59 protein-coding genes and 2 pseudogenes (2 of these 61 only partly in view) are annotated in these 53,729 nt (G+C 65.2%); 20 read left to right on the plus strand and 41 right to left on the minus strand.

Features of this window, described 5'->3' with window-relative positions; translation table 11 throughout:
* On the minus strand, window positions 1–296 hold the start of the coding sequence (locus J2R76_RS09545; RefSeq protein ID WP_076831911.1) for a DUF3313 domain-containing protein. 364 nt of this gene lie to the left of the window's left edge; the window shows 296 of its 660 coding nt (coding positions 1–296); its start codon is at window positions 294–296; its stop codon lies off the left edge, out of view.
* 116 nt (window positions 297–412) lie between these two features.
* Between J2R76_RS09545 and J2R76_RS09550 the strand changes: the two genes are divergently transcribed.
* Both J2R76_RS09550 and J2R76_RS09555 read left to right on the plus strand, forming a co-directional pair.
* Window positions 413–523 (plus strand): nuclear transport factor 2 family protein, encoded by a 111-nt coding sequence (locus tag J2R76_RS09550; protein ID WP_244558936.1) that lies wholly within the window; start codon window positions 413–415, stop codon window positions 521–523.
* A gap of 9 nt (window positions 524–532) precedes the next feature.
* Entirely contained in the window at window positions 533–769 is a 237-nt protein-coding gene (locus J2R76_RS09555) for a nuclear transport factor 2 family protein (protein WP_256520504.1), read from the plus strand.
* A gap of 33 nt (window positions 770–802) precedes the next feature.
* Here J2R76_RS09555 and J2R76_RS09560 read toward each other — a convergent pair whose 3' ends face one another.
* The 9 genes from J2R76_RS09560 to J2R76_RS09600 form a co-directional block, all read right to left on the minus strand.
* Window positions 803–2,050 (minus strand): MFS transporter, encoded by a 1,248-nt coding sequence (locus tag J2R76_RS09560; protein ID WP_057019856.1) that lies wholly within the window; start codon window positions 2,048–2,050, stop codon window positions 803–805.
* Complete coding sequence (gene der, locus J2R76_RS09565) at window positions 2,047–3,429, minus strand: ribosome biogenesis GTPase Der (RefSeq protein ID WP_076831908.1); 1,383 nt, start codon at window positions 3,427–3,429, stop codon at window positions 2,047–2,049. Before der ends, J2R76_RS09560 begins: the two co-directional genes overlap by 4 nt.
* 153 nt (window positions 3,430–3,582) lie before the next feature.
* Complete coding sequence (locus tag J2R76_RS09570; protein WP_076831906.1) at window positions 3,583–4,140, minus strand: hypothetical protein; 558 nt, start codon at window positions 4,138–4,140, stop codon at window positions 3,583–3,585.
* A gap of 37 nt (window positions 4,141–4,177) precedes the next feature.
* Window positions 4,178–4,834 carry a tetratricopeptide repeat protein gene (locus tag J2R76_RS09575; protein ID WP_028335134.1) on the minus strand — a complete coding sequence of 219 codons (657 nt, stop codon included), beginning with the start codon at window positions 4,832–4,834 and terminating at the stop codon, window positions 4,178–4,180.
* A 359-nt stretch (window positions 4,835–5,193) separates the two neighbouring features.
* The gene (locus J2R76_RS09580) at window positions 5,194–6,792 is read right to left on the minus strand and encodes a class I adenylate-forming enzyme family protein (RefSeq protein WP_076831903.1); all 1,599 of its coding nucleotides are present in this window, start codon (window positions 6,790–6,792) and stop codon (window positions 5,194–5,196) included.
* Window positions 6,793–6,802: 10 nt separating this feature from the next.
* Window positions 6,803–7,624, minus strand: a complete 822-nt coding sequence (gene panB / locus J2R76_RS09585) for a 3-methyl-2-oxobutanoate hydroxymethyltransferase (protein ID WP_076831900.1) — start codon at window positions 7,622–7,624, stop codon at window positions 6,803–6,805.
* A gap of 2 nt (window positions 7,625–7,626) precedes the next feature.
* Window positions 7,627–8,211 carry an NnrU family protein gene (locus tag J2R76_RS09590; RefSeq protein WP_057019851.1) on the minus strand — a complete coding sequence of 195 codons (585 nt, stop codon included), beginning with the start codon at window positions 8,209–8,211 and terminating at the stop codon, window positions 7,627–7,629.
* Window positions 8,212–8,403: 192 nt separating this feature from the next.
* Window positions 8,404–9,015: a hypothetical protein gene (locus tag J2R76_RS09595; RefSeq protein WP_076831897.1), complete on the minus strand. Its 612-nt coding sequence runs from the start codon at window positions 9,013–9,015 to the stop codon at window positions 8,404–8,406.
* A 99-nt stretch (window positions 9,016–9,114) separates the two neighbouring features.
* Window positions 9,115–9,801, minus strand: coding sequence for a TetR/AcrR family transcriptional regulator (locus J2R76_RS09600; RefSeq protein WP_076831895.1), 687 nt, complete (start codon window positions 9,799–9,801; stop codon window positions 9,115–9,117).
* 87 nt (window positions 9,802–9,888) lie between these two features.
* Here J2R76_RS09600 and J2R76_RS09605 point away from each other — a divergent pair, with 87 nt between their 5' ends.
* The gene (locus J2R76_RS09605; RefSeq protein ID WP_253587047.1) at window positions 9,889–11,034 is read left to right on the plus strand and encodes an NAD(P)/FAD-dependent oxidoreductase; all 1,146 of its coding nucleotides are present in this window, start codon (window positions 9,889–9,891) and stop codon (window positions 11,032–11,034) included.
* A gap of 63 nt (window positions 11,035–11,097) precedes the next feature.
* Here J2R76_RS09605 and J2R76_RS09610 read toward each other — a convergent pair whose 3' ends face one another.
* Entirely contained in the window at window positions 11,098–12,717 is a 1,620-nt protein-coding gene (locus J2R76_RS09610; protein ID WP_028335130.1) for a peptide chain release factor 3, read from the minus strand.
* 153 nt (window positions 12,718–12,870) lie between these two features.
* Between J2R76_RS09610 and sugE the strand changes: the two genes are divergently transcribed.
* On the plus strand, window positions 12,871–13,185 hold the full coding sequence (gene sugE / locus J2R76_RS09615; protein ID WP_016839884.1) for a quaternary ammonium compound efflux SMR transporter SugE: 315 nt from the start codon (window positions 12,871–12,873) through the stop codon (window positions 13,183–13,185).
* 60 nt (window positions 13,186–13,245) lie between these two features.
* On the opposite strand, the gene J2R76_RS09620 is transcribed toward sugE, so the two are convergent.
* From J2R76_RS09620 to J2R76_RS09650, 7 genes are all read right to left on the minus strand, one after another.
* Window positions 13,246–14,250, minus strand: a complete 1,005-nt coding sequence (locus J2R76_RS09620; RefSeq protein ID WP_057019847.1) for an inorganic phosphate transporter — start codon at window positions 14,248–14,250, stop codon at window positions 13,246–13,248.
* A gap of 99 nt (window positions 14,251–14,349) precedes the next feature.
* Entirely contained in the window at window positions 14,350–14,994 is a 645-nt protein-coding gene (locus J2R76_RS09625; RefSeq protein WP_057019846.1) for a DUF47 domain-containing protein, read from the minus strand.
* A 145-nt stretch (window positions 14,995–15,139) separates the two neighbouring features.
* Window positions 15,140–16,108: a branched-chain amino acid ABC transporter permease gene (locus J2R76_RS09630; protein WP_057019845.1), complete on the minus strand. Its 969-nt coding sequence runs from the start codon at window positions 16,106–16,108 to the stop codon at window positions 15,140–15,142.
* A gap of 1 nt (window position 16,109) precedes the next feature.
* Entirely contained in the window at window positions 16,110–16,973 is an 864-nt protein-coding gene (locus J2R76_RS09635; RefSeq protein WP_016839880.1) for a branched-chain amino acid ABC transporter permease, read from the minus strand.
* A gap of 64 nt (window positions 16,974–17,037) precedes the next feature.
* Window positions 17,038–18,267 carry an ABC transporter substrate-binding protein gene (locus J2R76_RS09640; RefSeq protein WP_076831888.1) on the minus strand — a complete coding sequence of 410 codons (1,230 nt, stop codon included), beginning with the start codon at window positions 18,265–18,267 and terminating at the stop codon, window positions 17,038–17,040.
* 40 nt (window positions 18,268–18,307) lie between these two features.
* Window positions 18,308–19,051 carry an ABC transporter ATP-binding protein gene (locus J2R76_RS09645; RefSeq protein WP_076831885.1) on the minus strand — a complete coding sequence of 248 codons (744 nt, stop codon included), beginning with the start codon at window positions 19,049–19,051 and terminating at the stop codon, window positions 18,308–18,310.
* Window positions 19,044–19,799: an ABC transporter ATP-binding protein gene (locus tag J2R76_RS09650; RefSeq protein WP_016839877.1), complete on the minus strand. Its 756-nt coding sequence runs from the start codon at window positions 19,797–19,799 to the stop codon at window positions 19,044–19,046. The genes J2R76_RS09645 and J2R76_RS09650 overlap by 8 nt, the downstream gene beginning before the upstream one ends.
* Window positions 19,800–20,138: 339 nt before the next feature.
* Here J2R76_RS09650 and J2R76_RS09655 point away from each other — a divergent pair, with 339 nt between their 5' ends.
* Window positions 20,139–20,294, plus strand: coding sequence for a hypothetical protein (locus J2R76_RS09655; RefSeq protein WP_158074228.1), 156 nt, complete (start codon window positions 20,139–20,141; stop codon window positions 20,292–20,294).
* 3 nt (window positions 20,295–20,297) lie between these two features.
* On the plus strand, window positions 20,298–20,915 hold the full coding sequence (locus J2R76_RS09660; RefSeq protein ID WP_076831882.1) for a hypothetical protein: 618 nt from the start codon (window positions 20,298–20,300) through the stop codon (window positions 20,913–20,915).
* Between the two features lie 45 nt (window positions 20,916–20,960).
* Here J2R76_RS09660 and J2R76_RS09665 read toward each other — a convergent pair whose 3' ends face one another.
* From J2R76_RS09665 to J2R76_RS09675, 3 genes are all read right to left on the minus strand, one after another.
* Entirely contained in the window at window positions 20,961–21,329 is a 369-nt protein-coding gene (locus tag J2R76_RS09665; RefSeq protein ID WP_085967190.1) for an ArsC family reductase, read from the minus strand.
* Between the two features lie 98 nt (window positions 21,330–21,427).
* Window positions 21,428–21,937 (minus strand): cytochrome P460 family protein, encoded by a 510-nt coding sequence (locus tag J2R76_RS09670; RefSeq protein WP_076831881.1) that lies wholly within the window; start codon window positions 21,935–21,937, stop codon window positions 21,428–21,430.
* 20 nt (window positions 21,938–21,957) lie between these two features.
* Window positions 21,958–22,998, minus strand: a complete 1,041-nt coding sequence (locus tag J2R76_RS09675) for an alpha/beta fold hydrolase (RefSeq protein ID WP_076831878.1) — start codon at window positions 22,996–22,998, stop codon at window positions 21,958–21,960.
* A gap of 164 nt (window positions 22,999–23,162) precedes the next feature.
* On the opposite strand from J2R76_RS09675, the gene J2R76_RS09680 reads away from it, so the two are divergent.
* Window positions 23,163–24,716 (plus strand): winged helix-turn-helix domain-containing tetratricopeptide repeat protein, encoded by a 1,554-nt coding sequence (locus J2R76_RS09680; protein ID WP_076831875.1) that lies wholly within the window; start codon window positions 23,163–23,165, stop codon window positions 24,714–24,716.
* A gap of 36 nt (window positions 24,717–24,752) precedes the next feature.
* On the opposite strand, the gene J2R76_RS09685 is transcribed toward J2R76_RS09680, so the two are convergent.
* On the minus strand, window positions 24,753–25,517 hold the full coding sequence (locus tag J2R76_RS09685) for an SDR family NAD(P)-dependent oxidoreductase (protein WP_076831872.1): 765 nt from the start codon (window positions 25,515–25,517) through the stop codon (window positions 24,753–24,755).
* 156 nt (window positions 25,518–25,673) lie between these two features.
* On the opposite strand from J2R76_RS09685, the pseudogene J2R76_RS09690 reads away from it, so the two are divergent.
* Window positions 25,674–26,417: pseudogene (locus J2R76_RS09690) on the plus strand (LysR substrate-binding domain-containing protein); the annotation flags it as partial.
* A 156-nt stretch (window positions 26,418–26,573) separates the two neighbouring features.
* Here J2R76_RS09690 and J2R76_RS09695 read toward each other — a convergent pair.
* Both J2R76_RS09695 and J2R76_RS09700 read right to left on the minus strand, forming a co-directional pair.
* Entirely contained in the window at window positions 26,574–27,215 is a 642-nt protein-coding gene (locus tag J2R76_RS09695) for a glutathione S-transferase family protein (RefSeq protein WP_076831869.1), read from the minus strand.
* Window positions 27,216–27,626: 411 nt separating this feature from the next.
* The gene (locus J2R76_RS09700; protein ID WP_076831866.1) at window positions 27,627–28,955 is read right to left on the minus strand and encodes a dicarboxylate/amino acid:cation symporter; all 1,329 of its coding nucleotides are present in this window, start codon (window positions 28,953–28,955) and stop codon (window positions 27,627–27,629) included.
* 140 nt (window positions 28,956–29,095) lie between these two features.
* On the opposite strand from J2R76_RS09700, the gene J2R76_RS09705 reads away from it, so the two are divergent.
* Together J2R76_RS09705 and J2R76_RS09710 are read left to right on the plus strand one after the other, a co-directional pair.
* On the plus strand, window positions 29,096–29,254 hold the full coding sequence (locus J2R76_RS09705) for a DUF5993 family protein (RefSeq protein WP_194295400.1): 159 nt from the start codon (window positions 29,096–29,098) through the stop codon (window positions 29,252–29,254).
* A gap of 8 nt (window positions 29,255–29,262) precedes the next feature.
* Window positions 29,263–29,808 carry a disulfide bond formation protein B gene (locus J2R76_RS09710; protein ID WP_076831863.1) on the plus strand — a complete coding sequence of 182 codons (546 nt, stop codon included), beginning with the start codon at window positions 29,263–29,265 and terminating at the stop codon, window positions 29,806–29,808.
* Window positions 29,809–29,813: 5 nt separating this feature from the next.
* Here J2R76_RS09710 and J2R76_RS09715 read toward each other — a convergent pair whose 3' ends face one another.
* On the minus strand, window positions 29,814–30,518 hold the full coding sequence (locus J2R76_RS09715) for a glutathione S-transferase family protein (RefSeq protein ID WP_253623933.1): 705 nt from the start codon (window positions 30,516–30,518) through the stop codon (window positions 29,814–29,816).
* A 79-nt stretch (window positions 30,519–30,597) separates the two neighbouring features.
* On the opposite strand from J2R76_RS09715, the gene J2R76_RS09720 reads away from it, so the two are divergent.
* Window positions 30,598–31,467 carry an SDR family oxidoreductase gene (locus J2R76_RS09720; protein ID WP_076831857.1) on the plus strand — a complete coding sequence of 290 codons (870 nt, stop codon included), beginning with the start codon at window positions 30,598–30,600 and terminating at the stop codon, window positions 31,465–31,467.
* 32 nt (window positions 31,468–31,499) lie between these two features.
* On the opposite strand, the gene J2R76_RS09725 is transcribed toward J2R76_RS09720, so the two are convergent.
* Window positions 31,500–31,844: a Lin0512 family protein gene (locus J2R76_RS09725; protein WP_076831854.1), complete on the minus strand. Its 345-nt coding sequence runs from the start codon at window positions 31,842–31,844 to the stop codon at window positions 31,500–31,502.
* 62 nt (window positions 31,845–31,906) lie between these two features.
* On the minus strand, window positions 31,907–33,130 hold the full coding sequence (locus tag J2R76_RS09730) for an MFS transporter (protein ID WP_076831852.1): 1,224 nt from the start codon (window positions 33,128–33,130) through the stop codon (window positions 31,907–31,909).
* Between the two features lie 97 nt (window positions 33,131–33,227).
* On the opposite strand from J2R76_RS09730, the gene J2R76_RS09735 reads away from it, so the two are divergent.
* Window positions 33,228–34,169 carry a LysR family transcriptional regulator gene (locus J2R76_RS09735; protein WP_076831849.1) on the plus strand — a complete coding sequence of 314 codons (942 nt, stop codon included), beginning with the start codon at window positions 33,228–33,230 and terminating at the stop codon, window positions 34,167–34,169.
* A gap of 47 nt (window positions 34,170–34,216) precedes the next feature.
* Here the strand turns inward: J2R76_RS09735 and J2R76_RS09740 are convergent, their stop codons facing one another.
* The 5 genes and pseudogenes from J2R76_RS09740 to J2R76_RS09760 form a co-directional block, all read right to left on the minus strand.
* Window positions 34,217–34,921, minus strand: coding sequence for a PA1136 family autoinducer-binding transcriptional regulator (locus tag J2R76_RS09740; RefSeq protein WP_057019828.1), 705 nt, complete (start codon window positions 34,919–34,921; stop codon window positions 34,217–34,219).
* A 157-nt stretch (window positions 34,922–35,078) separates the two neighbouring features.
* Window positions 35,079–35,954: a glyoxalase III HchA gene (gene hchA / locus J2R76_RS09745; protein ID WP_076832194.1), complete on the minus strand. Its 876-nt coding sequence runs from the start codon at window positions 35,952–35,954 to the stop codon at window positions 35,079–35,081.
* A 100-nt stretch (window positions 35,955–36,054) separates the two neighbouring features.
* Window positions 36,055–36,749: pseudogene (locus J2R76_RS09750) on the minus strand (GNAT family N-acetyltransferase).
* Window positions 36,750–36,872: 123 nt separating this feature from the next.
* The gene (locus J2R76_RS09755; RefSeq protein ID WP_076831843.1) at window positions 36,873–37,517 is read right to left on the minus strand and encodes an O-methyltransferase; all 645 of its coding nucleotides are present in this window, start codon (window positions 37,515–37,517) and stop codon (window positions 36,873–36,875) included.
* A gap of 23 nt (window positions 37,518–37,540) precedes the next feature.
* Window positions 37,541–38,161 carry a PadR family transcriptional regulator gene (locus tag J2R76_RS09760; RefSeq protein WP_076831840.1) on the minus strand — a complete coding sequence of 207 codons (621 nt, stop codon included), beginning with the start codon at window positions 38,159–38,161 and terminating at the stop codon, window positions 37,541–37,543.
* A gap of 204 nt (window positions 38,162–38,365) precedes the next feature.
* Between J2R76_RS09760 and J2R76_RS09765 the strand changes: the two genes are divergently transcribed.
* Window positions 38,366–38,719, plus strand: a complete 354-nt coding sequence (locus tag J2R76_RS09765) for an MmcQ/YjbR family DNA-binding protein (protein WP_057019824.1) — start codon at window positions 38,366–38,368, stop codon at window positions 38,717–38,719.
* A 21-nt stretch (window positions 38,720–38,740) separates the two neighbouring features.
* Here J2R76_RS09765 and J2R76_RS09770 read toward each other — a convergent pair whose 3' ends face one another.
* Window positions 38,741–39,307 (minus strand): hypothetical protein, encoded by a 567-nt coding sequence (locus J2R76_RS09770; RefSeq protein ID WP_018271230.1) that lies wholly within the window; start codon window positions 39,305–39,307, stop codon window positions 38,741–38,743.
* A 90-nt stretch (window positions 39,308–39,397) separates the two neighbouring features.
* Complete coding sequence (locus tag J2R76_RS09775; RefSeq protein ID WP_253623934.1) at window positions 39,398–40,363, minus strand: GlxA family transcriptional regulator; 966 nt, start codon at window positions 40,361–40,363, stop codon at window positions 39,398–39,400.
* Window positions 40,364–40,568: 205 nt separating this feature from the next.
* On the opposite strand from J2R76_RS09775, the gene J2R76_RS09780 reads away from it, so the two are divergent.
* Window positions 40,569–41,210 carry an HD domain-containing protein gene (locus J2R76_RS09780; protein WP_057019820.1) on the plus strand — a complete coding sequence of 214 codons (642 nt, stop codon included), beginning with the start codon at window positions 40,569–40,571 and terminating at the stop codon, window positions 41,208–41,210.
* Between the two features lie 7 nt (window positions 41,211–41,217).
* Here the strand turns inward: J2R76_RS09780 and J2R76_RS09785 are convergent, their stop codons facing one another.
* Window positions 41,218–41,676 carry an SRPBCC domain-containing protein gene (locus J2R76_RS09785; RefSeq protein ID WP_057019819.1) on the minus strand — a complete coding sequence of 153 codons (459 nt, stop codon included), beginning with the start codon at window positions 41,674–41,676 and terminating at the stop codon, window positions 41,218–41,220.
* Between the two features lie 77 nt (window positions 41,677–41,753).
* On the opposite strand from J2R76_RS09785, the gene J2R76_RS09790 reads away from it, so the two are divergent.
* A complete protein-coding gene (locus tag J2R76_RS09790) occupies window positions 41,754–42,845 on the plus strand; it encodes an adenylate/guanylate cyclase domain-containing protein (RefSeq protein ID WP_076831837.1) in 1,092 nt (363 codons plus the stop codon).
* Between the two features lie 5 nt (window positions 42,846–42,850).
* Here the strand turns inward: J2R76_RS09790 and J2R76_RS09795 are convergent, their stop codons facing one another.
* A complete protein-coding gene (locus J2R76_RS09795) occupies window positions 42,851–43,099 on the minus strand; it encodes a hypothetical protein (RefSeq protein WP_225159130.1) in 249 nt (82 codons plus the stop codon).
* A gap of 92 nt (window positions 43,100–43,191) precedes the next feature.
* Here J2R76_RS09795 and J2R76_RS09800 point away from each other — a divergent pair, with 92 nt between their 5' ends.
* Both J2R76_RS09800 and J2R76_RS09805 read left to right on the plus strand, forming a co-directional pair.
* Window positions 43,192–44,412 carry a helix-turn-helix domain-containing protein gene (locus J2R76_RS09800; RefSeq protein WP_076831834.1) on the plus strand — a complete coding sequence of 407 codons (1,221 nt, stop codon included), beginning with the start codon at window positions 43,192–43,194 and terminating at the stop codon, window positions 44,410–44,412.
* A 133-nt stretch (window positions 44,413–44,545) separates the two neighbouring features.
* On the plus strand, window positions 44,546–45,193 hold the full coding sequence (locus J2R76_RS09805; protein WP_076831831.1) for a glutaminyl-peptide cyclotransferase: 648 nt from the start codon (window positions 44,546–44,548) through the stop codon (window positions 45,191–45,193).
* A gap of 12 nt (window positions 45,194–45,205) precedes the next feature.
* Here the strand turns inward: J2R76_RS09805 and J2R76_RS09810 are convergent, their stop codons facing one another.
* The 3 genes from J2R76_RS09810 to J2R76_RS09820 all read right to left on the minus strand — a co-directional run bounded on the left by J2R76_RS09810 (window position 45,206) and on the right by J2R76_RS09820 (window position 48,214).
* Window positions 45,206–45,538 carry a hypothetical protein gene (locus J2R76_RS09810; RefSeq protein ID WP_057020048.1) on the minus strand — a complete coding sequence of 111 codons (333 nt, stop codon included), beginning with the start codon at window positions 45,536–45,538 and terminating at the stop codon, window positions 45,206–45,208.
* A 159-nt stretch (window positions 45,539–45,697) separates the two neighbouring features.
* Window positions 45,698–46,915 (minus strand): MFS transporter, encoded by a 1,218-nt coding sequence (locus J2R76_RS09815; protein ID WP_076831829.1) that lies wholly within the window; start codon window positions 46,913–46,915, stop codon window positions 45,698–45,700.
* Between the two features lie 132 nt (window positions 46,916–47,047).
* Window positions 47,048–48,214, minus strand: coding sequence for an ABC transporter substrate-binding protein (locus tag J2R76_RS09820; RefSeq protein ID WP_076831826.1), 1,167 nt, complete (start codon window positions 48,212–48,214; stop codon window positions 47,048–47,050).
* A 213-nt stretch (window positions 48,215–48,427) separates the two neighbouring features.
* On the opposite strand from J2R76_RS09820, the gene J2R76_RS09825 reads away from it, so the two are divergent.
* On the plus strand, window positions 48,428–48,994 hold the full coding sequence (locus J2R76_RS09825; protein ID WP_076831823.1) for an AAA family ATPase: 567 nt from the start codon (window positions 48,428–48,430) through the stop codon (window positions 48,992–48,994).
* Between the two features lie 8 nt (window positions 48,995–49,002).
* Here the strand turns inward: J2R76_RS09825 and J2R76_RS09830 are convergent, their stop codons facing one another.
* Entirely contained in the window at window positions 49,003–49,554 is a 552-nt protein-coding gene (locus tag J2R76_RS09830; protein WP_076831821.1) for a carboxymuconolactone decarboxylase family protein, read from the minus strand.
* Between the two features lie 136 nt (window positions 49,555–49,690).
* On the minus strand, window positions 49,691–52,201 hold the full coding sequence (gene bamA / locus J2R76_RS09835) for an outer membrane protein assembly factor BamA (protein ID WP_076831818.1): 2,511 nt from the start codon (window positions 52,199–52,201) through the stop codon (window positions 49,691–49,693).
* 284 nt (window positions 52,202–52,485) lie between these two features.
* Here bamA and J2R76_RS09840 point away from each other — a divergent pair, with 284 nt between their 5' ends.
* The gene (locus J2R76_RS09840; RefSeq protein ID WP_057020047.1) at window positions 52,486–53,208 is read left to right on the plus strand and encodes a response regulator; all 723 of its coding nucleotides are present in this window, start codon (window positions 52,486–52,488) and stop codon (window positions 53,206–53,208) included.
* On the plus strand, window positions 53,205–53,729 hold the start of the coding sequence (locus J2R76_RS09845; RefSeq protein ID WP_076831815.1) for an ATP-binding protein. Its footprint extends 816 nt past the window's final position; only the first 525 of its 1,341 coding nucleotides appear in the window; its start codon is at window positions 53,205–53,207; the stop codon falls past the right edge of the window. Before J2R76_RS09840 ends, J2R76_RS09845 begins: the two co-directional genes overlap by 4 nt.

Consider the following 53,729-nt stretch of genomic DNA (forward strand, 5'->3'; position numbering starts at 1 on the left):
AAGCGGGTCTGCATGTAGGCAGCGAGCGTCTGCTTGTCCTTCTCGGACATGTCGCCGAATTGATGATCCGCGCCGCGATAGATCACGACCGGATCGATCATCACCTTGTTGTAGCTCCGCCAGTCGACCGGCGGCGCATAGCGATACGGCACACGTCCCGAAGAATCGGACGTATCCGGCGTCATGTAGGCCGACGATGCCACATCCGAATAGGCCACCGTGACGGCGGCACATCCTCCCGCGAGGACGCAAAGCGCCATCGCTCCCAGACCGCGCGCGGCGATCGAGCTCTCCATTCCAATCTCCTCATCCGACCTGGGCGGAAAAGCAGCTCGGCCGCAGCCGCGTCCGGGGCTGAAAGTACGGCTGCGGCCGTCACTGGTCTGACTCGCCGTCGCGGCACCGCCAGACCTTGGCGCTCATCGACGCCTGGACGGACGCCGTCCGCCGACCCGACTATCCCGGCATCTTCGCCCATCACGATCAGGACATCGTGATGTTCGACGTTCCGCCGCCATTGTAGTCACGCGGATTGGATGAATACCGGAAGACGTGGGACTTGTTCTTCAGGTATCACCGCCCATCCTACGCCTTCGATGTCGAGGAGATCGCGATCACGGCCGGCGATGATGTGGCCTTCGCGGTCGCGGTGATGCGGTGCGGGCCACCTGATGCCACGTTCCAGTTCAGGCTGACGATCGGATTGCGCAAGGTCGACGGCGAGTGGCGCGTCACGCACGAGCACCATTCGGTGCCGGCGACGGAATAGAGCGTCTCGTGGTGGATCCGTCGGCGGCCCGCCCTACGCTCTCTTTGCCGCCGTCGTGCGCCAGGCGATGGCGAGCGCGAGCAGCAGCAGCGCGCCGGCCAGATAGAACGGCGCGCCGGGCATCTTCACCGGCACGGTATCGCCGATGAAATACGCAAACGTCAGCGTGAACAGGAACGGGCCGATCAATTCCGACATGCTCTGCACGCTTGAAGTCGCGCCCTGCAACTGGCCCTGTTGATCGGCGGCGACGAGCTGCGTCGTCAGCGCCTGCGTCGCAGCGCCCGAGAGGCCCCACAGCGCCATCACGGGAATGCCGATCCAGAACAGCTGGCCGGTCGGCGCGGCGCCGAAGATCACGAAGCCCAAGGCGCCGCAGACGAGGCCGAGGAACAGCGCGTTGCGCTCGCCGAGGCGCTGCACGATCGGGCCGATCGCCGCGCCCTGCACGATCATGCCGCAGAGCCCGACCAGCGCCAGCGTCGCGCCGACGGTGCCGGTGTCCCAGCCATAGCGATAGGTGGCGTAGAGCACGAACACCGAGGGCAGCACGACATGCGCGAGCTGGCCGAAGAACGTCGCCAGCGACAGGCCGGCGAGCGTCCGGTTCGAGCGCAGGAAATGCAGCGCGCCGATCGGATTGGCGCTCTTCCATTTGAACGGCGCGCGCCGCTCCACGGGCAGCGATTCCGGCAGGATGAACAGGCCATACAGCCCGTTGACGAAGCTCAAACCCGCCGCCGCCCAGAACGGCAGCCGCGGATCGATCTCGCCGAGCAGGCCGCCGAGCGCCGGTCCGAGGATGAAGCCGGCGCCGAAGGCGACGCCAATCTTGCCGAACATCGCGGCGCGCTGCTCCGGCGCGGTGACGTCGGCGATATAGGCGAACACGGTCGAGATGCTCGACGAGGTGATGCCCGAGATCGCCCGCCCGATGAACAGCCAGATCAGGTTCGGCGCCAGCGCCATCAGCACATAGTCGGCGGCGAGGCCGAAATTCGACAGCAGAACCACCGGCCGGCGGCCGAAGCGATCGGACAGCGCGCCGAGGATCGGCGAGCAGACGAACTGCATCAAGGCCCAGATCGAGCCGAACACGCCGAAGATGCGCGCCGCATTTGCGGTGTCGTTGTTGACGAAGCCCTCGATCAGCTTGGGCAGGATCGGGATGATGATCCCGAGCGCGAGCATGTCGAGCAGCAACGTGATGAAGATGAAGATCACCGCGCCGCTGCGCGGTTGCGCTACAGCAACCGTGTCGCCCTCCGACCTTTCGCTCACGACGGCCGTTTGCGCTTGTGGGCGAACGGATTGGCCTTCTCGCGCAGCGTGATCCGGATCGGCGTGCCCGGCAGATCGAAGGTCTCGCGCAGCGAGTTGATGAGGTAGCGCAGATAGGATCGCGGGATCGCGTCGGCGCGCGAGCAGAACAGCACGAAGCTCGGCGGGCGCGCCTTCACTTGCGTGATGTAGTTCAGCTTCAGCCTGCGGCCCGAAACCGCCGGCGGCGGGTTGGCCTGGATCGCCTGCTCGAACCAGCGATTGAGCGCCGAGGTCGGCAAGCGCCGGTTCCAGACCGCGTAGGCCTCCTGGATCGCCGTCATCAGGCGGTCGATGCCTTCGCCCATCAGGCCGGAGACGGCGACGATCGGCGCGCCCTTGACCTGCGGCAGCCAGTGGTCGGCATCGGTGCGCAGTTGCGAGATCTGGTTGGGCTTGCGCTCGACCAGGTCCCATTTGTTGACCGCGAGCACGATGGCGCGGCCTTCGCGCTCGACCAGGTCGGCGATGCGCAGGTCCTGCTCCTCGAACTTGTTCTGCGCGTCCATCATCATCACGACGACTTCGGCAAAGCGCACCGCGCGCAACGCGTCGGCCACCGAGAGCTTCTCCAGCTTCTCCTCGATCCGCGAGCGACGGCGCAGGCCAGCGGTGTCGAACACCCGGAACTGGCGGCCCTGCCAGGTGATCTCGACCGCGATGGAATCGCGCGTGGTGCCGGCCTCGGGGCTGGTCAGCAGCCGCTCCTCGCCGAGCAGATGGTTGATCAGCGTCGACTTGCCGGCATTGGGCCGGCCGACGATGGCGACGCGGATCGGGCGCTGCGCGGCCTCCTCCTCCGAGATGTCCTCGTCATCCTCGAGCTCGTCGTCTTCCTCCGGTGTCTCCGGCACCAGCGCGCTCAGCGCCTCGTGGAGGTCGCCCATGCCCTCGCCATGCTCGGCCGAGATCTGGACGGGATCGCCGAGCCCGAGCGCGTAGGATTCCATCGCGCCGATCTCGCCATGCTTGCCCTCGGCCTTGTTGGCGACCAGCACCACCGGCTTGTTGGCCTTTCGCGCGAAGTCGGCGAAGGCACGGTCGGTCGGCGTCAGGCCGACGCGGGCGTCGATCACGAACATCAGGGCGTCGGCGAGTTCGATCGCGGTTTCGGTCTGCTCCTGCATCCGCGCCGTCAGCGAACCCTTGGCGCCTTCGTCCAGACCTGCGGTGTCGATGATGGTGAAGTCGAGGTCGTAGAGCCTGGCCTGGCCCTCGCGACGGTCACGCGTCACGCCGGGCTCGTCGTCGACCAGCGCGAGCTTCTGGCCGACCAGCCGGTTGAACAGCGTCGACTTTCCGACATTGGGCCGGCCGATAATGGCGATGGTGAAAGACATGGATCATCCAGGCGCCGCGTTGCGGCGCGCGTCAATGAATTGAATTAGGAGCCTAAAGCGCGATGAGATCGGATTGAATCGTCATCGCGCCTTAGATTCTTGTTTTAGCATGATCTTTTCGGAAAACCGCTTCGCACTTTTCCGGATCATGCTCTAGCGGCTAAATCCGCCGCTCGGTAGCGGTGCGGGGAAGGCGCCGCCGGATTGTTGCGTGGTCTGGGTCTGCTGGGCCGGCGCCGCGGGCTGTGCCTGCTGGTCGTCGGCGGGCGGCGCGGTGGTGCGGCGGCGGACGATCTTCTTCGGCTTCGGCTCCGGCGGCAGCGCGGCGGGCGCGCCCTCCTCGGCTGCGGCATCGGGAGCAGCCGCTTGATCTGCGGCCGGCGCTGCCCTGCCCTTGGCGTGCTTCTTGGCGCCCTTCGGCGGCTCGGGCGGCGGGGCCGGCTGGGCGGCAGCGGCTGCCGCGGCGTTCTGCTGATCGAGCTGTTCCTGCTGCGAGCCCTTGTACAATTCCTTCGGCACACCCTGCTCGAGGCCGGGCACGCCTTCGGGGAATACCGGCTTGCGGTCGCCGGCCAGCTTCTTCTTGGTGTCAAGGAAGTCGAGCAGGTCGCTCGGATCGAAATTGGACATGCCGCCACCGCCGCACCCCGCCAGCACGCTGCAAAGCGCTGTCAGAACTGCGGCTGCGATCAGGCGTTGCGAGCGGCGCATGGTCGATCTCTCACTCAAACTCGGGTTTCGCGCCAAGTCAGCTCTTCGCGACCGGCGGCAACAAGGCCTGCAGCGCTTCGGCACGCGAGCGCAGGCTCGGCGGCGTCTCACCGTCATTGGCAATCTGGTCGAGCCACTGCCGCGCGGCGGTGGCATCGTTGGCGCGCCAGGCCGACAGCGCCAGCAGCTCGCGGGCGGAGTGACGGAACGTCGAGTCCTTCGCCGTTGCCGTGGCCTCGAGCCGTTGCAGCATGTTCGGATAGGTGGTGGTTTCCATCGCGAGCTGCGCGGCGCGGATCCGCGCCAGGTCCTGCTCGGGACCGCCGACGCTGCGGTCGGCTGCGATCTCGTCATAGAGCTTCGCGGCAGCCGGCTGATCGCGGGTCGCGACCTCGGCGGCCATGCGCAGCCGCGCCAGATTGCGGTAGCCGGACGGTGCCTTGGTGATGAGAGCGGCGAACGCAGCCTCGGCCTCGGCGTGCTTGTTCTGATCGGACAATTCGACGGCACGGTCGAACGCCGCACCGGCCTCGGCGGCCTTCTTGGCCTCAAGATACTGGTAGCCGCGCCAGCCACCGACGCCCGCAACGATCAGGATCGCCAGGGCGATGATAAAGAGCGAGTACTTGTCCCACAGCTTCTTGAGCTGATCGCGACGGACTTCCTCGTCGACTTCGTCAAATAATTCAGACACTTAAGGCTATCCCATCCCCTCGGGACCGCTGCTATCGGTGGGGCCCAGCCCTACCCGATCCCCACATCGCGGCGGCGTTACCCTAATGGTGTGGCGGAGGCAAGGCAAAGCGAGGCGGATCAAAGCGTTAACGGGGGACGTTTGCGACTGGCCGCAACGGCGGCGGGCTCCCTCTCCCGCTTGCGGGGGAGGGTCGGGGTGGGGTGTCTCCACGAGTCGGATCAGTGAGAAAGTCCTTGTGCGGACAAAGCCCCCACGCGCCGCGCTGCGCGCGTTGACCTAAGAGCGAGCTTCGAGCGTCTCGACCCCCGCAAGCGGGAGCGGTGCACCGAATTCGCGGATGGTACGTCCACGCCTCGCTACGCGCCTATCGCGGACAGGCTCTCCCTGATCTGGCGCTTGATCACCTTGCCGTTGGCGTTGCGCGGCAGCGGCTCTGATGTCAGCGCCATGGTCTCCGGCACCTTGTAGTCCGAGAGCCGCTCGGCGCACCAGGCGCGCAGGCTCTCCGCATTCACGTCCGTGCGGGTCACGATCACGGCGTGCACGCGCTCGCCGAGCACCGGGCACGGCTTGGCGATGATCGCGCTCTCGACCACGGCGGGATGGCCGGCCAGAACAGACTCGACCTCGGCGGAATAGATCTTCAGGCCGCCGCGATTGATCATGTCCTTCTGGCGATCGAACACGTGGACGAAGTTTGCCGCGTCGATCGAACCGAGATCGCCGGAATGCCAGAAGCCGGCGGTGAAACTCTCCACGGTCGCCTTCGGATTGTTCCAGTAGCCCTTGATGACCGAGGCGCTGCGGATCCAGAGCTCGCCGATCTCGCCGCGCGGCAGTTCGCGGCCGTCAGCGCCCATCACGATGATCTCGGCGCCGGGGCACGGCAGGCCGACGCTGTCGATATGGGCGGCGGTCAGTTCGCCCGGCATCAGCGTCGAGGGCGACGTGGTCTCGGTCGCGCCGTAGCAATTCGCAAGCTTCAGCCCGGGAATCTTGGCGTCGAGTTTTTCGATGGTCGCGACCGGCATCGGCGCGCCGCCGAAGCCGCCGATCCGCCAGCTCGACAGATCGTAGCTGTCGAAGTCCGGCTGCATCAGGCAGAGATTGTACATCGCCGGCACCATCACCGTGTAGCTGACGCGCTCGCGCGCCGCGACCTTCAGATATTCCGAGGCCTTGAACTCCGGCATGATGATCAGCGCGCCGGCGCAGCGTGCCATGGTGGTGATGTTGGCGACCGCGCCGGTAACATGCGCGAGCGGCACCGCGGCGATCGAGCGATCCGACTTGGTCAGCTTCAGGCACGACACGAACACCATCGAGGAGTGGATGATGTTGCAATGGGCGAGCATGGCGCCCTTCGGCCGGCCCGTGGTGCCCGAGGTGTAGAGGATCATCGCGGTGTCCTCTTCCCTCACCTGTGCCGGCGCCTGGGCCGCAGCGTTGTCGGCGAGACCGGCGAATTGCGACGCGCCGTCGTCGCTGACCGAGATGCGATGCTTGAGGCCGGGAACATCGGCCGCATCAGGGATGCGGTCGGCGAGCGTGGCCTCATGGACCAGAAGCGTCGCGCCGCAATCGTTCAGCACATAGGCGATCTCGGGCTTCTGCTGGCGCGTCGAGAGCAGCACCGTGACCAACCCGGCATGCGCGGCGGCGAACATCGTCTGCACGAATTCGATGCGGTTGCCGAGCAGGATCGCGACGCGGTCGCCGGGCGCAAGGCCGAGTCTTGCAAAGCCCGCCGCGACCTTGGCCGATTTCTCCGCGACCTCGCGCCAGCTCAGGCGCGTCGCGCCGCAGACCAGCGCCTCGCCGTCGCCGTTCTGCGCAACGGCGTCCGCGATCATCGCCCAAAGGCTGCCGGGCCGCTCCGGGAAAGCCGGCACGACGCGGTCGCCGAACCGCGGCTCGAGCCGCATCGGCGGAATTGCGTGCTGCGACCAGTCCATGCGCGCCCGGTCAGCTCTTCTTCATGCCGTAGACGTGCTCCGGCCCCGGGAAGGCGCGGCTCTTCACGTCGCGCGCATAGCCGGCGATCGCCTCCTCGATCATCGGCCCGAGATTGCCGTAGCGGCGCACGAATTTCGGCGACCGCGGCGACAGGCCGAGCATGTCCTCCAGCACCAGCACCTGGCCGTCGCAGGCAGCGCTGGCGCCGATGCCGATGGTCGGCACGGCGATCGACTGCGTGATCTTGCGCGCCAGCGGCTCGGCGACCGCCTCGACCACGATCGAGAACGCGCCCGCCTCCGCGATCGCCCTGGCGTCGTTCTCGATCGGCGCCCAGGTCTCTTCCTCGCGGCCCTGCGCGCGGAACGAGCCAAGCGTGTTGATCGACTGCGGCGTCAGACCGATATGGCCCATCACCGGAATGCCGCGCTCGGACAGGAACGCCACCGTCTCCGCCATCCGCGCGCCGCCCTCGAGCTTGACCGCGCCGCACAGCGTCTCCTTCATGATCCGCACCGCGGATTGAAACGCCTGCTCCTTCGAACCCTCATAGGAGCCGAACGGCATGTCCACCACGACGAGCGCAGCTTGCGAGCCGCGCATCACCGCGCGGCCTTGCAGGATCATCATGTCGAGCGTGACCGGCACCGTGGTCTCGAAGCCATGCATGACGTTGCCGAGGGAATCGCCGACCAGGATGGCGTCGCAATGACGGTCGACCAGCGCCGCGGTGTGCGCATGATAGGACGTCAGCATCACGATCGGCTCGCCGTTCTTGCGGGCGCGCAGATCGGGCGCGGTCTTGCGCTTGATGGCGGATTGAACAGACATAGTCAGGCTCCCATGACAGGCACGCCGATCACGACCGGGTGGAACGCAAACGCCAGCGCCAGATAGACGATGACACCGACCGCGATCGCGATCAGGTCGTTGGTTGGGCCGCCCACCGGAATCGGCGGCGCGCCGGCATCCGTGCGGCGCTTCAGCGAGATGCGGTCATAGACCGCCCAGCCGAGAAACGAGCCGAACAGGATGATCGAGCCGAGGTCGCCGTTGGCGAGCAGATGCGCGAACGCCCACAGCTTCACGCCGGCGAGCATCGGATGCTTCAGCGTGGTGTAGATGCGGCCGCGGATATAGGAGGCGACGACGAGGATGACGGCGGGCAGCATCAGCGCGACCGTGATGTGCTTGAGCGCCGTCGGCGGGGTCCAGACGTCGATCCATCCGCTCGCGCGATAATGCGCAAAGCCCCAGATGATCAGCACGAGCCCGGCCGCGGAGGCGAGCGAATAGGCGATCTTGTAGCCGCCCTCGCCCATCGCCTTGATCAGGCCGGCGCGCATCTCGCGCAGGCTTGACAGCACATGGACGCCGAGGAACAGCACGAGACCCAGGATCATGACGAGCAGTCCCACGATGTTCCTCCCCTGATCGAACTAATGCCTTCGCGTATCACCTTCGCCGGGCGGGTGGCAATGCGTCACGCCACGACTCCGTCATTCCGGGATGGCCCGCAGGGCCGGACCCGGAATCTCGAGGTTGCCGGGCGCGCAAGCCAATCCCGGGATTCCGGGTTCGCGCTTCCAGCGCGCCCGGAATGACGTGTCTCACGGCTTGTTGGCCGATTTGGCCAGCTCCCGGTTGTCGACATAGCGGATCATGATCGGCCGGCCGGCCAGCGCGCCGCCCAATCCGCCGGTGAATTTCAGCGGCAGGCAGGCATCCAGCGAGGCGTTGATCGCATGGAGGTAGGTGGTGCGGGTGTCGGCCGGGATGCCCCGCGTCGAAAACGTCAGGCGCGGCGCGCCGATCATCTCGCCCGATCGTTTGAAGCTGAATCGCACCGACATCTGCATGCCCGCGCGCGCGTCGTCCGGCGGTGGCGGCGCCCAGCAGGCGCGCAGCGCGGCGAACAGATCGCCGATGGTATTGAGATCATGATCCGGCTTGCGGTACTTCTCGGCCTGATCCTGCGGTGGCACGGTCAGGATCGTGAGCTGGAGATTTTCGCCGTACGGATAATCCATCTCGGGCAGGCATGGCCCGTGGTTGAACACGCTGCAATAGGACGGGATGCAAGGCCCTTCGTCGAGCACGCTGCAAGGCGTGTGTGCGAAGGGCGCCGGGTTGGTTTGTTGCCGCTGCTGCGCAGAGGCCGCGCTCGCGAGCGCAAAGGCCGGCACGGCAAAAGCGAGGCAGATGGCGACGCGTCGGAGCATGCAGGCGGACCCGGATTGCACTCCGGAGAAAATGGGTCCGCGGCCGGACCGCATCAAGCGGGGCGGCGTTCAATTCCTCGCGCTTGTCAATACTAAAACCTAGGTTCGGCCGGTTCGTGTCCCCTTGATACCGGCGAGGATGAGATCGATGCCGGCGAGATAGTCGACACGGTCGTCGTGGTCCCGCATCGCGCCGGCCACGCTGCGTGCAAACGGGTAGTCGCTTGCGTCGAGCGCGGACCAGTCGGTCGCCACCGCATCCAGGAAGCTCGATCGGTCCAGGCCATGCGTCCGCGCGAACTGCGCGTTGGCTGCGTTCTGGCCACCGACGCCAAGGATGTAGTTCAGCAGGACCGAGACGATCGTCCACTGCGTGTCGGCAGCCACGCCAAGCGCGTGAACCTGCTGGCCGATGCATTCCAGAACGCGCACGGTCGGCAACTGCCCGGCAGCACGGATCAGCGCTGTCCCGACCCACGCATGCGCCTCCATTGCGTCGAACATGCCGAGCGCAAGGGCGCGAATGGTGGCCTTCGGCGATCCGCTGACCGCGTGCGCATCCACCACGCGCGAGACAATGGCGTCGCAGGCGGCGACCAGCAGATCACTCTTGTTGGCGATATGCCAGTAGATCGCGCCGGGACCGGTCGCGAGCCGTTCGGACAGGGCGCGGAACGTCAGCCCCTCCTCGCCGCTCTCGTCCAGGAGTTCGATCGAAGCCTCGATGATGCGATCCCGCGAGAGCGAGTCCTCGCGTCGCTGGCCGCTGCGCGCCTTCTTGACCATGCCGCATCTTGACACGTCTGGAACGGCATTCCAAGTATATGGAACGACGTTCCATAACTCTCAGTCTCCGCGCCGGAAGGACTCCGCATGAAATCTCCCGTCACGATCGTCGGTGCCGGCCTCGGCGGCCTGACGCTTGCCCGCGTCCTCCACGTCCACGGGATCGCAGCGATCGTCTACGAAGCGGAAGCCTCCGCAGAGGCACGAACGCAGGGCGGCATGCTCGATATCCATGAGCACAACGGCCAACGCGCGCTGAAGGCCGCAGGCCTCTTTGAGGAGTTCCGCGAGCTGATCCACCCCGGCGGCCAGGAAACCCGCGCGCTCGATACCCAAGGCAATGTCCTGCTGCATCATCCGGATGACGGCACGGGCGGGCGCCCCGAGGTACCCCGAGGCGAGCTACGTCGGATCCTGCTCAACTCGCTGCCCGAGGGCACGGTGCATTGGGGATCTAAGGTCACCGCGGCCACTCCGCTCGGCGGTGGAAGGTACCTATTGAGCTTTGCCGACGGCACGACGGTGACGACTGAGCTTCTGGTCGGCGCCGACGGTGCCTGGTCGCGCGTGCGATCGCTTCTCTCCGCAGACAAGCCGACTTATGTCGGCACTTCGTTCATCGAGACATATCTGTTCGACGCCGATGTCCGTCACCGAGCGAGCGCGGAAGCGGTTGGCGGCGGCGCGATGTTCGCGCTGGCGCCGGGAAAGGGCATCGCCGCGCATCGTGAGCCGAACGGCGTGCTGCACACCTATGTGGCGCTGACCAAGCCTGAGGAATGGTTTGCCAACCTCGACTTCTCCAACCCTGCGAGCGCCCTCGCCCGCGTCGCCGAGGAATTCGATGGCTGGGCCCGGGCGCTGACCGCGCTGATCACCGATGGCGAGACGGCGCCGGTGCTGCGCCTCATCCATGCGCTTCCGGTCGCACATCAATGGGACCACGTGCCCGGCGTCACGCTGCTCGGCGATGCAGCGCATCTGATGGTTCCATCGGGCGAAGGCGCCAATCTCGCAATGTACGACGGTGCCGAACTCGGCGCGGCGATCGCTGCCAACCCAGGTGACGTCGAGGCCGCGCTCGCCGCCTATGAAAAGGACCTGTTTCCCCGCAGCGCGTCCGAAGCGGCTGATGCGGAGGAGCTCCTCGAGTTGTGCTACGGCGCTAACGCGCCGCAGAGCCTGATCGACTTTTTCGGCAGTCACCTCCCCGCCGAGAACCGTAGCGAGTAACGGAGAAGCCGCCGCGTACAGGGTCCCCCGCCTTCCCGGGGGACGACACCAGAGCGAGCGCCACTACGCCTTCTTCTTCACGTCCTTGACGTTGGAGAAGGTGATGCCCTCGGCGCGCTCGCGGGTGTAGCCGAGATAGAACTCGTTCTTAGCCATGAACACGGGATCACCGTCGACATCGTCGGCGATGCCGGAATTGTTGGCGGAGATGAAGGCGTCAAGCTGCTTGCGGTCGTCGGACGATATCCAGCGCGCCAACGAGAATTCAGAGATCTCGAACTCGACCGGCAGCGAATATTCCGCATCGAGCCGCGCCTTCAGCACATCGAGCTGCAGCGGGCCGACCACGCCGACCAGCGCGGGCGCGCCGTCGCGCGGGCGGAACACCTGCACGACGCCCTCCTCCGACATCTGCTGCAAGGCTTCCTTCAGCTTCTTCGCCTTCATCGCATCGGTCAGCCGGACGCGGCGGACGATTTCCGGCGCGAAGCTCGGCACGCCGACGAAGGTCAGATCCTCGCCCTCGGTCAGGGTGTCGCCGATCCTGAGCGTGCCGTGGTTCGGAATGCCGACGACGTCGCCGGCAAAGGCCTCGTCGGCGACCGAGCGGTCCTGCGCGAAGAAGAACTGCGGGCTCGACAGGCTCATGTTCTTGCCGGTGCGTACCAGCTTGGCCTTCATGCCGCGGCTGAGCTTGCCCGAGCACAGCCGGGCGAAGGCGATGCGGTCGCGGTGGTTCGGATCCATGTTGGCCTGGATCTTGAACACGAACGCGCTCATGCGCGGCTCCGATGCCTCGACCTTGCGCAAATCCGAGTCCTGCGCGCGCGGCGCCGGCGCGAACTTGCCGAGGCCTTCGAGCAAATCGCCGACGCCGAAATTGCGCAGCGCGCTGCCGAAATAGACCGGCGTCAGGTGGCCCTCGCGGAACGCCGCGAGCTCGAACGGCTTGCAGGCTTCCGAGGCCAGCGCGAGCTCGTCCTTGACCTCGGCGACGTCGAGATTGGGATTGCGCTTGCCGAGATCGGCGATGTCGATCTGCTCGGTGGCGCCGGTCTTGGCGCCGCCGCCCTCCAGCAGCCGCACGCCGCCATTGACGACGTCATAGGTGCCGAGGAAGTCGCGGCCACGGCCGACCGGCCAGGTCATCGGGGTCGTGTCGAGCGCCAGCGTCTTCTCGATCTCGTCCAGAAGCTCGAACGTGTCGCGGCTCTCGCGGTCCATCTTGTTAATGAAGGTGATGATCGGGATGTCACGCAGCCGGCACACCTCGAACAGCTTTCGCGTGCGCGCCTCGATGCCTTTCGCCGCGTCGATCACCATCACAGCGGAATCGACCGCGGTCAGCGTGCGATAGGTATCTTCCGAAAAGTCCTCGTGGCCCGGCGTGTCCAAGAGGTTGAACACGAGGTCGTTGAACTCGAAGGTCATCACCGAGGTGACGACCGAGATGCCGCGCTCGCGCTCGATCTTCATCCAGTCCGAGCGCGTGTTGCGCCGCTCGCCCTTGGCCTTGACCTGGCCCGCGAGATTGATGGCGCCCCCGAACAGCAGCAGCTTTTCCGTCAGCGTGGTCTTGCCGGCGTCCGGGTGCGAGATGATCGCAAAGGTACGCCGTCGCGCCACTTCCTCTGAAAGCGGCGAGCGGGACGGCGATTCGGCTGAAACTGAAATGTCGGACATGGCGGGGCATTTGGCAGGGAAAACGGGCGCAATCAAGGGCGTTTTGTCGCAATGCGGAACGCCCGCACCATCCCCATATGGGCACCGGAAGGACGACCTTCTCCTCACCATACCATTCGCGGGGACGACCCTGCCTTATCTGGAGGGTTCGTGATGGCTTGGACCATTCTGTTCACCGCTGGCCTGCTCGAGATCGGCTGGGCGATCGGGCTGAAATATACCGAAGGTTTCTCGCGGCTGGTGCCGTCGGTGCTGACGCTGGCGGCGATGGCCGGCAGCGTGATCCTGCTCGGCCTCGCGCTGAAGACGCTGCCGATTGGAACCGCCTATGCGGTCTGGACCGGGATCGGCGCGGTCGGCACCGCGGCGCTCGGCATCATCCTGCTCGGCGAACCCGCGACCGCGATGCGGCTTGCCAGCATCGGACTGATCGTTGCCGGCATCGTCGGGCTGAAGCTGGTCGGCTGATTACTCCTTTTTGGGACGCATTTTCTTAACGCGAACCGGCTTCCACTTCGCTCGAAAACGCTACTTCAGAATCTGCACCGCCCAATAGCTCGCGGCAGCGACCGCGGCCGACGCCGGGATCGTGATCACCCAGGCGTAGACGATCGAGCTCGCCACATTCCAGCGCACGGCGGAAAGCCGCCGTGCGGCGCCGACGCCGACGATGGCGCCCGTGATGGTGTGCGTGGTCGATACGGGAACCCCGAGATAGGTCGCCATGAACAGCGTCACGGCGCCGCCGGTTTCGGCGCAGAAACCCTGCATCGGCGTCAGCTTGGTGATCCGCAGCCCCATGGTGCGGACGATCCGCCAGCCGCCCATCAGGGTACCCAGCGCCATCGCGCCCTGGCAGGCCAGCACCACCCAGAACGGAATTTCGAAGGTGTCGCCGAGATGGCCCTGCGAATAGAGCAGCACGGCGATGATGCCCATGGTCTTTTGCGCGTCGTTGCCGCCATGGCCGAGCGAATAGAGCGACGCCGAGGCGAATTGCAGGATGCGGAATGCGCGATCGACCGCGAACGGCGTCGAGCGCACCGAGAGCCAGGACACGATCGCGACCAGCACCAGCGCCAGCAGGAAGCCGACCAGCGGCGACAGCACGATCGCGAGCAAGGTCTTGGAGAGCCCGCTCCACACCGCCGCCGAAATCCCCGCCTTCGCCATGCCGGCGCCGACCAGGCCGCCGATCAGCGCGTGCGAGCTCGACGACGGAATGCCCAGCGCCCAGGTGATCACGTTCCAGACGATCGCGCCGACCAATGCTGCGAAGATCACGGTCGCATCCACCACCGACGGCTCGATGATCCCGGTGCCGATCGTGTTGGCAACGTGCAGGCCGAACACCAGGAACGCGAGGAAGTTGAAGAACGCCGCCCAGAACACCGCATATTGCGGCCGCAGCACGCGGGTCGAGACGATGGTCGCAATCGAGTTCGCGGCGTCGTGCAGGCCGTTCAGGAAGTCGAACAGCAGCGCGACCGCGATCAGGATGGTCAGAATTGGAAGACCCAGCGTGGCGTCCACGTGATGCCCCACTCTATTGTGCTTTGTTGAGCATGACCGCCGCGCAAACGCTTCGCGTTTGTCGCAGGGAAAACCGCATCACACTTTTCCGGATCATGCTCAGACTTGCTCGATCACGATCGAGTTGATCTCGTTCGCCACGTCGTCGAAACGGTCGGCCACTTTCTCGAGATGGTCGTAGATCTCCGCGCCGACGATGTAGTCCATCGTGTTGGCGTCGCGGTGCTTCAGGAACAGCTCCTTGAGCCCGATATCCTGGAGATCGTCGACCCGGCCCTCGAGCTTGGTCAGTTCCTCGGTGATCTGGGTCAGCATCGAGACGTTGTGGCCGATCGACTGCAACAGGGGCAGCGCGCGGCCGACCAGATTGGCGCATTCGACGATCAGGCCGCCCATCTCGCGCATCGGCGGCTCGAACTCGCGCACCTCGAACAGCATGACCGCCTTTGCGGTCGCCTGCATCTGGTCGACCGCGTCGTCCATCGAGGTGATCAGGTTCTTGATATCGCCACGATCGAACGGGGTGATGAAGGTGCGGCGAACCGCGGTCAGGACCTCGCGGGTGACGCTATCGGCGTCGTTCTCGAACTGATTGACGCGCTGGCAAAAGACCGGAGTCTCCTCCCCGCCCTTCAGCATGTCCTGCAACGCCAATGCGCATTGCACGGAGGTCCGGGCGTGTCGGGCGAACAGGTCGAAAAACCGCTCTTCCTTGGGCAGGAAGGCGCGAAACCAGCGCAGCATGTCTCAGTTCCATCATTCCGGGACAGCCCTTTTAGCGACTGTCACAGAACTGTCATAGAGCATCTGGCGGGGAAAGCATCGGGATCGACCGCCCGAGCGGGCGGTCGTCCACCGCTATGTCGGCCGAAAGTCGCCGGGACCTGCCCTACAGCGACCGCCGCAACAAATGGGCCAGCTCACCGACCAGGCCACGCCGGAACAGCAGCACGCAGGCCACGAAGATCACGCCCTGGATCACCGTCACCCACTGGCCGAAACCGGCGAGATATTGCTGCATGGCGATGATCACGAAGGCGCCGACCACCGGGCCGAAGATGGTGCCGAGACCGCCGACCAGCGTCATGAGCACGATTTCACCGGACATCGACCAGTGCACGTCGGTGAGCGAGGCATTCTGCGCCACGAACACCTTCAGCGAGCCGGCAAAGCCCGCCAGCGTGCCCGACAGGATGAAGGCGAGCAGCTTGTACTGGTCGGTCTTGTAGCCAAGCGAAATCGCCCGCGGCTCGTTTTCGCGGATCGACTTCAGCACCTCGCCGAACGGCGAGTTGATGGTGCGGTAGATCAGCAGGAACCCGGCGAGGAAGCCGACCAGCACGACATAGTAAAGCACCAGCGGCTTCGAGAGATCGAAGATGCCGAGCAGGTGGCCTTGCGGAATGCCCTGGATGCCGTCTTCACCATGGGTGAACGGCGCCTGCAAATAGAGGAAGTAAAGCAGCTGCGACAGCGCCAGCGTGATCATCGAGAAATAGATGCCCTGCCGCTTGATCGAGATGTAGCCGGTGACCAGGCCGAGCAAGGCCGCGGCCGCGGTGCCGACCAGGATGCCGAGCTCCGGCGTCAGCCCCCACACCTTCAGCGCGTGGGCCGAGACGTAGCCGGCGGTGCCGAGGAACATCGCGTGGCCGAACGACAGCAGGCCGCCATAGCCGATCAGGAGGTTGAAGGCGCAGGCGAGCAGCGCGAAGCACAGCGCCTGCATGACGAAGAACGGATAGATCCCCGTCCACGGCACGATCGCCAGCAGCAGCGCCATCGCGGCGAATACGATCATCTCGTCGCGCATCGCGCGCGGCGTGATCGGAAGTGTATCGTCGGTCAATGCTGACATATCAAGCCGCCCGTCCCGTCAGTCCCGTTGGCTTCACCAGCAACACCACCACCATCAGGACAAACACCACGGTGTTGGAGGCCTCGGGATAAAAATACTTGGTCAGTCCCTCGATCACGCCGAGCGCGAAGCCGGTGATGATCGAGCCCATGATCGAGCCCATGCCGCCGATCACGACCACCGCGAACACCACGATGATGAGATCGGCGCCCATCAGCGGGCGGACCTGGTTGATCGGCGCCGACAGCACGCCGGCAAGCGCGGCAAGACCGACGCCGAGCCCGTAGGTCAGCGTGATCATGCGCGGCACGTTGATGCCGAACGCGCGCACCAGCGTCGGGTTCTCGGTCGCGGCGCGCAGGTAGGCGCCGAGCTGCGTCTTCTCGATCAGGAACCAGGTGGCAAGGCACACCACGAGCGAGAAGATGACGACCCAGCCGCGATAGATCGGCAGGAACATGAAGCCGAGATTGACGCCGCCCTTGAGCTGATCCGGGATCGAGTAAGGCAGGCCCGAGGACCCGAAATAGTTCTGGAACACGCCCTGCACGATCAGCGCGATGCCGAAGGTCAGCAGCAATCCGTAGAGATGATCGAGGCCGGTCAGCCATTGCAGCATGGTCCGCTCGAGGATCATGCCGAAGATGCCGACCACGACGGGTGCGATGATCAGCGCCCACCAGTAATTGATGCCGCCCAGGTTGAGCAGGAAATACGCCACGAAGGCGCCCATCATGTATAGCGCGCCATGCGCGAAATTGATGATGTTGAGCATGCCGAAGATGACGGCGAGCCCCAGACTGAGCAGCGCGTAGAACGAGCCGTTGATCAGTCCCACCAGAAGCTGTGCGTACAGAGCCTGCATCGAATGAGCTTTCGCTAGATAGATGAAGCCCGCCGGCCACGCGCATGGCCGGCGGGCATGATCGTCACTTCTTCAGAAGCGCGCAGGCGCTCTTGTCGAGCGGCGTGAAGGCCTGGTTGCCCGGCACGGTGCCGACCAGCTTGTAGAAGTCCCACGGTCCCTTGGACTCCGAGGGCTTCTTCACTTCGAACAGATAGGCATCGTGGGTGACGCGGCCGTTGGCCTCGACCTCGCCCTTGCCGAACAGCGGATCGTCGGTCGGGATCGTCTTCATCTTCGCGACCACCTTGGCGCCGTCATGCGGATTGCCACCGAGCGCTTCCAGCGCCTTGAAGTAATGCATGAGGCCCGCATAGACGCCGGCCTGCACCATGGTCGGGGGCGCGCTGTTCTTCATCCGGTCCGAGAAGCGCTTGGAGAAGGCACGGGTCTTGTCGTTGAGGTCCCAGTAGAACGTCTCGGTGAAGTTGAGGCCCTGCGCGGTCTCGAGCCCGATCGCCTTGACGTCGGTGAGGAACAGCAGCAGCGCCGCGAGCTTCTGGCCGCCCTTGACGATGCCGAACTCGGCCGCCTGCTTGATGGAGTTGGTGGTGTCGCCGCCGGCATTGGCGAGGCCGATGATCTTGGCCTTGGAAGCCTGCGCCTGCAGCAGGAAGGAGGAGAAGTCAGCGGTGTTGAGCGGATGCTTGACGCCGCCGACCACCTTGCCGCCATTGGCGGTGACGACGGATGTGGTGTCGCGCTCGAGCGCGGCGCCGAACGCGTAATCCGCGGTGAGGAAGAACCAGGTGTCCCCGCCCGCCTTCACCAGCGCCTGGCCGGTGGCGTGGGCGAGCATGTAGGTGTCGTAGGTCCAGTGCACGGTATTCGGCGAGCACTGCGCGTTGGTGAGATCCGAGGTGGCGGCGCCTGAATTGATGTAGACGCCGTTCTTTTCCTTCACGACGTTGTTGACCGCGAGCGCGACGCCGGAATTCGGCACGTCGACGATGGTGTCGACCTTGTCGACGTCGAACCACTGGCGGGCGATGGTGGTGCCGATATCGGGCTTGTTCTGGTGATCGCCGGAGATCAGGTCGATGGTCCAGCCCTTGGCCTTGAGGCCGGAGTCCTCGATCGCCATCTGCGCCGCCAGCGTCGAGCCGGGGCCGGCGAGATCCGCGTAGAGGCCGGACTGGTCCGACAGCGCGCCGATCTTGACCGCCTTGTCGAGCTTTTCCTGGGCGGAGGCGACGCTTGCGGCGGACAGCACCATCGCGGTGCCGAGCAAGAGCGCCGAAATCTTGTTCTTCATGTCGTATTCCCTCGTCCTAAATTTTCTGGTTCTGGCGATATCAGACACCGAGATAGGTATGGAGCTTGTCCATGTTGGCCGACAGCTCGGAATTCGCGAAGCCGTCGATCACCTTGCCGTGCTCGACAATGTAATAGCGGTCCGCAACGGTCGAGGCGAAACGGAAATTCTGCTCGACCAACAGGATCGTGAATCCCTGCGACTTCAGGCGCGCAATGGTGTGCCCGATCTGCTGGATGATGACCGGCGCCAACCCTTCGGTCGGCTCGTCCAGCATCAGGAAGCGCGCGCCGGTGCGCAGGATGCGCGCAATCGCCAGCATCTGCTGCTCGCCGCCCGAGAGCTTGGTGCCCTGGCTGGTGAGGCGCTCCTTCAGGTTGGGAAACAGCGTGAAGATCTGGTCGAGCGGCAGGCCGCCCGGGCGCACCACCGGCGGCAGCAGCAGGTTCTCGCGCACGTCGAGGCTGGCGAAAATGCCGCGCTCCTCGGGACAGAATGCGATGCCGAGCCGCGCGATTTTGTCCGAGGTGGCGCGGATGATTTCCTGATTGTCGAAGCGGATCGAGCCGGAGCGCTTGTTGATGACGCCCATCACCGACTTCAACGTGGTGGTCTTGCCGGCGCCGTTGCGGCCGAGCAGCGTCACCACCTCGCCGGCCTTCACGTTGAAATTGATGCCGTGAAGGATGTGGGATTCGCCGTACCAGGCCTGCAGATCCTTGACCGTCAGCACGTCGGCGCCGGCCGCAGCGACGGGCTTCTCCGCCAGTTTTGCCTCAGCCATGACCCGCTCCCAGATAGGCTTCCTTCACGCGCTCGTCCTTGGAGAGGTCGGCGTAGTTGCCCTCCGCCAGCACCTGCCCGCGCGTCAGCACCGTGATGATGTCGGAGAGGTTGGCCACCACCGAGAGGTTATGTTCGACCATCAGGATGGTGTATTTCGCGGAGATCCGCTTGATCAGCGCCGCGATCTTGTCGATGTCCTCGTGGCCCATGCCGGCCATCGGCTCGTCGAGCAGCATCATCTCGGGGTCGAGCGCGAGCGTCGTTGCAATTTCAAGTGCGCGCTTGCGGCCGTACGGCATCTCCACCGCCGGCGTGTTGGCGAATTCGCTCAAGCCGACGTCGTTCAGGAGCTCGTGGGCGCGCGGATTGAAGCGGTCGAGCACGCTTTTCGAGCGCCAGAAATCGAACGACGAACCGTGCTGCCGCTGCAGCGCCACGCGAACGTTCTCGAGCGCGGTCAGATGCGGAAATACCGCCGAAATCTGAAACGAACGGACCAGCCCGAGGCGCGCCACGTCGGCCGGCGGCATCGCGGTGATGTCGTGGCCCTTGTAGCGAATCTGGCCTGCCGACGGCTTCAGGAATTTGGTCAGCAGATTGAAACAGGTCGTCTTGCCGGCGCCGTTCGGCCCGATCAACGCATGGATACTGCCCCGACGCACTTTCAACGCGACGTCGCGAACGGCGAAGAAACCCGCGAATTCCTTGGTCAATCCGCTGGTTTCGAGGATGAACTCATCGGCCAAATAGATTCCCCCATACGCCATCGCTGCGAAGCCCCTCGCCCGCGTGGCCAGCTTTTTTCGTGTCCGACAGGCGTCCGATCCGTCTTGGAAACCGTCCGGGGCCCGTCGCCTCCGGGCCGGAATATGCCGTCATCTGCGGCAGTTACGCAAGGTGGAAAGCTGTGCAGTGCGGCATCAGCGTGACCGGTTCCGGTTGATCCTTAGTCGAATGGCATTTCGGTGCGCTTTGCGCCTCGGGAAAGCGGTCGTTAACGGTGTTTTGCTCCGGACTCCCACTTTCATAGAATATTTGCGCCTCTCGCCGAAGCTCCGGCCATTGCATGATGAACGGCTAGAGCCTTGCATTTCAAGCGCGCCAATTCTTCGGTCGTCAAATCGATCCCGCAACGTGATTTCCTCGGCACGTGGCTGCGACTTTATGCCCGCAGCCAAACCATCCCGCAGATCGATGAACTTGTCTTTGGCCGCATCCCCTTTGTGCCTGAGTTCGGCTAGCCGATGCAATTCCGAAGCGCCGATCCATCGGTGGTCAAATCGATCACGCAGCGTGTGCTGCTGAACGCCTGGCTGCGCGCGCTGCGCATGCCGGACGCGCTTCCCCTGCTGTGCGACTTCCACACCGAGGGCACCGCCGACGAGCGCGCCGACATGATGGGCTTTGACGTGGTCGGCAGTGGCGAGGCCGCCCGTTTCCTGATCACGCAGGAAGGCGCGAGGCTGACGACGGCCTATGGCAACGAGCACGTCGAGCCGCGGCTGCGCACCAACCGCTATCTCGATGACGCGATCGGCCCCGAGCGCTATGCCGGCGTGATCCTGTCCTATCGTGCTTGCCTCGCGCGCAAGCGTCCGACCTATACGGTTGCGGAGGTCACGGACGCCGACGGCAAGGACGTGTCCTATGAGCGGCTGCTGCTGCCGTTCGGACGCGGCGACAGCGTCGAGCACATCATCGGCTCCTACAAGGCGATCAGCATCGACGGCGGCTTCCGGCTGCACAATCTGATGGGCGTGGCTGCGAAGTCGGCCCCGGTGGTCACGGAGCGGGCCGTGATCGACCGCAGGTTCGTGCCCACAGATGGTCCGGCGAGCCATGAATCAGTCGAGCTGATCTAGACTCGTCACTTCTCGCGAAGCGGTCGCGGCATCGCTGGAAGCGCCTTAGCCCTTCTTGCGCGCCTTCGCCGGCACTTCCTTGGCGTAGATGTCCGGCTTGAAGCCGACCACGCGCTTGCCCCCGAGATCGAGCACCGGGCGCTTGATCATCGAGGGCTGCTCGGCCATCAGCGCCAGCGCCTTGCGCTCGTTCAGGCCTTCCTTGTCGGCATCGGGCAGCTTCTTGAAGGTGGTGCCGGCGCGATTGAGCAGTGTCTCCCAGCCGACCTCGTCGCTCCACTGCTTGAGCTTATCCTTGGCGATCCCGGCGGTCTTGTAGTCGTGGAAGTCGTAGGCGACGCCGTGATCGTCGAGCCAGGCCCGCGCCTTCTTCATGGTGTCGCAGTTCTTGATGCCGTAGATGGTGATGGTCAATGCCGTTCCCCGCATGCGATTGCGGCGGGAAATTAGCCTCGCGGCAATCCCGGCGCCAGATCGGAGCCATCAGGTCTCCACACCGATATTGCCGGCATTCAATGCGCATAGTGCGTGAAGACGAAATCGTGATCGCTGGCATGGGCCTCGTGGCAGGCGAAACAGGTCTCGTGCTGAGCGGCATCGACCGGCTTGCCGTCGACGAAGCGGCCGAACCCCCAGCCTCCGGTCGATGCATATTTGGCCGCGTCCTTGACCATGACCTGGACCGTGGTCGCCGGCCCCGCGATGAAGGCGCCGTTGAGGCCATCAACGGGCTTACGCTTCCAGGCCAGCTTGACCAGCACGGTGCCGTCGGGGAAACGCGCGGCGCCGTCCTGATAGGCCTTCACGGCGGTCGCGTTGCCGAGCACGCTGCGCAGTTCGTCGAGCCCGGTCTCCTCGCCGACCGCGATCAGCTTCCAGTCGCGATAGCCGTCGGGGATTTTCACGCCGAAGATCGGCGATGCCAGTGCGGCGTCATCGGCATGTCCGACGGCAAACGGCAATGACGCGCTGATGCAGGCTGCCGCGATCGCGGCAGCTGCCCATTTCAAAACCTGTCTCATGATCCTCGATCCGCTCCGTCTCAGACCTTGCTGACGTCGATGATGGCCTGGACGAAGGCCTGCGGCGCCTCCTGCGGCAGATTGTGGCCGATGCCGCCGGTCAGGAGCCGATGTTCGTAATGGCCGGAGAACTTCTTGGCATAGGCCGCGGGCTCCGGATGCGGCGCGCCGTTGGCATCGCCCTCCATCGTAATGGTCGGGATCGCGATCACGGGCGCCTGGGCGAGCGTCTTCTCGAACGCGTCGTACTTCGCCTCGCCCTCGGCGAGACCAAGCCGCCAGCGGTAATTGTGGATCACGATATCGACGTGATCAGGATTCTCGAAGGCGGCCGCGCTGCGGTCGTAGGTGGCGTCGTCGAACTTCCACTGCGGCGACGCCAGCTGCCAGATCAGCTTGTTGAAATCGTGCCGGTTCTTGGCATAGCCCTCGCGGCCGCGCTCGGTCGCGAAATAGAACTGGTACCACCATTGCAGCTCGGCCTTCGGCGGCAGCGGCATCTTGCCGGCCGCTTGGCTGCCGATCAGATAGCCGCTCACCGAGACCATGGCTTTACAGCGCTCGGGCCAGAGCACCGCCATGATGTTGGCGGTGCGCGCGCCCCAATCATAGCCGCCGAGCACGGCCTTCTCGATCTTCAACGCGTCCATCAGCGCGATGATGTCGGCTGAGACCGCGACCGGCTGGCCGCTGCGCATGGTGTCGCTGGAGAGGAAGCGCGTGGTGCCATAGCCGCGCAGATGCGGCACGATCACGCGGTAGCCGGCCTCGGCCAGCGCCGGCGCGACGTCGGCATAGCTGTGGATGTCGTAGGGCCAGCCGTGCAGCAGGATCATCGCGGGACCGGACGCAGGACCCATCTCGACATAGCCGGTATCAAGCACGCCGGCATTGATCTGCTTGACCGGACCGATCGTGGTGTGGGCGCCGGCCTTGATCGCAGGCAGCGCCGGCTTGGACTGAGCCTGAGCGGAACCGACGAACCCGAACCGGGAAGCGGCAAGGATCCCGCCGGCGATGCCAAGGAAGCGGCGGCGCTGCTGATTGATGGACTGCGACATGGCGATCTCCTTAAGTCTGGTGTCGGGATTGAATATTGCAGAGACCGCCCCCGTCCGCTTTCAGAGGACGTGGATTTGTCCTTCAGGGCGTCGTGATTTTGGCTCCACCCAGCCTGTGCTAGGTTCCGCCACGAACTCAGCCGCCGGCCGCCGGACTCTTCGATTTGACTTACCATTTCAACGACTTGACCCTCGATTCCGAGCGCCGTGAGCTGCGCCGCGGCGATGCTCTGGTGGCCGTCGAGCCGCAGGTCTTCGACCTCATCGAGTTCCTGATCCGCGCCCGCGATCGGGTGGTCAGCCGCGACGAGGTGCTGGCCGCCGTCTGGCACGGCCGGATCGTCTCGGAAGCGACGCTGAGCAGCCGGATCAACGCCGCGCGGACGGCGATCGGCGACAATGGCGAGGAGCAGCGGCTGATCCGCACTCTGCCCCGCAAGGGTCTCCGCTTTGTCGGCGATGTCAGGGAGGACACCGCGCACGATCGTCCGGTTGCAGACAATGCCAGCCCGCCGCGGCCGAGCGAGGGCCCGTCGATCGCGGTGCTGCCCTTCACCAATATGAGCGGCGATCCCGAACAGGATTATTTCGCCGATGGGATCGCCGAGGACATCACCACCGCGCTCGCGCGTTGCAGCCGCCTCACCGTGATCGCGCGCAACTCCGCCTTCACCTACAAAGGCAAGGCGGTCGACATCCGCCAGGTCGGCCGCGATCTCGGCGTCGGCTATGTGCTCGAAGGCAGCGTCCGCCGCGGCGGCGATCGGCTGCGGATCACCGGGCAGCTGATCGACGCCGTCTCCGGCGCGCATCTGTGGGCCGACCGGTTCGATGGCGCCGCTACCGACGTGTTCGACCTGCAGGACCGCATCACCGAGAACGTGGTCGGCGCGATCGAGCCGACCCTGCTCGTCGCGGAAGCCGAACGGCTGCGGGCAGCGCCGCCCGACAGGCTCGACGCCTACGACCTGCTGCTGCGCGCCTACAGCCTGCGTTACGAGTTCACGCCCGAGAGCATGGAAGCGGCGCTCGATTGCCTCGACCAGGCGCTGGCGCTCGACCCCGCCTACGCGCCCGCACTGGCGGCCTCGGCCTATTGTCATGCGATGCGCCATGTCCAGGGTTGGCTGAAGCCGAACGATGCCTACCGGGAACGCGCGGTCGCGCAGGCCTGGCGCGCGGTCGAGCTGGCGCCCGGTGACCCGCAGGTGTTGTGGATGGCGGCATTCGCGATCTGGAACATGGCCGACGAGATCGAGCCCGCGCGCGACTTGTTCGAGCGTTCGCTTGCGATCAATCCGAACTCGGCGATGGCGCTGGTGCTCGGCGGCTGGATCGAGGCGATGCGCGGTAATCAGAAAGCCGGCCGCGCCATGATCGAGCGCGCGCAACGGCTGAACCCGCGCGACCCGCGCGGCTGGTTCGCCGCCGCGGCGCTCGCGATCTGCGCGGTGCTCGACCGGAATTTTGCCGAGGCGGTAATGTGGGCCGACAAGGCGCTGGCGCAGAACCGCCGCTTCGCGGTGGCGCTGCGCGTCCTGATCGTGGCGCTGGTCAGGACCGGCGACACCGCACGCGCGGCCCAGATCGCGCGCGAATTGCTCAAGGTCGACCCGGAGTTTTCGATTTCCGGCTTCCTGTCGCGGATTCCCTTTCCGGTGGAAGCGATGTCCGCGACCTATCGCGAGACGCTGAAGGCGGCCGGCGTCCCGGACTGATGCTGCTCTGGCGGCGCGACGTCATTCACCCGCTGGTCAGGCCAAAATACCTCCATCGACCACCAAGGCATGGCCGACCACAAAGCTTGCCGCCGAACCGCATAACCATAGAACAGCGGCAGCGATTTCTTCAGGTTCACCAAGGCGTCCGATCGGTTCGGCTGCTACGAACGCCTTGACGATCTCTGGATCGTTGTTCCTTGTTACCCGCTTCGCCGTCGGAGTATTGCCGATGATGCCCGGGCATACTGCGTTGATACCGATGCCCTTCCCGGCATAATCGAGTGCGGAGGCGCGGGTGAGACCTATCACCCCGAATTTGCTGGCGGAATAGGCGGCGCGCCCTTTGGAGCCCCTCATCCCGCCGATCGACGAGCAGTTGACGATTGCGCCGCTTCCTTGTGCGGTCATGTGGCGAAGCTCCGCCTTCATGCAGTTCCACACACCGCGCAGATTGACATCGATGATGTTGTCAAACTCGGCATCTTCCGTTTCAACCAATGGCGCAGCATCGCAGTTGATGCCCGCATTGTTGAAAGCTGCATCGAGCTTCCCGTAAGTCTCGATCGCCTGCTCGATCATTGCGTTCACCTGGCCCCGATCCGTTACATCGCAGCCGACGGCAAGGACGTCATGACCCGCGGATCGCAGTTCAGCAGCGGCAGTTTCGAGCAACGCTGTGTTGCTGTCTGCAACGACCACGGACGCGCCTGCAACACCAAATGCCCTGGCTGTCGCCAGACCAATGCCACCAGCGGCGCCGGTAACAAGCGCAACCTTTCCTTCGAAGCTCTCTACCATTGCTGACCTTTCAAAATGCTGGATCTCGTCGAATAGGCGGCGCTGCTCAGAGTGACGGAATTGGCTTACTCAGCTTGCTCAGTGTCATCACACGCGCATGCGGGTGATCCAGTATTCCAGAGACGCCGATTGTTGAGCCGAGAGGCCGCGGCGTACAACCGCACCACGCGAAGCGTTGCGCCGACTCCGGCGGGAGAGCGCCTGCTCCGAAGCGTCGGGCCGAAATTTGAGGAAATGGACGCCGAGCTGTCGGCCCTTGGCGAGTCGCGGGAGAAACCGGCCGGCAACATCCGGATCACGGCGACCGAACACGCCGCCGAAGCGATCCTGCTGCCCGCCCTGGCGAAGATCCTGCCGAATTACCCGGACATCAGTGTCGAAGTCATTGTCGACTACGGCCTCGCGAACATCGTTGCGCAGCGATACGACGCCGGTATCCGACCTGGCGAGCTGGTCGCCAAAGACATGATTGCCGTTCGCGTCGGACCGGATTTGCGGTCCGCGGTCGTGGGCGCTCCGTCATATTTTGCCAACCGAAAGAGGCCGCGCACCCCCCAGGATCTGACCAGCCACAACTGCCTGAACCTGCGCCTGCCGACCCATGGCGGGCTCTACGCTTGGGAATTCGAGAAGGACGGGCGCGCGCTCAACGTGCGGGTCGACGGCCAGCTCGTCTTCAACGGCGCAGGCCCGCTCCTGCAAGCGGCGTTGAACGGCTTTGGCCTCGCATACCTGATGGAGCGTAACGTGCAGCCCTACGTCTCCGACGGACGGCTCGTTCGGGTACTGTCGGATTGGTGTCCTCCATTTTCCGGATACCACCTGTACTACCCTAGCCGTCGTCAACCTTCACCGGCATTCTCGCTGCTGGTTGAAGCTCTTCGGTATCGAGGGAAGTAGGCGGCACTCCCGCTTGCGGCCGTTCGGCGATCTCGGGAGATGACCGCTTTTTCGCCGCTGTGGGGGTTGAGCGCACATCAGCGCCAGCCGCTAATGAGTACACAGCCCGGGCAGTGGACTTGTAAGCGTGGAGCCACAGCCGGCTTGAAGCGAGCACTACAATCCCGGTGATCTCGCCGCCCAAGCCTTGGTGGCCTGGCAGCTTTCCATCGCTCGCGTGTAGGCAGGGCGTGCCGTCGTGCGGGCGAGATAGTCCCGCTCGGTAGGACCGGGGACGTAGTTGCCGGTTCGCATGCCGAGTAGAAGGGCGTAGCTCACCGAGATATCGGCAGCGGTGAATCGGTCGCCGGCGAGATAGGGGCAATCCGCGAGGCGGCGGATAACCAACCCCAGCCGGCTCTCGAAGGTCTCGAATGCCCAGCAGGTAACCCGGGCATCTCGCTCGGCTTCGGGCGCCAGTTGGCGACCGACAATGACGGCGTTCATCGGCCCGGCGAGCCCGGCCTCGCCCAGATGGAGAAATTGCAGATAGGACGCGAAGGCGGGATCGTCCGGAGCGACGGCAAGCGAACCTGAGCCGTGCCGGGCGAGCAGGTACTCGAGAATCGCGATCGATTCGACCATGATCGTCTCGCCGTCCTGCAGTACCGGAATGAAGCCGGCAGGGTTGATGGCGAGGAAATCGCGATCATTCTCGACTGCGAACAGATCGACCGGGCGCAGCCGATAAGCCAACCCTAGTTCCTCGAGCAGCCAGACAACACGGAAGCCACGACCTTCGCCATAGACGGTGGGCATAGTTAAGCGTTCCTGGATTGGGCTGGATGGACGAACTCGCTGAGGTGAGCCAGTCCCGCCACGGACTATCGATGGAGCATCATGCACGCAAGGCTTGGCGCATAGTCGTCATCCTACAGTGCGGGCCCTTCCCACTTCATGGGTTCACGACCTGGGCTGCGGCCGCGAACGAGACGCGTTCCCCTCTCCCGCCTGCGACGCAGTCAGTTGCAGAGGCCCGCAGATGCCATATGCGACAGCCTTGGGACGAGCGGACACCTGCGCAATTTCGGAATATTAGAAGAGTATCCCTGAGTTGCCCGACATGTCAAGTTGCCTGCTCGAATACCGGCCGCCGCCGGCTGCTTTGCATGGGGTTGTTTTCGATATTTTGGCAGCGCCCATCCGACGGCCCCTTAACTTCATATTGCTCTAGCCTGAGCCGCCCGGCTCCAGCGCCTCGCCGAGCTCGAGCGGATGCGCCATCGTCTCGTGCAGCGCCTGCTTGTCGAGCTCGCCTTCCGACAGGCTGATCACGACGCAGGCGACGCCGTTGCCGATCAGGTTGGTGAGCGCGCGGCACTCGCTCATAAACTTGTCGATGCCGACCAGGATCGCGATCGACTGGATCGGAATATCGGGCACGATCGACAGCGTTGCGGCGAGCGTGATGAAGCCGGCGCCGGTGACGCCGGACGCGCCCTTCGAGGTGATCATGGCGATGCCCAAAATGCCGAGCTCCTGCCAGATCGTCAGATGCGTGTTGGTGGCCTGCGCCAGGAACAGCGTCGCCAGCGTCATGTAGATGTTGGTGCCGTCGAGATTGAAGCTGTAGCCGGTCGGCACCACGAGGCCGACCACCGAGCGCGAGGCGCCGAGATGCTCCATCTTCTGGATCATCTGCGGCAGCACCGTCTCCGACGACGACGTGCCGAGCACGATCAGGAGCTCGTCCTTGATATAGGCGATGAAGCGGATGATCGAGAAGCCGGCGAGCCGCGCGATGGCGCCCAGCACGATCAGCACGAACAGGATGCTGGTGAGGTAGAAGGTCGCGATCAGCGCTGCCAGATTCAGCAGCGAGCCGAGGCCGTAGGCGCCGACCGTGAAGGCCATCGCGCCGAATGCGCCGAGCGGCGCGACGCGGACGATGATCCGGATGATGCCGAAGAACATCTTGGCGGCCGTGTCGATCGCTGACGCAATCGGCTCGCCGACCTTGCCCATGAGAGCGATGGCGAAGCCCGAGAGAATCGAGATCAGCAGCACCTGCAACAGGTCGCCACGAGCGACCGCGCCGAGATAGCTGTCCGGAATGATCGCCATCAGATGGGCAACGATGCCCTGCTCTTTGGCCTGCGTGACGTAATTGGAGACCGATTTCGGATCGATCGTGGAAGGATCGATGTTGAAGCCGTGGCCGGGCTGTAGCAGCTCGCCGACCAGAAGACCGACCGCAAGCGCCACCGTCGACACCGCCTCGAAATAGATCAGGGTCTTCAACCCAACCCGGCCGACGCGCTTGAGGTCGCCCATCGAGGAGATGCCGTGCACCACGGTGCAGAAGATGACGGGCGCGATCATCATCTTGATCAGCGCGATGAAGCCGTCGCCCAGCGGCTTCAATTCCTTGCCGAGATTCGGATAGAAATATCCGATCAGGACACCTGCCACGATCGCGATCAGCACCTGGACGTAGAGGATCTTGTACCAGGGCTGATGACGGGGATGGGCAACGGGCTTGATGGCGGCTGTGGTCATGAGGTGCCCCGGCTGGGATGAATTCAACTGGTGATGCCATCTTGGCGGAGCCGCGCGCAACCGACAATGCCCATTCGCACCGTCGCGAGCGCACACGAATCTGTCATAGACTGCGGCCGGCTCGCATCGGGAGGCTGGGAATGGAATTCACGGCATTGTTTCTCGCCATCACCATCGCCCAGCTGGTGGCCTGGCGTGGCCCGCGTCCCGTCGCGATCGGTCTGTTCGCGGTGATCCTGATCGCCTGCGTCGCGACCTTGCTGCACCACGCCACCGACCGTCTCACTTTGTCGTTCTGAGGCCGGCCATGAACGACACGCAGGCCGTCACCCTCAATGCCGTCGCGCTCTATGGGCTGGCGCTGGTACTGGCCGCCGCCTTTGCCGCGCAGCTGCTGCTCCACGAGCTGCCCTGCCCGCTCTGTCTGTTGCAGCGCATCCTGTTCGCCGTGCTGGCGATCGGGCCGATCCTCAATATCCGCTTCGGGCCACGGCCGAGTCATTATGCGTTGTCGCTGCTGACGGCCGTCCTTGGCGCCACGGTCTCGGCCCGGCAGGTGCTGCTGCACATCCTCCCCGGCGACGCCGGTTACGGTTCGGCGCTGCTCGGCTATCGTTATTATACGTGGGCGCTGATCGGATTTGTCGTCGCGATCGTGCTGCTCGCGGCGATGCTGCTGTTCGACCGCCAGTTCGAGCACCGCGCGGCGCCGGGCAGCTCGCCCGGCAGGTTCGCGCAAGGTGCGGTGTGGCTGGTGGTCGGGCTGACGGCACTGAATGTGTTCTCCACCCTGCTCGAGTGCGGCTTTGCCGCCTGTGCCGACAATCCCATCGTCTATGAGCTGCTGAAGTAGGTTGCTTAGGGACGCTTCGGAATATTCAATCCGCGCTCCACCGCCGGCCGCTTGAGACCGCGCTCCAGCCAGGCCGCGACCTGCGTGAACTGGTCGAATTCGACGAGCTCGCGCGCGCCGTAGAAGCCGATCAGATTGCGCACCCAGCCGAGCATCGAGATGTCGGCGATGCTGTATTCGTCGTCCATGAACCACTGCCGTCCGGCGAGATGCGTCTCCATCACGCGGAGCAGGCGCTTCGACTCGGCGACGTAGCGCTGCAGCGGCCGCTTGTCCTCGTAATCCTTGCCGGCGAATTTGTGGAAGAAGCCGACCTGGCCGAACATCGGTCCGATGCCGCCCATCTGGAAATGCACCCACTGGATCGCATGATAGCGGCGCGCCGCGTCCGCCGGCAGCAGCTTGCCGGTCTTGTCGGCGAGATATTGCAGGATGGCGCCGGATTCGAACAATGGCAGCGGCTTGCCGCCGGGGCCGTTGGGATCGAGGATCGCCGGAATCTTGCCGTTCGGGTTCAGCGACAGGAACTCCGGCGTCTTCTGGTCATCCTTGTTGAAGTCGACGAGATGGACCTCGTAGGGCAGCCCGATCTCCTCGAGCATGATCGAGACCTTCACGCCGTTCGGCGTCGGCAGCGAATAGAGCTGCAGGCGGTCCGGATGCTGGGCGGGCCAGCGTTTGGTGATGGGAAAGGCAGACAAGTCGGTCATGTCGACATTCTTTTGCAGGGTTGTTGTTGGACGGCTAATGTACGGAGCTCAGTGAAAGCCGCAAGGTCTGCAACCGGCCATGAACGATCAACAGACGGGCGCAACGCTCGGCCTCTCCGACGACGAACTCGCAACGCACCCGACCGTGTTCGCGGCCGATGCGCTCGCCGGTCAGGTGGTCGTGGTGTCCGGCGGCGCCGGCGGCATCGGCCGCGCCATCGCATGGCTGTTCGCGCGGCTCGGCGCGCATGTCGTCGTCGCAGGCCGCAATGCCGGCAGGCTCGACGCACTGGTCGATCGTCTCGTCCATCGCGGGCTCAAGGCGTCCGCGCATGTCGCCGACATCAAGGATCCCGACGCGGTCGATGCAATGTTCGAGGCGCTGTGGACCGAGCACGGCCGTGTCGATCATCTCGTCAACAGTGCCGGCGGCCAGTTCCCGCAACCCGCGATCGACGTCTCGATCAAGGGCTGGAATGCGGTCATCAACACCAACCTCAACGGCACCTGGTACATGATGCAGGCCGCGGCGCAGCGCTGGCGCGACCGCAAGCATCCCGGCAGCATCGTCAATATCGTCGTGGTCACGACGCACGGCCTCTACGGCATTGCACACTCGATCGCGGCACGCTCCGGCGTGATCGGCCTGTCGCGCGCGCTCGCGGTCGAATGGGCGCCGCTGAACATCCGCATTAACTGCATCGCGCCCGGCGCGATCGAGACCGAGGGCTGGAACGTCTACAGCGAAGCGGCGCGCGCCGCCTACCCGCGCTCCAATCCGATGATGCGCCCGGGCACGCCCTGGGACATTGCGGAGGCCGCCGTCTACCTCGCCGCGCCCTCCGGCAAGTTCATCACCGGCGAGACGCTGACCGTCGACGGCGGCGGCCAGCATTGGGGCGAGACCTGGACGACCGGCAAGCCCGACTATTTCAGAGGCGGCGAATAGCGCACGCATGCCGGTCGCCCGACGCGCTTGCGTCACTTGCCGTCGTCGAAGCTGACGATGACGGCGGCGTTCGCGATCAGGATCGGGTCGTTGCCGAGATCGGACGGAATCTCGAGCCCGCCTGCGATCGCCTTCACGGTCTTGGTGCCATAAGGCAACTCCTTCGCGACCGCTTCGATATCGACATCTTCGGGATTCGGCACGGCGATCGTGACGTCGACGAACATGTCGTTGGCGGTCTTGCCGAGCATGCGGAAGAAGCCGAGGCTGGAATGACGGATGGCATCCGAGACGGCCCGCTTGGCGGCCTTGGTGGCGTCGCGGCCGTGGACGTCGACGCCCATGCCCATTTCGGTGATACAGCGCACGCGTGTCATGAAGGTTCCTGTTGTCGTTGGCGTGAGAGACCTTCACTCCTTCGGCTCCTGCGCGCGCGGCGTCAAGCCGGGTCCCTCGCCTCGCTTACGCTGTTGTGATCGCCGCGCGCCAGCATCCACGCCGCGAGACCGGCAAGGATCGCCGCGGCCACCACCATGACGCAGGCCGCACCCCAGCCCCATGCCGAGACCACGGCGCCGACCGCGATCGGACCGGTGACCTGGCCGAAATTGCTGCCCGTCATCAACAGGCCCATCATGACAGGCACCATCGCCGCCGATGGCGCCGCGGCGGGTGCGGTTGCAAGCAACGTCGCCGGGATCAGGCCGCCGATCGCGGAGAACAAAAGGCACAGCCAGAATGCGCCCCAGCCGCCGAGCACCGGCAGGAAGATTCCGAGCGCGGACGCGCCCATCACGAATGCCGCCACGGCGATCAGCAGGTTGCGGCTGACGCCGCGCGCAAGCAGATGACCGGCGGCGAGATTGCCGACGATGTTGCCGGCCGCGGCCAACGCACTGAGCCCGCCGGCGCCTTGGCTGGACACGCCGAGCCGCTCGGTCAGCAGGATCGGCAGGAAGCTGAACAGCGCAAAGAACATCAGGCTGTAGAGCGCAAACAGCACCATCAGGAGCGCCGGGGTGCGGCGCCGCGCCAGCGCTGTGGCTTCCTGCATCAGGCCGCTCCGCGCCGGGCCGGTCCGCGATGCAACTTCAGGCACAATGACGCCGGCGAGCACGAACAGCACGGCGACAAAGGCAGCACTGGCCCACCAGATCGTGCACCAGCCATCGAAGATCGGGCCGGCGACCAGCGCCAGCGCGATCCCGAACGGCATCACGCAGCTCCACACCGCCATGGTGACGTCGCGCGCGCTGACATCGACGACGCGATCGAGCAATGCAGGAGCCGCGACCATCACCAGCAGGAAGCCGAGCCCTTCCAGCAGGCGCGACGCCAATAGCACCGCTAGCTGTGGCGCGAGCGCGCCCGAGGCTGCCCCCAGCGTGATGGCCGCGAGCCCGCACAGCAGCACCTTGCGAGCACCAACCGCGGCAATCACCACGCCCGCCGGAACGCTGCCGACAAGCCCGAGGACCGCAAAGATGCCGGCGATCGTTCCGACCGCGGCAAGGTCGATGCCGAGGCTCTGTTGCAGCATCGAGGCGGCAATCGGAACCTTGCCGACCTGCAGCGCCGCGCCGATCCCGCAACCGATCACGATGGCGACCGTGGCCCATCGCTTCGCCTCGGTCTGCTGCATCACGGCCGTCTCGATCGTCATGCGTCCACTCCGCCCTGGGTCAGAGCACAGAGATAGCGTTTCCCGACCATCGACAGGAGTGATATGTTTTGCATCCGATTGATCGATTTCATAGATCATGCTCGACAACCTCACGCTCGATCAGATCCGCACCTTTGTCGCCATCGCCGAGCGCGGCAGCTTCCGCGCCGCCGCGGCCAAACTGGCGCGGGTGCAATCCGCGGTCAGCCATGCCATCGCCAACCTCGAGGCCGAACTCGGCCTGACGCTGTTCGACCGCTCCAGCCATCGCCCGGCGCTGACGGCCGAGGGCAAGGCACTGCTGGGCAACGCGCGCGACCTGCTGCTTCGTGTCGACGCGATGCGGGCGCGGGCACGCGGCCTGGGCGATGGCGTGGAATCGGAGCTGTCGCTGGTGGTCGATACGCTGTTTCCGATCGCCGCCGTCGGCGCGGCGCTGACGGAAATGCGGGCGGCCTATCCGTCCGTCAGCGTGCGGCTCGCGGTCGAACCGATGGGCGGTCCGATCGCTGGCTTGACCGAACGGCGCAGCACGCTCGCGGTCACGGTCGGCGAGGATTTTCGCGATCCCCGCCTCGCGCTCGATGCGATCTGCGCGGTGCAGATCGTCGCCGTCGCCTCCGCCGGCCATCCACTCGGCCGCCCCGGCCGCAAGAGCGTGGCTGATCTCGCCGATCATCTGCAGATCGTGCTGTCGGATCCGACCCCGCTGTCGGAGGGCCGCAGCTTCGGCGTGCTCTCGCCGCAGATCTGCCGGGTGAGCAATCAGGATACCAAGCACGCCATGATCCTGGCCGGGCTCGGCTGGGGCCGGCTGCCGCTCTGGCAGGTGGCGCGCGACCTGAAGGAGCGCCGCCTGGTGCGGGTCGAAACCGGCGCGCTCGGCCGCAACGCCGCGCTCGCGATGGAGGCCTATCTCGCCCACCGGCTCGATGAACCGCTGGGACCTGCGGCACGTGCATTTGCCGATGCATTGACGCGGATCGCTGCGGGGACGCATGCGCCGAAGATCAGGGCGAAGACGGCGAAGAAACACTGAGCCGCAGCGATCGCTCGCCGGCCCTGTGGCGGCCGACCGCAAGCGCCTCAGTCCTCGATCTCGCCGCTGCGGATCGCAAGCCGGATGGCCTGCGCTGTCGTGGCGACGCCGAGCCGAAGCCGCGCGCGCCGCACATGGTTCTCGACCGTGCGTTCCGACAGGCCGAGCGATGCCGCGATGTCGGCCTGGCGTCGTCCCGCCGAAATCCAGCGCAACACCTCGCGCTCGCGCGGCGACAGGCTCGACGCACCGTTCGGCTCGTGCGCTTCCATCAGCCCGCGGGCGGCGCGGAAGGCCGCCGCGCCGACCATCGTCAGCGCCGCACGCGTTCGCGGCGACGCATCGATCCGCGTTCCGGCGAAGCTCATCGCGCCTTCGAGGCCGGTGCGCCCGAACACCGGAACCTGCAGCCCATGGAAACCGGGCCCGCGCGGCGTGCGCACCACGCGGTACTTCTCGCCGCGCGCCGACATCACCTTGGTCCAGAAAAACGCCTGGTCCACATTGAGGAAATTGCGCGTCACCGGACAATGCCGGACATAGGTCTCGGCATCGACGGTCACGCCTTTGCCGAACCAGTCGCCTTCGACCCAATAGATCCGGTCAACCAGGTCCTCACGTGCCGGCGACGCCGAGAACATCACGAACCGGTCGTAGCCGAGCGGCACGCTCGCGGACCGCACCGCCGCCTGGATCGCGGGCAAGCTCTCGCTGCCCTCGATCGCAACCACGGCTTCGATGTAGCGGTCCATGCGGTGCCATCGTGTCGTGCGGAAGGCCGGTCGCGCGCGGCCGAGCGCGTTGAGGATTTTCCCTCAAGCGAGGTCGGCCTGCAAGGCGCGCGACATTGAGCCGCCACCGGCGGCGGGGGCGAGGTTCGCCCCGCCCGCAGGTTGAGCCGCCGTCCGCTCAACGCCCGCCGAGCGTATCGAGCAGAGCCTTTGCGGCTGCCTTGCCGACATTATTGGCGGCGAAGGGGCTGTCACCGGTGATCAGCTTGCGATCCTGATGGGTCTTGCCGGTGATGTCCTTGTTCAGGATCTCAACCCCGAGCGCCTGCAACTGTTCGCCGAACGCCCAGGTCAGCGCGCCCGGCATGTAGCCGATATCGGGCGTGGTCCGATCGATGGCGTCGGGAAATGCGCAGATCTTGTAGCCCTTGAAGGGATAGTCGCCCTTGGCTTCGCCGACCGCGGACGCCAGCAGCGCCGCCGGGCCATGGCAAAGCGAGATGATGTGCTTGTCGTTGTCGAGCGCCCATTTCAGGGCGGCCTTCACGTCGGTGCTTTCGGGCAAGCCGATCAGCGCACCATGGCCGCCGGGAATGAACACCGCGATGTAATCGGAATCCTTGCCGAGTTTTTTTTCGATCACGTCGGAGAGCTTCAGCGGCTGCTTCAGCCTGGCGAGATATTTCTGGTAGATGCTCTTGACCGCGTCGTCCTCCTTCGGAAACGCCCAGAGCTCGAATTTGACCGGATTGCCCGACACGGTCGCGATATCGAATTCGAAGCCCGCCTTGTCGAGGTGATACATCGGCAACAAGGTCTCGACAGGATGGTTGCCGGTCGAGAACATCGTGCCGTTCTGCAACAGCAGATAGCGCTCGTCCGCGGCGATCATCAGAATTTTCCAGCGGCCGCCTCTGTAGGCGTTGGGATAGTCAGCGCCGGAGAGATCCGACTTGGGCGAGGTGAATTGCCCAAGCGAATAAGGCGACGGAAAGTAAGCATTGTTCTCCGCCGGATCGGGTACGGGACGCTTGTCCTGGGATTGCTCGGACATCGAGATATCCTCTCTCATCGTGTTGCGATCCGGCAAAGGTAAGCACGAGATCCGCGATGAGGAATGAGGGATTTCCCTCAACCCACTTTGCCGCGCATCCCTATCCCTGTTTCTGCAACACCGTGATGTGCAGGCGGCGGCGGATCTCCATGCCCTGGCGGCGATAGAGCGCGATCGCCGAGACGTTGCTGGTGAAGACGTGCAGGAATGGAATTTCGCCACGCGCCACGATCCGGCGGGCGACCGCCGACAGCAGCGCCTGCGCGTAGCCACGGCCGCGATGCTCCGGATGCACGCAGACGGCTGTCATCTCGGTGTAGTTCCCCGGCTTCATCCGTTCGCCGGTCATCGCGACCAGTTCGCCATTGATGCGGATGCCGAGAAAGCTGCCGAGCTCATGCGTCCGCACGCTGAACGGGCCGGGCTTTGTCAGCTCCGTCAACGCCATCATCGCAGGAACATCGGTAGCGCCGAGCGTGACGATCTCGACGCCGGGCGCAGAATGGTCCGCGGGCACGCCGATCATCTGCTCGCCGGTCTCGCCAGCAGCACCTTGAACTGCGGCGGCACCGGGACAGGATCGGGCGTGAACAGCACCGCGATGTCAGCTCCCGACAGCAGTGCACCGAGCGCGGCAAAGCTCCTTGGCGACATGTCGACCATGTCGGCGAAGGGTGCGATCGCGAGCGGGAAGCGCCGCGCATCGGTGCCGCCTTCCGCCAGCTCGCGTTGTCTCGTGGTCAGCGCGCTCCAGATTGGGCGATCGAGCGGATGATTGGGCGGGACTTCGGACATGCGGCGCTTCGCTCCTGATTTTCCTCGAACAGAGCAAGAAGCGCCGGCAAAATCCAGCATGGCATGGTGCGGTTGCGGCTCACAATCGCGACAGCCGTCGATCAAGTGATGCCGCCCACCGGATCAGGTCACCTTCAGGCAGAGCTCGGTGCCACCCTTGAGCGGCAGCGTGATCGACACAAAGCCGTTGTCGCGATCGCGCACGAATTCCAGGAAATCCGCCTCGGCATTGTCGTTCATGACGTAGCCGCCGACGCGCAGTTGCGGCGCCACGATCTCGATCACCTGGCGCGCCAGCGTCGGCCCCTTGTCGCCCGGCCAGCCGTCGATCAGGATGAAGTCAACGGGACCACCGAGATCGCGCAGCGTCTTGCGCGCATCGCCCTCGCGGATGTCGGCGTAGTCGGCAAGGCCGGCGTCTGCGAGATTGCGTTTCGCCGCCGCGACCTTGGCCGGCACGATCTCCGACCCGATCACGGTGCCGCCGCCATTGTCGCGCATCGCGGCGGCGAAATAGAGCGTCGACATTCCGACCGAGGTCGCGAACTCGGCGACGCTCTGGGCGCGCAGGCCGCGGCACAACAGATAGATCAGCTCGCCCTGCTCCGGGTGGATCGAGAATCCCTGCTCGGCATAGTCGAGCGGGTCGCGGCTGCCGCTCTGCGTCGGATTGCCCCTCACGGGCGCCCGGCGGGTGGCCTGCAGGCGCTCGATGACGGCGGTGACGCGGGCATCGCGGATCGCGCTGTGCGGTTCGGCGTTGTACATGAAGGGGCTCCTTTGCGACTGCGTCATTGCTGCAGGATCTCAGCGGCCGCGCGGTCGAGGATCTTTGCGATCCGCCGCGCCTCCGCGGTATCGCAGCCGCGCTTCTGGCGCAGCGCGCTCTTCAGCGCGTGACGGGCGCGGTGCACCTCGTCGGAGGCTTCGCCATCGAGATCGCTCACACCGGCGAAGGCTTCGCGCACCTCCTCCATGCGGCGGCCGATCCGCGACAGCGCCTCGAGAATGGTATCCGCGGTCGCGCGGTTCTCGCCGAGATACGCCCTGCCCTGCTCGGTGATGCTGTAGAGCTTGCGCGCCGCGTCCTGGGTGACGCTGGCATGGCCGATCTCCTCGAGGAACGTCAGCGCCGGATAGATCACGCCCGGGCTCGGGCTGTAGAAGCCGTCCGACCGCTCTTCGATCCTCTTGATCAGCTCGTAGCCGTGCGCCGGCTGCTCGCCGAGCAGCGCCAGGATGACCAGTTGCAGATCCTGCGACGAAAGCCGCCGCGATCCCGGAAAATCACCGCCGCCACCCCGCCCGAAGAAGCCATGGCCGCCGCGGCCAAAGCGGTGACCGCCCCTGCCATGCCGGCCCATGGCGAAGAACCCAAACCGGAAGCCGTCATCGTCCCGGTCGCGAAACATCGATCGTCTCATTTGTGCATTCCTTACTGAAAACATATCTTACGATATATCTACAGATGGAGGGACAATAACCACATTTTCGTGAAATTTCCGAAATGGACGGCGACGACTGCTGGCCGAGGACTGGCCGGGCTCTCAGTCCGGGGCTTGCCGACCTTCATGCGGCTGGCCTATGGCTTTGAACGCCTTCCAGCCCCGCGACTCATGCGCCCCAAGACCTTCGAAGCCCATTGCCTGCGCCTGCCCGCCGCCACCAAGGTGGTGCAATGGGAAGGCACGTCGGTGTTCAAGGTCGGCGGCAAGATGTTCGCGCTGGCCGGCGGCTACATCGAGAGCACCGGCGGCTTCATGTTCAAGACCTCGAACATGGCCTATCACCTTCTGATCGAGCAGGGCCTGGCGCGGCCGGCGCCGTATCTGGCGCGCGCCAAATGGGTGCAGTTGATGGCGAACGACTCCCTGCCCGACGCTGAGCTCAAGGCCTATCTCGACCAGGCGCATGCGCTCATCGCCGGAAAGCTCACGCGGAAGTCGCGCAAGGCGCTCGGGCTCGACTGATCGGCCAAGCTGCGACGCTATTCAGCCACCCAGCGGCTTGTCGGAATCGCCCGACAGCAATTTCGGGAACAGCTCCTTGAAGGCGAACTTGTCGTCGCCCTTGGCGCGGTCGAAGCGCAGCACGACGTCGAACCGGCTGCCCTCCCATTTGGTCGGCGGGGTGCCCTTGCTGACCGGGATCAGCGGAAGGATATCGGAGATGATCGCCTTGTGCTCCCAGCACAGCAGCACGACGCCCTTCAGCGCCAGCACCGCAGGCACCAGCCTCGGCTCATCGCCCTTGCCAAAGCTTTCGTTCGGGGTCAGGCCGCGCCGTGCGGCAAGCGCCGAGATCGTCTCGGCCGGACGGCTCGACGGCGGCTGATTGGCCGTGGTGCCCGGTGTCGCGGCATAGATTGCATCGGGCTTGGCATAGTCACCGCCGGTGAGATCGGTGCCGAACAACGCGGTCCACGCGCCCGCACGCTCCCACCCACGGAGCACAAGCGACTCGGTGTCGGAGACGCCATCCGCGGTGAAACCGGGTCCCGGCCAGGAATCGCCCGGCTTCTCGGCATGACGGATGATGAAGAGCGTGAGCGCGTCCATGGGCGGCCTCTCGGGAGAAGATGTGTGGCAGGATCCGGCGTCGGCGACGTCGATCCTATCCCCGATACAGCCTCCGGTTGATGAACCGCATCACAGTTTGCGAAAACTCGCGCGGTACTGCGCCGGCGACACGCCGAGCCGCTCGGTGAACACGATCCGCATCCGGTCGGCCGAACCGAAGCCGCAGTCGAACGCAACCGCCTTCAGCGGCCGGTCTGAGCCCTCGAGCAGCCGGCGCGCGGCGTCGACCCGCGCCCGCTCGACGAATTCGTGCGGCGTGATGCCGGTTTCCTGCGCAAAGGCGCGGCCGAAATTGCGCACGCTCATGCCGACGACTTCCGCCAGCGACTGCAGCGTGTGGCGCTCGCCGACATGCTGCATGACATGCGCCTGCGCGCGCGCAATCGGCGAATCCTCATCGACCGGCGCGGTGAGATAGGGACTGAATTGCGACTGCCCGCCCTGGCGCTGCGCCACCACGACCAGCCGCTTGGCCACCGCGACCGCAACCTGCGGCCCGTGCCGCTCGGCGACCAGCGCGAGCCCGAGATCGATCCCCGCGGTCACGCCGGCCGAGGTCATCAGATGCCCATCGCGAATGTAGATGCGGTCGAAGATCACCTCGGCTGCCGGAAAGCGCGCCGCCAGCCGCTGCGCGTTCTGCCAATGCGTCGTCACCTTGTGGCCGTCGAGCAGCCCGGCATGGCCGAGCGCGAAGGCGCCGGTGCAAATCGAACCATAGAGCTCGGCGCGCGCGGGCGCCCCACGCAGCCACTGTGTCAGTTCGGGATCCGGCGCGGCGTCGGGCAATGCCGGCCCGCCCGCCACGAGCAGGATATCGAACTTCTCCTGTGCCTCGGCGAAGCTGAGATCGGCCGATATCTTCATGCCGTTCGATGCGCGCAGCGGTTCGCAGCCGGCACCGACCAGCACGGTCTCATAGCCATCGCCGGCCGGCACAAAGCCGTTCGTCTCCGCGAACACGTCGACGGGACCCGCGACATCGAGCGCCTGAACCCCTTCGTGAATCGCGATCGCGACCCTCTGAACCGCCATGCCTTCTCCCTGTCCGCTGGCGCGAAACGACGTCTGGTTGGCCCGATCCGGCGGCGCGCGATCGTTGCGGGATCGGGCCAAAACGGGCGACAAGCACCCGACGGATCGCGCCATCCGGCGATCCGCACACACCGCAGAGACGAGCGCCGGGCTCGCGTGTTCGCACGCCACGGCATCGTCTTGCCACATCGAGGAGCGTCTTGAAATGACCGAGATCATCGCCGGCATCCGCGTACCCGACAGCGCGATGGCCCGCGCCGCCACCCAGCTGGTATGGGATACCGAGGACGCCCTGCTCTACAATCACAGCCGCCGCGTGTTCTTCTGGGGCGCGCTGACCGGCAACCGCCGCAAGCTGAAATTCGATCCCGAACTGCTCTATATCGGCGCCATGTTTCACGACATGGGCCTCACCGCTGCTCACGCGAGCCCCGATCTGCGCTTCGAGGTCGACGGCGCCAACGCTGCACGCGACTTCCTCAAGGGCTATGGCGTTCCGGAGCGCGACATCGAGGATGTCTGGACCTCAATCGCCCTGCACACCACGCCTGGCGTCCCCGAGCATATGCGTCCGACCATTGCGCTGGTCACCGCCGGCGTCGAGATGGACGTGCTCGGCATCGCCTACGACGATTTCTCGCACGAGCACCGCGACCATGTCTGCGCGCACCATCCGCGCGAGGCGAATTTCAAGGAGAACATCATCGATCATTTCGCCGCCGGCACCATCAGGAAGCCGCTGACGACCTTCGGCAACGTCAAGGCCGACGTGCTGGCGCTGAAGGACATGAACTATACCAGGACGAACTTCTGCTCGATCATCCTCGGCTCGAAATGGCCGACATGACGCGACGTCAATGGCGGTTGGCAGGACCGTGGTCGGGGCCGGGATCCCGACCGGCGGCCGCGTGGGAGAGCCGGCCCATGTAATGCGCCCAACCCTTGTCGTGGCTCTCGCACTGCGCGGCGTTCGGCAGGCCGCTATGGGTCATGCGGAGCAGCGTGCCGTTGTCCTGCTCCATCAGGTCGATCTCGATCAGGCTCGATCCCGGCGGCACTTCCTCGCTGCCCTCCCAGCCGAAGCTGTAGGCGAGACGATGCACCGGCACGACCTCGCGGAACGCTCCGCGCGCGGCGCGGCTGCGATCACTGCCGAGCCCCTTGAGGAAGTAGAGGCCCCCGGGATGCGTCTCGGTCGCAGCTTCTAGCCCCATCCAGCTCACGATCTTCTGCGGATCGGTCAGAAAGGCGAACACGGTTGCAGCCGGGGCTGCGATCTGGATCTCGCGTTGAACGATGAAGGCTTCAGTCATCGATCCATGCTCCATTGACAGTCGGTCCTGAGGGATAATTCGTGACAAGAGTGGTGCGTCAACCCCATGATGGTGTGATGCAATTGTCCTCGACGTTGAGCTGGCTGGTCGACGCCGCCGCCGAAACCGCGGGCGCCAACCGGTTGTTGGCGGACCTCGGTAGCCACATTATCACGGATGGCCTGCCGCTTGCCGGCGGCGCTCTGACGCTCGAGGTTCCGCACCCCCTGATTGCAAGACGAACCTGGCTGTGGCGTGCCGACAATGGCGAGGTCATCGAAGCGCTCGGATTCGCGCCGGAACAACCTTTTGCGATGCCCGATATGGTGGGATCCGGCGACGCCGGCCGGCGCTGGCTCGGAACTCTCGCGCCCGGCCCGATCCACGAGGGCACGATTGGAACGCGGCCGGACGGCCCGACCCTTGGTTGGATCGGGACACGCGCCTTCACGCCTGCCGAGGCGGATCAATTGCGCGAGGCGGCGCGGTTCATGGCCGCGCCGCTCGCCGCGCTCGCGGCGCGCGCGACACTGACGGCGGCGCTGGAGGCGTATCTCGGCCGGCGCAGCGCCGCGCGCGTTCTGGCATCGCCATTGCGGCGCAATACCGGCGAAACCATCCGGGCGGCACTGCTGTTTGCCGACCTCCGCGGCTTCACCGCGCTGTCGGAAAGCCATCCGCCTGCCGAGGTGATCGCGGCGCTCGATGCCTGGTTCGACCGCATCGCGGGCGCCATCCACGCCTTCGGCGGCGAGGTGTTGAAATTCATCGGCGACGGCCTGCTTGCAATCTTTCCGGTCACGACCAGCGCGCGCAGCGCATCCGAGGCGGCATTGCGCGCGGTGTCGGCGGCGCGCGTCGGTATGGCCCATCTCGATGCAGAGCGACGCAAGCAGGGCTTGCCGCCGTTGCCATTCGGCGCGGCGCTGCATCTCGGCGAGGTGCACTGGGGCAATATCGGCGCCGCCGACCGCCTCGACTTCACCGCGATCGGCGCCGCGGTCAATCTGGTGAGCCGGCTCGAAGGGCTCTGCAAGCCGCTCGAGCAGACCGTGCTGGTTTCGGGCGCCCTCGCCGCCGAGACCGAGACGCCGCTGGTCGCGCTCGGCAGTCATGAACTGCGCGGCATCGCGCGGCCATGCGCGGTCTTCACTTTGCCGGAGGGCTGAGCCAGTCATCTGAACAGGCGCAGCCATGGCGCCAGATGAAATGCGCTCATCAGCGCGTACATCGGGACCATGCCCTGCAATGACAGCGGTCCCTGCATCGCGCCGCAGATCATGTCGGCCGGCGCCATCGCGGCAATCAGCGCCATCACGGCGAAGGTCGGCGCCGCCGCCAGCGACAGAAAGCGCGCCACGATGGGCCCGCGTCCGCTGAGCCGCCCCCTCACCCAATCTTCTCGTGTTTCGAAACCGGTCATCGTTCGATCTCTCTGGAGATGATCCATGTCGTCATGTGCTAGGTTAGGACCGGGCCTCGGAGGGTGAGAGTGACAAGTGTGTCGGGATTCGAATGGATTCGTTGATCATAGCTGCGGCGCGCGCGCTCGCGGCGGGTGATCCCCTCGGCGCACTGAAACGGGTGGCCCTGCGCGACGATGCGCCGGCGCTGGCGCTGCGCGGCATCGCGATGGCCCGGCTCGGCGATTTCGCCCGCGCCAAGGAGCTGCTGCGGCGCGCAGGCCGCGCCTTCGGCCCGCGCGAAGCGGTCGCGCGGGCACGTTGCGTGGTGGCGGAGGCCGAGATCGCGCTGGTGTCGCGCGACCTTTCCTTCCCCGGCAAGAGCCTCGCCGCGGCACGCGCAACGCTCGCGGCACGAGGCGATGCACTCAACGCCGCCCACGCCGGCTATCTCGAAATTCGCCGCCTGATGCTGATCGGGAGCCTCGATGCGGCCGAGCGCATGCTTGCTGGCCTCGACCCGGCACCGTTCCCGCCGGCGCTGCGGGTCGGCCATGAACTGGTCGTCGCCGGAATCGCGATGCGGCGGCTGCAGACCAAGCCGGCACGCGAAGCGTTGGCCCTCGCAAGGGAAGCCGCGCGCCGCGCCGGCATCGCCGAGCTCGCGGCCGAGGTCGAGAGTACCGCGCGCCTGCTCGCCACGCCCGCGGCGCGCCTGATCGCGCGCGGTAGCGAGCGGCCCCTCCTGCTCGAGGAGGTCGAAGCCCTGATGGCGTCGAAGGCGCTCGTCGTCGATGCCTGCCGCTACGTCGTGCGCGATATCGGCACGACGGTCTCGCTGACCCGGCGGCCAGTGCTGTTCGCGCTTGCCCGCGCGCTGGGCGAAGCGTGGCCGCAGGACGTGTCGCGCGGCACGCTGATCGCGCGGGCGTTTCGCGGCAAGCATGCCGATGAATCACACCGCGCGCGGCTGCGGGTCGAGATCGGACGGCTGCGCCGGGCGCTGCGGCCGCTGGCCGATCTCAGCGCGACACCGGACGGCTTTGTGCTCCAGCCGCATGGCCGGCGCGAGGTGACCGTGCTGGCGCTGCCGGTCGAGGAGGAGCATGCCGCGGTGCTGGCTTTTCTCGCCGACGGCGAGGCCTGGTCGAGCTCGGCGCTGTCGGTCGCACTAGGGGCGAGCCAGCGCACCGTGCAGCGTGCGCTCGACGCGCTGGCCGCCACCGGCAAGGTGCAGTCGGTCGGCCGCGCCCGCGCCCGGCGCTGGATGACGCCGCCGGTGCCGGGATTCACGACGACGTTGTTACTCCCTGCCCCGCTGCCGAACGGCTAGCATCGGGGCGCAATCGGAAGCGTTTTCGAGCGAAGCGGATACCGGTTCGCGTGAAGAAAACGCGTAAAAGCAGGATTCTGGAGCCTCGATTCTGATTCAATCAGAATTGAAGCTCCAGGCGACAGGAGCGCACATGAAAAAGGCCACGGCCGAGATCATCCGGGAATACGGCCCCTTCGACGGCGTCGAGAACGTCGGCGGCGTCAGCTTCGACGGCGAGCAGGTCTGGTTCGCGGCCGGCGATCGCCTGGTCGCCTTCGATCCCGACAGCGGCAACACCACCGGCACCCTCGATATCGCGGCTCATGCCGGCACCGCCTTCGACGGCAAGCACCTCTATCAGATCGCCGAGGACCGCATTCTGAAGATCGAGCCGAACAGCGGGCGCGTGATATCCACCATCCCCTCGCCCGGCGGCGGCCGCGACTCGGGCCTCGCCTGGGCGGAGGGCTCGCTGTGGGTCGGCCAGTATCGCGATCGCACCATCGTTCAGATCGATCCGGAAACCGGCAAGGTTCTGCGCACCATCGAAAGCAACCGGTTCGTCACCGGCGTCTCCTGGGTCGATGGCGAACTCTGGCACGGCACCTGGGAAGGCGATGAAAGCGACGTGCGGCGCATCGACCCGCAGACCGGCGAAATCATGGAAAAGCTGGAGATGCCGCAGGGCGTGTTCGTCTCTGGCCTCGAGTCCGACGGCGCCGACCGCTTCTTCTGCGGCAGCGGTTCCGCCAACAACAAGGTGCGTGCCATCCGGCGACCGAAGCGCAGCCGCGCGTGAAGCGATTTGCGATCACCTTTCGGCCAGGGAAAGAATAGAGCGGATCACCTGGCGCTTCTCGTCCGACAAACCCGCGAGCAGCGCCTCGTCCAGATGCTGTTCTCGGATGAGCCGTGCGAAGACAAGCGGGAGCTGCGAGTATCGATAGTCGAACATCTCATCGAGCTCCCTCCTTCGCTGGTGCAGATACTCGCCAACTTCCCACATCTCCGACGGCGTCGCTGCCGCAACGGCCCTGCTCTTGAATTCGACCATCACCTTGGCGAGTGCGCACTCCACCGCCGAATCATAGGCCTTGCGCGCAATCTTCTTCTCGGCCGGGGACCATTGGAGATCACGGTACATAGTGGGCTCTCGTGCGCCTGACGTCGTGCCAACAGTCATGGCATTCAGCCGTAGACGCCCGACCGATGCAATGACACCACAACGTTGCCCCTTTTGCCCGCCGCTCGGCAAGACCAATGCGTCTGTCCGAGCGGCGCGCTGCATGACGGAGTTAAAACCTCATGCCGGCGCAGGCACCGCCGTGGGCCGCGCCGCCGGCATCGGGCGGAAGGTCATCATGATCAGGAACGCGCCGATGCCGACCGCCCAGGAGCCGACATAGAGCCACGTGTAGCTCGCAAAGGTGTCGTAGATCAGGCCGCCGGCGAGCGGTCCGGTCGCCATGCCGAGGCTGCCGGCCATGGCGGTGCCGCCGATCACCGTGCCCATCATCCGCAGCGGGAAGTTCTCGCGGATCAGCACGGAATACAGCGGCATGGTGCCGGCATAGATGAAGCCGAAGATCGCGGCCACCGCGTAGAATGCGGCAAGCTCGCGCACGAAGACGTAGCCGAGAGCGCCGAACGCCTGCGCCAGCAATCCGAGCACCAGCACGCGCTTGGCGCCAAAGCGGTCGCCGAGCAGGCCGAAGGCGATGCGGCCGCCCATCCCGGCGAGCCCTTCGACGCTGTAGATCGTCACCGCAGCAACCATCGGAATGCCGCAGGTGACCGCGTAACTCACGGTATGGATGATCGGGCCCGAATGGGTCGCGCAGCAGAAGAAATTGGTCGCAATCAGGATGATGAATTGCGGCGAGCACAGCGCCTGCGCCAGCGACATCGGCGGTTCGCCGTTTTCGGAGACCGCTTCAGCGTGGTCGCCCTGCAGCGCCGGCGGGCGGCGCACCAGGAATGAGACCGGGATCATGATCGCGCCGACCACGCCCGAGACGATCAGCATCGCGGTGCGCCAGTCGTGGTGGGAGATCAGCCAGGCCGCAAGCGGCGACATCGTCATCGGCGCCATGCCCATGCCGGCCGACACCAGCGAAACGGCGAGGCTTCGATGGGTGTCGAACCAACCGGTGACGCAGGCCATCATCGGCGCGAAGATCGCCGCCGTTGCCGCGCCGACCACCGCGCCGAACACGAACTGAAAGGCCAGCAGCGATGTTGTCTGGCTGGCCAGCGCGAGGCTTGCCGCCAGCACGACCGATCCGGTCAGCACCACCGGAAGCGGCCCGAAGCGGTCGGACAGCGTGCCCCAGATCATGCTGGTGAAGGCCATCGCGAGAAAGCCGATCGTCATCGCGCTGGAAATGCCGGTCACCGACCAGCCGGTCTCGCGCGCCATGGGCTGGAGGAACACCGGCAGCGAGAACATGCCGCCGATCGCGACACAGCCGAGCAGGCCGCCAGCCGCGACGATCACCCAGCGATAGGTTGAATTGCTCATTCCGGAACTCCTATGCAGCTCGTTCTGGCTGCAAGACGAACGGACCGGAGTGGAACCGACAGCTGGCGCGCCCGCCAGCTCACTTTTTTGCGAGCGTGGCGTCTGGCGCGGCTACCGAGATATTCCTTCTGGTCAGCGGCCAGCCAGACTGCACCCCGGCTTCGGTGCGATCTCGCCGAGTGCTCGCACCTGCACGAGTTCCGAACCCTGCGTCCTGGCGATGAACATGCTCATCGCCGCTTGATGGTCCTGACCGAGCGTGACAGGGCCGGTCGGCGACGGAATGGCGAGGTCCGCCATCGCGTCGATGATCGCCTCCTTGTCGAGCTTGCCGGCCTTCTCGGCCGCCGCCTTGAGCGCGATCAGCGTGTTGTAATGCGTCATCACATAGTTCGACACCGCGACATCCGGCTCTGCGGCGGCGCGCGCCTTCGCCACGAACGCCTTGACGGCCGGATCCTCGCTCGCCGCGACCGCCGGCACCACTGTGACCATGTTCTGGCCCTTGCCGCGGAAGATGCCGAGGTCGACCTCGGACAGTCCGAGGAATGCCACGGTGATGTCCTTTAGCAATCCGGCCTCGTCGGCCTGCCGGATGAAATCCATCCCGTCGCCCTTCAGCGCGAACAACAGCACCTTGGCCTTGCTCGCCGCGACCTCCTTGATCAGCGGTGAAAAGTCGGTCTCCGTCCCCAGCGTGTATTTGGTCGCGACCACCTTGCCGCCGAGCTTCTCGATCAAGGGCTGCGCGATGCCGAACATCTGGTGCGGCCAGACCCGGTCGGCGCCGAGCAGGAAGTACGTGTTGCCGAAGGTTTGCGTCATGTAGGGCAGCAGCTGGCCGAGCTCCTGGTTCGGCACCGCGCCGAACGAAAACAGATAGCGGCTGCATTTGCCGCCCTCGTAATTGGTGGCATAGAGCAGCGGCGTCTTCGAGCTCTCGGCAAGCGGCACCAGCGCATTCAGGTTGCGCGAGGTGATCGGACCGACCACCGCCAGCACGCCCTGCTTCTCGACCAGCGAGCGCATCGCCTCAGCGGCCGAACCCGGCCGGGTCTTGTCGTCGACATAGATAACCTCGACCGGCCGGCCGAGAATGCCGCCCACCGCGTTGATATCCTTGGCGGCGAGATCGAGCCCGAGTTTCGCCTGCTGGCCGTAAAGCTCGACCCCGCCGGAAAACGGCAGCACCGCGCCGACGCGGATCGGTTCGCCGGATTCCGCTGCGCACGAAGGCTGCAGCACCGCGGCGCAGACTAGCAGCGCGAGCGTCGTGCAGATGATCGAGCGTGATGCCATGTACGTCGTCCCTTCAAGCTTGATACAACCATGCTTGATCGAGGTTATCGGCGCGGCACTGAAGAATTCGTCAAGCGCGCCCCCATTTGCGTCACATTCGAGGCTATGCTCACTCCGCGCGTCGAGAATTTCCGCGCGCCTTCTTCCCCAAGATTTCAAGCCTATCGGGCAACCCGCGTTCGCGGAGTGCTCGTTCATGCGGTGTGACGATTGATGAAAGGATACCTCTTGCAAAACCGCTTCGTCCTGATCTCCGGCTGCTCCGGCGCCGGAAAATCGACGCTGCTGGCCGATCTGCGTGCGCGCGGCTATCCGGTCGTCGAGGAGCCCGGCCGCCGTATCATCGCCCATGAGCTCGCGTCCGGCGGCAAGGCGCTGCCGTGGGTCGATGCGGCAGCATTCCTGCATCGCGCCATTGACGTCGCACTGAAAGATATGGAGATGGCCAAAGCCCATTCCGGATGGGTGTTCTTCGATCGCGGCCTGGTCGACGCGGCGTCGGCGCTGCAGGCATTGACGGGCGAGCCGGTGCTGCACTCGACCTGCTCCGTCCATCGCTACCACAGATGCGTGTTCATGACGCCGCCGTGGCCCGAGATCTACCTCACCGATCCGGAGCGGCGGCACGGCTTCGAGGCCGCAATGGCCGAGTATCGGCGGCTGATGGAGACGCTTCCAACGCTCGGCTACGACGTGATCCACCTGCCGAAGGTATCGCCGTCCGCGCGCGCCGATTTCGTGCTGGCGACGCTCGGCGGCGGCATCCTGACTGAGGCCTGATCAGGCCGTCACTCCGCGGCCTCGCGCTGCGGAACGCCCTGCTCGACGTCGAGCTGCAAGATGTCGTTGAAGCGATTGAAGGCGCCGCACAGCGCGATCCGCCAGGTCAGCTCGACGATCTGCGCTTCCGAGAAATGTTCGCGCAGCCGTGCGAAGATCTCGTCGCGGGTCTTGTTCCAGTTGTTGGTTACGGCGATCGCATATTCGACCACGAGCTTGTCGAGCGCATCGAGCTCGGGATGATCCTGATAGTCGAGCAGCCGTTCGGCGCCCGCTTCCGAAACTCCCTGGATCGCGAGCTTCGGCGCATGGTGCGACACGCAATAATCGCACTTGTTGAGCAGCGACACCGTTACCAGCGCGAGCTCGAGATGCCGCTTCGAGACCACCGCCTCGTCGGCGAGATCGACCAGCAGCGACCACATGTGCTTGAAGATCGGCGGGCGCTGCGCCATGACGCCGGCCTGGTTCTCGAACGCGCCATAGGTGGTCATCTTGTCCCACAGCGGCTTGAGCTCGCCCGGCAGGTCGTTCCTGGTCTTGATTGACACGCGTGACATGGATTGCCTCGGATCGGAAATTGAACCAATGCAGCCTGCCCCGCTTCGCCTGATACCGCAAGCCGCAGGGCGGCATGGCAGGCGTCACGCTGGCCGCAACCCGCGGCGCGGTCCGGCAAGCGGAGCAACCGTCGGCTCAGAACGACGCCCCGCCTCCGAACCGGAACTCCTGCACGATGTCGTATTTACCCTTCGTGAGCGGCACGGCGTAATCGAAGCGCAGCGGGCCAAACGGCGAGGCCCAGATCAGGCCGACACCGACCGAGGTTCGCACCACGTTCCCGTCGTCGTATTGGAGGCCGCATTTGCAAGCAGCCGTATTCACCTCGCCGGTCGCGGCCCACGACGTCGGGCCTTGATAACCCCAGAGCGAGCCGGCGTCCGCATAGACAGCCCCCTTCAGCCCAACCTCAGAGGGCAGGAACCAGAACGGCATCTGCAGCTCCATCGACGCACCCCAGTATTTGGTGCCGCCGAGCGCATCCCCGACCGCGCCAAGGCTCGCATAGGTGATGTCGCGCGGGCCGATGCCGTTGGTGGCAAAGCCGCGCACCAGATTCGGCCCCATCTGGAAATGATCCAGCATGCGCAGATCGTTGTCGCCGACCTTGGTGAGCAGGCCGCCCTGCAGGTGGATCAGTCCGACCAGGTCGGACACCAGCGGCGTATAGTATTTCGCGTCGACCGCGCTCTTCAGATACGTCACGTCGCCGCCGACGCCGGCAAAGTCCTGCTTGAAGTCGATCAGCAGGCCATCGGTCGGGTTCTTGTTGTTGTCGACGGTGTTGTAGCTCAGGGTGTAGCCGATCTGGGAGGTCCAGGTCGCCCCTGCGGCCAGCTCCTTGCGCACCGGCAAGGTGGATTCGCCGTCGCCGTAGCAGCCATATCCATACAGCCCCGACGAGACCGAGTTGGTGGGATCGACGCCGCCGAGCACACTCTGGATGTAGGCAGGCGTCGGATTGAACGCGAGCAACGGGTTGGACGGATTGTTGTTGCAGTTCGCGTAGGCGCTATCGAGCGAGATTTCCTGCTGATAGAGCGAGTATCGCAACTGGAGGGTCAGGTCTTCGCGCAAGGCCAGGCCGAGCCGCGGCGAGAACCCGATCGTCTTCACGCCATAGGTCGTGTAGTCCGTCGGCAATTGCTCCTTGTAATACGCATCGAGCCCGAGCGCGACGCGATAGTCGAGCAAATACGGTTCGACAAAGGACAGCGACAGGCCGCGCGAGTACTGGCCGTAGCTGACCGTTGCCTTGGCAAACAGGCCGCGGCCGAGCAGATTTCGCTCCGAGATGCTGACCTCGGCGAGCGCGCCGTCCGTCGTGGAATAACCGCCCGACACGGAGAAATCGCCGGTCGACTTTTCCTCCAGATCGACAACCAACACCACGCGATCGCTCGTCAAGCCGGGCTCGGTGGTGATCTTGACGGTCTTGAAGTAGTCGAGATTCTTCAGCCGCCGTTCGGCGCGATCGACCAGCGCGCGGCTATACGCATCGCCCTCGGAGAGATCGAACTCACGCCGGATCACGTAGTCTCGGGTGCGGCCGTTGCCGCGAATGTCGATCCGCTCGATATAGGTGCGCGGCCCCTCCTCCACGCGAAACACGATCCCCACCGTGTGGGCCTCGAAATTCCGGTCACCGTCCGGACGGACCACCGCGAAGGCGTAGCCGCGGCGCGACGCTTCGATCTGCATGTCCTCGGCCGATTTCTCGACCGCCTCGACATTGTAGAGCGAGCCTTCGCTGACGCGCGACAATGAACGCAGCGTCGTCGGATCGAAGCCCGCAATATTCGAGCGGAAACCGACCGTCGCAACGCGGTACTGCTGCCCCTCATCGATCTTGAACGTCACCTGAAAACCCTTGCGCTCCGGATCATACTCGGCGAGTGCAGCCACGACCTGGACGTCCGCGTAACCGTGCTTCAGATAGAAACGGCGGATCAGGTCACGGTCGGCCTCGACCCGATCCGGGTCATAGATGTCGGCATTGCCGAGAAAGCTCAGGAAGTTCGTCTCATGGGTCTTGATCACGTCCTTCAGGCGCGCCGCCGAAAAACTGTTGTTGCCCATGAACTCGATGGTCTTGATGCCGGTCTTCGCTCCCTCGTCGACGGTGAAGACGAGATCGACGCGATTGTTCGAGCGCTCGATGATTTCCGGCGTGACGTGCACGTCGTAGCGGCCTGAGCGCCGATAGATCTCGGCGATCCGCAGTGCATCGGACTGCACCATCGGCCGCGACAGGGTGCCCCGCGGCTTGGACTGCATTTCGGCCGAGAGCTGCTCGTCCTTGATCTTTTTGTTGCCCTCGAACGCGACGCGGTCGATCACTGGATTCTCGATCACGGAAACGACGATCCTGCCGCCCGCCTGATTGATCATGACGTCCTGGAACAACCCGGTCCCGACCAGCTCCTTGAGGGCGTCGTCGATGGCAGCTTGATCGAGATGGCCGCCGGGCCCCGGCCTGAAATAGGAGCGGATGGTCTCCGCCTCTACCCTCCGGTTGCCTTCGACCGTGATCGCATCAAGCGATTGGGCCGCCACCGGAGCCAACAATGGCCATATCACCGGCGTCCCCGGGATCGAAAAGCCCGACAGCACGATCGCCGCGACAAAGCCCCGCCACGTCTTCATTCCACACCTCGCGAACAACAAGCCCGTTGTGACGGGATGGTGATGGCTGCGGTGTGGCTGCAGGGTTGCGGAATTATTTCCAGTGGTTTGGGACTGTGAGCGCGATGCGACGCAGCCAGCATCGCGAATTGTTTCGGGCTGCGAGCGACGCTTACAGTTCAGAAACACTATGCTTACGAAAAGGCGCAATGCCGCCCACAAGCGACGCCTATGCTGGTCAATTGGTGGCTGAGCGCGCTGGAACGCGCGCCAATGACGTTATGATGAGGACCCAGTCGCGGATCATGCTTGCAAACACTCCGAAGATCCTGATCGTCGAAGACGATCTGCCGACCAGAGACCTGATTGCCCGCTACCTGCGCGACCAATCCTGCCTGGTGGCCACGGCCTCGAATGGCAGGGAAATGGATCGTTACCTCGCCGGGCATTCGCTCGATCTCGTCATCCTCGATCTGATGCTGCCCGGAGAGGATGGATTGACCCTGTGTCGCCGCCTGCGCGGCGACTCGACGATCCCGATCATCATGCTCACGGCGAAAGGCGAGGACCTCGACCGGATCCTCGGGCTCGAGATGGGCGCGGATGATTATCTCGCCAAACCGTTCAATCCGCGTGAGCTGCTGGCGCGGATCAACGCGGTGCTGCGCCGCCAGGCCCAGGCCGGCCTTGCCGGGCGCTCGGGCCAAAGCGCCGCGCGCCTGCGCTTCCAGGACTGGACCATCGATCTTCGCCTGCGCGAACTGCGCGATCCCGACGGCGCCCAGGTCCCGTTGACCAGCGCGGAGTTCGACCTGCTGCAGGCGTTCTGCGAGCGACCCGGCCGGATCCTCACGCGCGATGGCCTCTTGACCATGACGCGCAGCCGGCCGGCCAGTCCATTCGGGCGCAGCATCGACGTCTTGGTCAGCCGGCTTCGCCGCAAGCTCGATACGAGCGAAGGATCGTCGGTGATCCGGACGGTACGCACCGGCGGCTACATCTTCACACCGCATGTGGAGGACGCATGAGCTGGACCCGCAGGATTGCCGCGCTTTTCAGCTTCCACCGGATCAGTGGCCAGATCGCCGCGCTGATCCTGCTGTCGCTGGTGCTCATCCATGCGCTGATCGGGCTTTATTTCGTCAGCCAGAAGCCGAGATCGTTCGCGGACAGGCCGATCCATCAGTTCCAGCTGGTTGCCAAGCTTCTGGCCGAGGCCCCTGCGGCCGATCGCGCAACGCTGTTGCGCGCGGCCGATCGAGCCTTTCCTCGCCTGCACCTCACATTGCGCGACGCAGGTCCGGGCTCGTCTGACGGTGCTTCGTCAGAGCCGCCCGGCGTCGACGACATCGACGAGTTTTCCTCGAAGACCGCGCCGGCGGCGGCTCGGTTGCCGGACGGAGCCCTGTTCGAAGCGACGATCGGCCCGACGAAAATGCCGCCCTTCTTCGGCGGATTCTGGGTCAGCACATTCCTGTTCCTGTTCGTCAGCGTCACGCTGCTCGGCGTGTGGGCCGGCCGCGCGCTCAGCGCGCCGCTGTCCGCGTTC

It is taken from the genome of Bradyrhizobium sp. USDA 4532 (assembly GCF_024171315.1).
Classification (GTDB): Bacteria; Pseudomonadota; Alphaproteobacteria; order Rhizobiales; family Xanthobacteraceae; genus Bradyrhizobium; species Bradyrhizobium australafricanum.

What these genes read in the sequence shown, in the direction of transcription:
- der (WP_076831908.1), bottom strand. Translation starts at nt 3,429, where the DNA reads ATGTCTTTCACCATCGCCATTATCGGCCGGCCCAATGTCGGAAAGTCG.
- J2R76_RS09570 (WP_076831906.1), bottom strand. Translation starts at nt 4,140, where the DNA reads ATGCGCCGCTCGCAACGCCTGATCGCAGCCGCAGTTCTGACAGCGCTT.
- J2R76_RS09580 (WP_076831903.1), bottom strand. Translation starts at nt 6,792, where the DNA reads ATGGACTGGTCGCAGCACGCAATTCCGCCGATGCGGCTCGAGCCGCGG.
- panB (WP_076831900.1), bottom strand. Translation starts at nt 7,624, where the DNA reads ATGTCTGTTCAATCCGCCATCAAGCGCAAGACCGCGCCCGATCTGCGC.
- J2R76_RS09595 (WP_076831897.1), bottom strand. Translation starts at nt 9,015, where the DNA reads ATGCTCCGACGCGTCGCCATCTGCCTCGCTTTTGCCGTGCCGGCCTTT.
- J2R76_RS09600 (WP_076831895.1), bottom strand. Translation starts at nt 9,801, where the DNA reads ATGGTCAAGAAGGCGCGCAGCGGCCAGCGACGCGAGGACTCGCTCTCG.
- J2R76_RS09605 (WP_253587047.1), top strand. Translation starts at nt 9,889, where the DNA reads ATGAAATCTCCCGTCACGATCGTCGGTGCCGGCCTCGGCGGCCTGACG.
- J2R76_RS09610 (WP_028335130.1), bottom strand. Translation starts at nt 12,717, where the DNA reads ATGTCCGACATTTCAGTTTCAGCCGAATCGCCGTCCCGCTCGCCGCTT.
- sugE (WP_016839884.1), top strand. Translation starts at nt 12,871, where the DNA reads ATGGCTTGGACCATTCTGTTCACCGCTGGCCTGCTCGAGATCGGCTGG.
- J2R76_RS09625 (WP_057019846.1), bottom strand. Translation starts at nt 14,994, where the DNA reads ATGCTGCGCTGGTTTCGCGCCTTCCTGCCCAAGGAAGAGCGGTTTTTC.
- J2R76_RS09630 (WP_057019845.1), bottom strand. Translation starts at nt 16,108, where the DNA reads ATGTCAGCATTGACCGACGATACACTTCCGATCACGCCGCGCGCGATG.
- J2R76_RS09635 (WP_016839880.1), bottom strand. Translation starts at nt 16,973, where the DNA reads ATGCAGGCTCTGTACGCACAGCTTCTGGTGGGACTGATCAACGGCTCG.
- J2R76_RS09640 (WP_076831888.1), bottom strand. Translation starts at nt 18,267, where the DNA reads ATGAAGAACAAGATTTCGGCGCTCTTGCTCGGCACCGCGATGGTGCTG.
- J2R76_RS09645 (WP_076831885.1), bottom strand. Translation starts at nt 19,051, where the DNA reads ATGGCTGAGGCAAAACTGGCGGAGAAGCCCGTCGCTGCGGCCGGCGCC.
- J2R76_RS09660 (WP_076831882.1), top strand. Translation starts at nt 20,298, where the DNA reads ATGCAATTCCGAAGCGCCGATCCATCGGTGGTCAAATCGATCACGCAG.
- J2R76_RS09670 (WP_076831881.1), bottom strand. Translation starts at nt 21,937, where the DNA reads ATGAGACAGGTTTTGAAATGGGCAGCTGCCGCGATCGCGGCAGCCTGC.
- J2R76_RS09675 (WP_076831878.1), bottom strand. Translation starts at nt 22,998, where the DNA reads ATGTCGCAGTCCATCAATCAGCAGCGCCGCCGCTTCCTTGGCATCGCC.
- J2R76_RS09685 (WP_076831872.1), bottom strand. Translation starts at nt 25,517, where the DNA reads ATGGTAGAGAGCTTCGAAGGAAAGGTTGCGCTTGTTACCGGCGCCGCT.
- J2R76_RS09695 (WP_076831869.1), bottom strand. Translation starts at nt 27,215, where the DNA reads ATGCCCACCGTCTATGGCGAAGGTCGTGGCTTCCGTGTTGTCTGGCTG.
- J2R76_RS09700 (WP_076831866.1), bottom strand. Translation starts at nt 28,955, where the DNA reads ATGACCACAGCCGCCATCAAGCCCGTTGCCCATCCCCGTCATCAGCCC.
- J2R76_RS09705 (WP_194295400.1), top strand. Translation starts at nt 29,096, where the DNA reads ATGGAATTCACGGCATTGTTTCTCGCCATCACCATCGCCCAGCTGGTG.
- J2R76_RS09710 (WP_076831863.1), top strand. Translation starts at nt 29,263, where the DNA reads ATGAACGACACGCAGGCCGTCACCCTCAATGCCGTCGCGCTCTATGGG.
- J2R76_RS09715 (WP_253623933.1), bottom strand. Translation starts at nt 30,518, where the DNA reads ATGACCGACTTGTCTGCCTTTCCCATCACCAAACGCTGGCCCGCCCAG.
- J2R76_RS09720 (WP_076831857.1), top strand. Translation starts at nt 30,598, where the DNA reads ATGAACGATCAACAGACGGGCGCAACGCTCGGCCTCTCCGACGACGAA.
- J2R76_RS09725 (WP_076831854.1), bottom strand. Translation starts at nt 31,844, where the DNA reads ATGACACGCGTGCGCTGTATCACCGAAATGGGCATGGGCGTCGACGTC.
- J2R76_RS09730 (WP_076831852.1), bottom strand. Translation starts at nt 33,130, where the DNA reads ATGACGATCGAGACGGCCGTGATGCAGCAGACCGAGGCGAAGCGATGG.
- J2R76_RS09735 (WP_076831849.1), top strand. Translation starts at nt 33,228, where the DNA reads ATGCTCGACAACCTCACGCTCGATCAGATCCGCACCTTTGTCGCCATC.
- J2R76_RS09740 (WP_057019828.1), bottom strand. Translation starts at nt 34,921, where the DNA reads ATGGACCGCTACATCGAAGCCGTGGTTGCGATCGAGGGCAGCGAGAGC.
- hchA (WP_076832194.1), bottom strand. Translation starts at nt 35,954, where the DNA reads ATGTCCGAGCAATCCCAGGACAAGCGTCCCGTACCCGATCCGGCGGAG.
- J2R76_RS09755 (WP_076831843.1), bottom strand. Translation starts at nt 37,517, where the DNA reads ATGTACAACGCCGAACCGCACAGCGCGATCCGCGATGCCCGCGTCACC.
- J2R76_RS09760 (WP_076831840.1), bottom strand. Translation starts at nt 38,161, where the DNA reads ATGTTTCGCGACCGGGACGATGACGGCTTCCGGTTTGGGTTCTTCGCC.
- J2R76_RS09765 (WP_057019824.1), top strand. Translation starts at nt 38,366, where the DNA reads ATGCGCCCCAAGACCTTCGAAGCCCATTGCCTGCGCCTGCCCGCCGCC.
- J2R76_RS09770 (WP_018271230.1), bottom strand. Translation starts at nt 39,307, where the DNA reads ATGGACGCGCTCACGCTCTTCATCATCCGTCATGCCGAGAAGCCGGGC.
- J2R76_RS09775 (WP_253623934.1), bottom strand. Translation starts at nt 40,363, where the DNA reads ATGGCGGTTCAGAGGGTCGCGATCGCGATTCACGAAGGGGTTCAGGCG.
- J2R76_RS09780 (WP_057019820.1), top strand. Translation starts at nt 40,569, where the DNA reads ATGACCGAGATCATCGCCGGCATCCGCGTACCCGACAGCGCGATGGCC.
- J2R76_RS09785 (WP_057019819.1), bottom strand. Translation starts at nt 41,676, where the DNA reads ATGACTGAAGCCTTCATCGTTCAACGCGAGATCCAGATCGCAGCCCCG.
- J2R76_RS09790 (WP_076831837.1), top strand. Translation starts at nt 41,754, where the DNA reads ATGCAATTGTCCTCGACGTTGAGCTGGCTGGTCGACGCCGCCGCCGAA.
- J2R76_RS09795 (WP_225159130.1), bottom strand. Translation starts at nt 43,099, where the DNA reads ATGACCGGTTTCGAAACACGAGAAGATTGGGTGAGGGGGCGGCTCAGC.
- J2R76_RS09800 (WP_076831834.1), top strand. Translation starts at nt 43,192, where the DNA reads ATGGATTCGTTGATCATAGCTGCGGCGCGCGCGCTCGCGGCGGGTGAT.
- J2R76_RS09805 (WP_076831831.1), top strand. Translation starts at nt 44,546, where the DNA reads ATGAAAAAGGCCACGGCCGAGATCATCCGGGAATACGGCCCCTTCGAC.
- J2R76_RS09810 (WP_057020048.1), bottom strand. Translation starts at nt 45,538, where the DNA reads ATGTACCGTGATCTCCAATGGTCCCCGGCCGAGAAGAAGATTGCGCGC.
- J2R76_RS09815 (WP_076831829.1), bottom strand. Translation starts at nt 46,915, where the DNA reads ATGAGCAATTCAACCTATCGCTGGGTGATCGTCGCGGCTGGCGGCCTG.
- J2R76_RS09820 (WP_076831826.1), bottom strand. Translation starts at nt 48,214, where the DNA reads ATGGCATCACGCTCGATCATCTGCACGACGCTCGCGCTGCTAGTCTGC.
- J2R76_RS09825 (WP_076831823.1), top strand. Translation starts at nt 48,428, where the DNA reads ATGAAAGGATACCTCTTGCAAAACCGCTTCGTCCTGATCTCCGGCTGC.
- J2R76_RS09830 (WP_076831821.1), bottom strand. Translation starts at nt 49,554, where the DNA reads ATGTCACGCGTGTCAATCAAGACCAGGAACGACCTGCCGGGCGAGCTC.
- bamA (WP_076831818.1), bottom strand. Translation starts at nt 52,201, where the DNA reads ATGAAGACGTGGCGGGGCTTTGTCGCGGCGATCGTGCTGTCGGGCTTT.
- J2R76_RS09840 (WP_057020047.1), top strand. Translation starts at nt 52,486, where the DNA reads ATGCTTGCAAACACTCCGAAGATCCTGATCGTCGAAGACGATCTGCCG.